This is a genomic window from Rhodococcus sp. KRD197 (genome assembly GCF_017168235.1).
Lineage (GTDB): Bacteria > Actinomycetota > Actinomycetes > Mycobacteriales > Mycobacteriaceae > Rhodococcoides.
The window spans coordinates 1-57,142 of the sequence record NZ_JABFAO010000005.1 but is presented as its reverse complement, the minus strand read 5'-3'; the positions used below and the strand labels follow the sequence as shown (position 1 = coordinate 57,142).

Annotated in this window: 56 protein-coding genes (1 of these 56 cut by a window edge); 31 read left to right on the top strand and 25 right to left on the bottom strand. The window is 64.8% G+C overall.

The genetic code is table 11. From position 1 onward, the window contains the following. Positions 1–841, top strand: partial view of an MFS transporter gene (locus J1M86_RS12305; RefSeq protein ID WP_206510097.1) — the 3' portion only. Its footprint begins 758 nt before the window's first position; only the last 841 of its 1,599 coding nucleotides appear in the window; its start codon lies beyond the left edge, outside the window; it ends in the stop codon at positions 839–841. 226 nt (positions 842–1,067) lie between these two features. Beyond that, entirely contained in the window at positions 1,068–3,356 is a 2,289-nt protein-coding gene (locus tag J1M86_RS12300) for a bifunctional diguanylate cyclase/phosphodiesterase (protein WP_241260006.1), read from the top strand. A 9-nt stretch (positions 3,357–3,365) separates the two neighbouring features. Here the strand turns inward: J1M86_RS12300 and J1M86_RS12295 are convergent, their stop codons facing one another. Further along, on the bottom strand, positions 3,366–3,695 hold the full coding sequence (locus J1M86_RS12295; protein WP_075839446.1) for an antibiotic biosynthesis monooxygenase: 330 nt from the start codon (positions 3,693–3,695) through the stop codon (positions 3,366–3,368). A 36-nt stretch (positions 3,696–3,731) separates the two neighbouring features. On the opposite strand from J1M86_RS12295, the gene J1M86_RS12290 reads away from it, so the two are divergent. Together J1M86_RS12290 and J1M86_RS12285 are read left to right on the top strand one after the other, a co-directional pair. Next, positions 3,732–4,469, top strand: coding sequence for an alpha/beta fold hydrolase (locus J1M86_RS12290; protein WP_206510110.1), 738 nt, complete (start codon positions 3,732–3,734; stop codon positions 4,467–4,469). A 20-nt stretch (positions 4,470–4,489) separates the two neighbouring features. Then, positions 4,490–5,296 carry an alpha/beta fold hydrolase gene (locus J1M86_RS12285; protein WP_075839487.1) on the top strand — a complete coding sequence of 269 codons (807 nt, stop codon included), beginning with the start codon at positions 4,490–4,492 and terminating at the stop codon, positions 5,294–5,296. A 1-nt stretch (position 5,297) separates the two neighbouring features. On the opposite strand, the gene J1M86_RS12280 is transcribed toward J1M86_RS12285, so the two are convergent. Beyond that, complete coding sequence (locus tag J1M86_RS12280) at positions 5,298–6,209, bottom strand: A/G-specific adenine glycosylase (RefSeq protein ID WP_206510096.1); 912 nt, start codon at positions 6,207–6,209, stop codon at positions 5,298–5,300. 122 nt (positions 6,210–6,331) lie between these two features. Then, positions 6,332–7,237, bottom strand: coding sequence for a permease (locus tag J1M86_RS12275; protein WP_206510095.1), 906 nt, complete (start codon positions 7,235–7,237; stop codon positions 6,332–6,334). 72 nt (positions 7,238–7,309) lie between these two features. Between J1M86_RS12275 and J1M86_RS12270 the strand changes: the two genes are divergently transcribed. Together J1M86_RS12270 and J1M86_RS12265 are read left to right on the top strand one after the other, a co-directional pair. Beyond that, entirely contained in the window at positions 7,310–7,936 is a 627-nt protein-coding gene (locus J1M86_RS12270) for a carbonic anhydrase (protein WP_075839450.1), read from the top strand. 71 nt (positions 7,937–8,007) lie between these two features. Beyond that, positions 8,008–8,775, top strand: coding sequence for a hypothetical protein (locus tag J1M86_RS12265; protein ID WP_206510094.1), 768 nt, complete (start codon positions 8,008–8,010; stop codon positions 8,773–8,775). 19 nt (positions 8,776–8,794) lie between these two features. Here J1M86_RS12265 and disA read toward each other — a convergent pair whose 3' ends face one another. The 3 genes from disA to J1M86_RS12250 form a co-directional block, all read right to left on the bottom strand. Further along, the gene (disA, locus tag J1M86_RS12260; RefSeq protein WP_075839451.1) at positions 8,795–9,892 is read right to left on the bottom strand and encodes a DNA integrity scanning diadenylate cyclase DisA; all 1,098 of its coding nucleotides are present in this window, start codon (positions 9,890–9,892) and stop codon (positions 8,795–8,797) included. A 96-nt stretch (positions 9,893–9,988) separates the two neighbouring features. Continuing rightward, complete coding sequence (gene radA, locus J1M86_RS12255) at positions 9,989–11,398, bottom strand: DNA repair protein RadA (RefSeq protein WP_075839452.1); 1,410 nt, start codon at positions 11,396–11,398, stop codon at positions 9,989–9,991. 34 nt (positions 11,399–11,432) lie between these two features. Beyond that, positions 11,433–12,110, bottom strand: coding sequence for a hypothetical protein (locus tag J1M86_RS12250; protein WP_075839453.1), 678 nt, complete (start codon positions 12,108–12,110; stop codon positions 11,433–11,435). Positions 12,111–12,538: 428 nt separating this feature from the next. Between J1M86_RS12250 and J1M86_RS12245 the strand changes: the two genes are divergently transcribed. From J1M86_RS12245 to rlmB, 5 genes are read left to right on the top strand one after another with little or no spacing between them, the layout of a single operon-like run. Next, on the top strand, positions 12,539–13,027 hold the full coding sequence (locus J1M86_RS12245; protein WP_206510093.1) for a CarD family transcriptional regulator: 489 nt from the start codon (positions 12,539–12,541) through the stop codon (positions 13,025–13,027). Further along, a complete protein-coding gene (ispD, locus tag J1M86_RS12240; RefSeq protein WP_206510092.1) occupies positions 13,028–13,774 on the top strand; it encodes a 2-C-methyl-D-erythritol 4-phosphate cytidylyltransferase in 747 nt (248 codons plus the stop codon). Next, a complete protein-coding gene (gene ispF, locus J1M86_RS12235) occupies positions 13,771–14,235 on the top strand; it encodes a 2-C-methyl-D-erythritol 2,4-cyclodiphosphate synthase (protein WP_075839454.1) in 465 nt (154 codons plus the stop codon). The genes ispD and ispF overlap by 4 nt, the downstream gene beginning before the upstream one ends. Before the next feature lie 23 nt (positions 14,236–14,258). Then, the gene (gene cysS / locus J1M86_RS12230) at positions 14,259–15,674 is read left to right on the top strand and encodes a cysteine--tRNA ligase (RefSeq protein ID WP_206510091.1); all 1,416 of its coding nucleotides are present in this window, start codon (positions 14,259–14,261) and stop codon (positions 15,672–15,674) included. Beyond that, complete coding sequence (gene rlmB, locus J1M86_RS12225) at positions 15,674–16,642, top strand: 23S rRNA (guanosine(2251)-2'-O)-methyltransferase RlmB (protein ID WP_075839455.1); 969 nt, start codon at positions 15,674–15,676, stop codon at positions 16,640–16,642. The genes cysS and rlmB overlap by 1 nt, the downstream gene beginning before the upstream one ends. 24 nt (positions 16,643–16,666) lie before the next feature. Here the strand turns inward: rlmB and J1M86_RS12220 are convergent, their stop codons facing one another. The 6 genes from J1M86_RS12220 to J1M86_RS12195 are packed head-to-tail and all read right to left on the bottom strand — an operon-like array spanning position 16,667 to position 21,651. Next, positions 16,667–17,524 (bottom strand): biotin-dependent carboxyltransferase family protein, encoded by an 858-nt coding sequence (locus tag J1M86_RS12220; RefSeq protein ID WP_206510090.1) that lies wholly within the window; start codon positions 17,522–17,524, stop codon positions 16,667–16,669. Next, complete coding sequence (locus J1M86_RS12215) at positions 17,521–18,123, bottom strand: allophanate hydrolase subunit 1 (protein WP_206510089.1); 603 nt, start codon at positions 18,121–18,123, stop codon at positions 17,521–17,523. Before J1M86_RS12215 ends, J1M86_RS12220 begins: the two co-directional genes overlap by 4 nt. Next, positions 18,120–18,881: a LamB/YcsF family protein gene (locus tag J1M86_RS12210; RefSeq protein ID WP_206510088.1), complete on the bottom strand. Its 762-nt coding sequence runs from the start codon at positions 18,879–18,881 to the stop codon at positions 18,120–18,122. Before J1M86_RS12210 ends, J1M86_RS12215 begins: the two co-directional genes overlap by 4 nt. Positions 18,882–18,888: 7 nt before the next feature. After that, positions 18,889–19,767 (bottom strand): metal ABC transporter permease, encoded by an 879-nt coding sequence (locus tag J1M86_RS12205; RefSeq protein WP_075839458.1) that lies wholly within the window; start codon positions 19,765–19,767, stop codon positions 18,889–18,891. Beyond that, positions 19,764–20,600 carry a metal ABC transporter ATP-binding protein gene (locus J1M86_RS12200; RefSeq protein ID WP_075839459.1) on the bottom strand — a complete coding sequence of 279 codons (837 nt, stop codon included), beginning with the start codon at positions 20,598–20,600 and terminating at the stop codon, positions 19,764–19,766. Before J1M86_RS12200 ends, J1M86_RS12205 begins: the two co-directional genes overlap by 4 nt. A gap of 37 nt (positions 20,601–20,637) precedes the next feature. Beyond that, positions 20,638–21,651 (bottom strand): metal ABC transporter solute-binding protein, Zn/Mn family, encoded by a 1,014-nt coding sequence (locus J1M86_RS12195; RefSeq protein WP_075839460.1) that lies wholly within the window; start codon positions 21,649–21,651, stop codon positions 20,638–20,640. A gap of 137 nt (positions 21,652–21,788) precedes the next feature. Here J1M86_RS12195 and J1M86_RS12190 point away from each other — a divergent pair, with 137 nt between their 5' ends. Then, positions 21,789–22,883, top strand: a complete 1,095-nt coding sequence (locus J1M86_RS12190; protein ID WP_206510087.1) for a LacI family DNA-binding transcriptional regulator — start codon at positions 21,789–21,791, stop codon at positions 22,881–22,883. Positions 22,884–22,952: 69 nt separating this feature from the next. Here J1M86_RS12190 and otsB read toward each other — a convergent pair whose 3' ends face one another. Then, a complete protein-coding gene (otsB, locus tag J1M86_RS12185) occupies positions 22,953–25,502 on the bottom strand; it encodes a trehalose-phosphatase (protein WP_206510086.1) in 2,550 nt (849 codons plus the stop codon). A 52-nt stretch (positions 25,503–25,554) separates the two neighbouring features. Next, entirely contained in the window at positions 25,555–26,241 is a 687-nt protein-coding gene (gene kstR, locus J1M86_RS12180; RefSeq protein ID WP_230557478.1) for a cholesterol catabolism transcriptional regulator KstR, read from the bottom strand. A gap of 93 nt (positions 26,242–26,334) precedes the next feature. Here kstR and J1M86_RS12175 point away from each other — a divergent pair, with 93 nt between their 5' ends. From J1M86_RS12175 to J1M86_RS12150, 6 genes are all read left to right on the top strand, one after another. Next, entirely contained in the window at positions 26,335–28,458 is a 2,124-nt protein-coding gene (locus tag J1M86_RS12175; RefSeq protein ID WP_206510085.1) for an acyl-CoA dehydrogenase, read from the top strand. Between the two features lie 100 nt (positions 28,459–28,558). Next, on the top strand, positions 28,559–29,578 hold the full coding sequence (locus J1M86_RS12170; RefSeq protein WP_307786622.1) for an acyl-CoA dehydrogenase family protein: 1,020 nt from the start codon (positions 28,559–28,561) through the stop codon (positions 29,576–29,578). After that, positions 29,563–30,714 (top strand): acyl-CoA dehydrogenase family protein, encoded by a 1,152-nt coding sequence (locus J1M86_RS12165; RefSeq protein WP_206510084.1) that lies wholly within the window; start codon positions 29,563–29,565, stop codon positions 30,712–30,714. Before J1M86_RS12170 ends, J1M86_RS12165 begins: the two co-directional genes overlap by 16 nt. Positions 30,715–30,744: 30 nt before the next feature. After that, a complete protein-coding gene (locus J1M86_RS12160) occupies positions 30,745–31,665 on the top strand; it encodes a bifunctional MaoC family dehydratase N-terminal/OB-fold nucleic acid binding domain-containing protein (protein ID WP_075839463.1) in 921 nt (306 codons plus the stop codon). A gap of 23 nt (positions 31,666–31,688) precedes the next feature. Continuing rightward, positions 31,689–32,072 carry a MaoC family dehydratase gene (locus tag J1M86_RS12155; protein ID WP_075839488.1) on the top strand — a complete coding sequence of 128 codons (384 nt, stop codon included), beginning with the start codon at positions 31,689–31,691 and terminating at the stop codon, positions 32,070–32,072. Next, a complete protein-coding gene (locus tag J1M86_RS12150; protein ID WP_206510083.1) occupies positions 32,069–33,244 on the top strand; it encodes a lipid-transfer protein in 1,176 nt (391 codons plus the stop codon). Before J1M86_RS12155 ends, J1M86_RS12150 begins: the two co-directional genes overlap by 4 nt. Here J1M86_RS12150 and J1M86_RS12145 read toward each other — a convergent pair. After that, a complete protein-coding gene (locus tag J1M86_RS12145) occupies positions 33,210–33,944 on the bottom strand; it encodes a FadR/GntR family transcriptional regulator (RefSeq protein ID WP_075839465.1) in 735 nt (244 codons plus the stop codon). The genes J1M86_RS12150 and J1M86_RS12145 overlap by 35 nt on opposite strands. A gap of 279 nt (positions 33,945–34,223) precedes the next feature. Here J1M86_RS12145 and J1M86_RS12140 point away from each other — a divergent pair, with 279 nt between their 5' ends. From J1M86_RS12140 to J1M86_RS12125, 4 genes are all read left to right on the top strand, one after another. Further along, positions 34,224–34,763, top strand: coding sequence for a gluconokinase (locus tag J1M86_RS12140; RefSeq protein WP_075839489.1), 540 nt, complete (start codon positions 34,224–34,226; stop codon positions 34,761–34,763). A 149-nt stretch (positions 34,764–34,912) separates the two neighbouring features. Beyond that, positions 34,913–35,215, top strand: a complete 303-nt coding sequence (locus J1M86_RS12135; protein WP_075839466.1) for a WhiB family transcriptional regulator — start codon at positions 34,913–34,915, stop codon at positions 35,213–35,215. A 41-nt stretch (positions 35,216–35,256) separates the two neighbouring features. Continuing rightward, positions 35,257–35,907: a DUF2637 domain-containing protein gene (locus J1M86_RS12130; RefSeq protein ID WP_206510082.1), complete on the top strand. Its 651-nt coding sequence runs from the start codon at positions 35,257–35,259 to the stop codon at positions 35,905–35,907. Positions 35,908–35,945: 38 nt separating this feature from the next. Then, on the top strand, positions 35,946–36,443 hold the full coding sequence (locus tag J1M86_RS12125; protein WP_083667750.1) for a DUF427 domain-containing protein: 498 nt from the start codon (positions 35,946–35,948) through the stop codon (positions 36,441–36,443). Positions 36,444–36,445: 2 nt separating this feature from the next. Here J1M86_RS12125 and bluB read toward each other — a convergent pair whose 3' ends face one another. From bluB to kstD, 5 genes are all read right to left on the bottom strand, one after another. After that, positions 36,446–37,105: a 5,6-dimethylbenzimidazole synthase gene (bluB, locus tag J1M86_RS12120; protein WP_075839469.1), complete on the bottom strand. Its 660-nt coding sequence runs from the start codon at positions 37,103–37,105 to the stop codon at positions 36,446–36,448. Next, entirely contained in the window at positions 37,102–39,360 is a 2,259-nt protein-coding gene (locus J1M86_RS12115) for a bifunctional diguanylate cyclase/phosphodiesterase (protein ID WP_206510081.1), read from the bottom strand. The genes bluB and J1M86_RS12115 overlap by 4 nt, the downstream gene beginning before the upstream one ends. Before the next feature lie 137 nt (positions 39,361–39,497). Further along, entirely contained in the window at positions 39,498–41,219 is a 1,722-nt protein-coding gene (locus tag J1M86_RS12110) for a cholesterol oxidase substrate-binding domain-containing protein (RefSeq protein WP_206510080.1), read from the bottom strand. A 25-nt stretch (positions 41,220–41,244) separates the two neighbouring features. Then, entirely contained in the window at positions 41,245–42,120 is an 876-nt protein-coding gene (locus J1M86_RS12105; protein ID WP_206510079.1) for a MaoC/PaaZ C-terminal domain-containing protein, read from the bottom strand. After that, positions 42,117–43,784 (bottom strand): 3-oxosteroid 1-dehydrogenase, encoded by a 1,668-nt coding sequence (gene kstD / locus J1M86_RS12100; protein ID WP_206510078.1) that lies wholly within the window; start codon positions 43,782–43,784, stop codon positions 42,117–42,119. The genes J1M86_RS12105 and kstD overlap by 4 nt, the downstream gene beginning before the upstream one ends. Positions 43,785–43,892: 108 nt before the next feature. On the opposite strand from kstD, the gene J1M86_RS12095 reads away from it, so the two are divergent. The 3 genes from J1M86_RS12095 (at position 43,893) to J1M86_RS12085 (ending at position 47,970) form a co-directional block, all read left to right on the top strand. Beyond that, complete coding sequence (locus J1M86_RS12095) at positions 43,893–45,497, top strand: FAD-binding protein (RefSeq protein ID WP_206510077.1); 1,605 nt, start codon at positions 43,893–43,895, stop codon at positions 45,495–45,497. Positions 45,498–45,549: 52 nt separating this feature from the next. Beyond that, on the top strand, positions 45,550–46,137 hold the full coding sequence (locus J1M86_RS12090; RefSeq protein WP_206510076.1) for a TetR/AcrR family transcriptional regulator: 588 nt from the start codon (positions 45,550–45,552) through the stop codon (positions 46,135–46,137). Positions 46,138–46,275: 138 nt separating this feature from the next. Continuing rightward, entirely contained in the window at positions 46,276–47,970 is a 1,695-nt protein-coding gene (locus J1M86_RS12085; RefSeq protein ID WP_206510075.1) for a cation:proton antiporter, read from the top strand. Here the strand turns inward: J1M86_RS12085 and J1M86_RS12080 are convergent. Both J1M86_RS12080 and J1M86_RS12075 read right to left on the bottom strand, forming a co-directional pair. Continuing rightward, a complete protein-coding gene (locus tag J1M86_RS12080; RefSeq protein WP_206510074.1) occupies positions 47,964–48,305 on the bottom strand; it encodes a hypothetical protein in 342 nt (113 codons plus the stop codon). The genes J1M86_RS12085 and J1M86_RS12080 overlap by 7 nt on opposite strands. Then, positions 48,302–49,432, bottom strand: a complete 1,131-nt coding sequence (locus J1M86_RS12075; RefSeq protein ID WP_206510073.1) for a Rieske 2Fe-2S domain-containing protein — start codon at positions 49,430–49,432, stop codon at positions 48,302–48,304. Before J1M86_RS12075 ends, J1M86_RS12080 begins: the two co-directional genes overlap by 4 nt. Positions 49,433–49,599: 167 nt before the next feature. Here J1M86_RS12075 and hsaA point away from each other — a divergent pair, with 167 nt between their 5' ends. Genes hsaA through J1M86_RS12050 form a run of 5 tightly spaced genes read left to right on the top strand, consistent with a single transcriptional unit; the run spans position 49,600 to position 53,641 of the window. Further along, the gene (hsaA, locus tag J1M86_RS12070) at positions 49,600–50,748 is read left to right on the top strand and encodes a 3-hydroxy-9,10-secoandrosta-1,3,5(10)-triene-9,17-dione monooxygenase oxygenase subunit (protein WP_075839475.1); all 1,149 of its coding nucleotides are present in this window, start codon (positions 49,600–49,602) and stop codon (positions 50,746–50,748) included. Next, on the top strand, positions 50,745–51,623 hold the full coding sequence (gene hsaD, locus J1M86_RS12065) for a 4,5:9,10-diseco-3-hydroxy-5,9,17-trioxoandrosta-1(10),2-diene-4-oate hydrolase (RefSeq protein ID WP_206510072.1): 879 nt from the start codon (positions 50,745–50,747) through the stop codon (positions 51,621–51,623). Before hsaA ends, hsaD begins: the two co-directional genes overlap by 4 nt. Before the next feature lie 3 nt (positions 51,624–51,626). Then, on the top strand, positions 51,627–52,526 hold the full coding sequence (gene hsaC, locus J1M86_RS12060) for an iron-dependent extradiol dioxygenase HsaC (RefSeq protein WP_206510071.1): 900 nt from the start codon (positions 51,627–51,629) through the stop codon (positions 52,524–52,526). After that, positions 52,526–53,077: a 3-hydroxy-9,10-secoandrosta-1,3,5(10)-triene-9,17-dione monooxygenase reductase subunit gene (hsaB, locus tag J1M86_RS12055; RefSeq protein WP_075839477.1), complete on the top strand. Its 552-nt coding sequence runs from the start codon at positions 52,526–52,528 to the stop codon at positions 53,075–53,077. Before hsaC ends, hsaB begins: the two co-directional genes overlap by 1 nt. Before the next feature lie 21 nt (positions 53,078–53,098). Then, positions 53,099–53,641 carry a GNAT family N-acetyltransferase gene (locus J1M86_RS12050; RefSeq protein ID WP_206510070.1) on the top strand — a complete coding sequence of 181 codons (543 nt, stop codon included), beginning with the start codon at positions 53,099–53,101 and terminating at the stop codon, positions 53,639–53,641. Here the strand turns inward: J1M86_RS12050 and J1M86_RS12045 are convergent. Both J1M86_RS12045 and J1M86_RS12040 read right to left on the bottom strand, forming a co-directional pair. Next, on the bottom strand, positions 53,605–54,336 hold the full coding sequence (locus J1M86_RS12045; protein WP_241260004.1) for an acetoacetate decarboxylase family protein: 732 nt from the start codon (positions 54,334–54,336) through the stop codon (positions 53,605–53,607). The genes J1M86_RS12050 and J1M86_RS12045 overlap by 37 nt on opposite strands. Positions 54,337–54,465: 129 nt before the next feature. Continuing rightward, complete coding sequence (locus J1M86_RS12040) at positions 54,466–54,798, bottom strand: helix-turn-helix domain-containing protein (protein ID WP_241260003.1); 333 nt, start codon at positions 54,796–54,798, stop codon at positions 54,466–54,468. A gap of 69 nt (positions 54,799–54,867) precedes the next feature. Here J1M86_RS12040 and J1M86_RS12035 point away from each other — a divergent pair, with 69 nt between their 5' ends. Then, the gene (locus J1M86_RS12035) at positions 54,868–55,629 is read left to right on the top strand and encodes an SDR family oxidoreductase (RefSeq protein ID WP_241260002.1); all 762 of its coding nucleotides are present in this window, start codon (positions 54,868–54,870) and stop codon (positions 55,627–55,629) included. A gap of 50 nt (positions 55,630–55,679) precedes the next feature. Here the strand turns inward: J1M86_RS12035 and J1M86_RS12030 are convergent. Next, on the bottom strand, positions 55,680–57,142 hold a 1,463-nt coding region (locus tag J1M86_RS12030; RefSeq protein ID WP_206510069.1), incomplete at its 5' end, for an HNH endonuclease signature motif containing protein.

The window sequence follows — 57,142 nt, the reverse complement described above, 5'->3', positions numbered from 1 at the left end:
CAAGTACCCGCTCTACGATCTACGCGTCGCGAAGCGGCGGACGTTCTGGGTGGCTGCCCTGGCCGGAATCATCGTGTTCGGTTCGCTGATGGGCGTCATCTTCGTCGGACAGCAGTTCTTACAGAACGTCCTGGGGTACTCGACGCTTGCCGCCGGCGCGTCCACTCTGCCCGCTGCGATCGCAATGGTCATCGTCGCGCCGCAGTCGGCCAAGCTCGTCGAATCGCATGGTTCTCGGTTCACGCTCCTGCTGGGGTACCTCTTCATCGTCCTCGGCCTCGTGCTGGCGTGGGCGACCTGGAAAGAGGACGTGTCGTTCCTGCTGGTAGCCCTCAGCTACGTGCTGCTCGGCGTAGGCGTCGGATTCGCGGGCACACCCGCGTCTCGTTCGCTGACGGGAGCGGTTCCGGTAGATCGAGCCGGAATGGCTTCGGGCACTGCCGATCTGCAGCGAGATCTCGGCGGGGCCATCATGCAGTCCGCACTCGGGGCTCTGCTCACGGCGGGTTACGCCGCATCGTTGACGAATCAGATCGCGAGTGCGCCCAACTCCGACCAGATCAGTGAACAGACTCAGGCGGTACTGACCAAGTCTTTTTCTTCCGCCGCCGACCTGGCCGAAAGATACCCGCAGTACAGCGACCAGATCATCGAAGCAGCGCGACAAGCTTTCCTCGATGGAGACCAGAAGTCGTACGCGGCGGCCATCGTCGTCGTATTGGCTGGTGCGGTGCTGGTGTTCTTCGCATTCCCTCGACACGACGAGGAGAAGCAACTGCTGGCCCAATATGCGTCGATCGATGCCGGGCGATCGAAAACCTCGGACCAGGAAGCCGGCTAGCCGGGGCGCAGCGGCGCAGTGAACCCCGACTTCGATCAGCGGTAGTCCTCTGGTTCGACCTTCGAGATGGGATACCTGGGTAACAGTTCGATCGCGAAGTCTGCAATCCTTGATCACATGGCCGATCCGACTGGTTTTCGGTGACGAATACCAGTCGGATCGTGGGTTCTGCTCGGGGAGACAAACGCATCGATGGTTGGGGGACCAGGAAGGACTGACTCGAAGTATGAGGTGGTCTAGGTTCCTCGTGTTGGGTGCGGCTGGCGTCGCGGTATACCTGGCACTCCCCAACGGTTTCGCGCGAGTGACCCTCTACGCCATCCTGACGGTGGCGTGCCTGCTCGTTATCGCGTTCGCGAGCAACCACCGTCACGGTGAGAACCGGCTCTCGTGGGGACTGCTCACCGCGGGACTGGTGGGATGGGCGCTCGGCGACTTCATCTGCGCGGTACACGTTCTCGGGGAACGTCCCATCCCGCTCGTCTCTGTCGCCGACACTGCCTATCTCCTCGGTGAATGCGCCCTCGTCGCCGCGATGTTGGCGATACGGCACGGTGGTGAACGCGCCTTCCATATCGAGGATGTGCTCGAGGGGTTGATCATTGCCAGCGGATTGGGGCTGGCGGCGTGGATATTCGTAGTCGGATCCCGAAGCGAGCGGCCGCTGGGATTCGACGCGTTCGTCGAATACTGGCCGGTGGTGTTCTATACCGGCGTCGACGGATTCCTGCTCGCGCTCATGGCGATACTGCTGCTGTCCAAGCGCGCCAGAACCGTCCCCTTCGTGCTGACTGCTCTTGCGTTTCTGTCGTTCGTGGTGACGGGGTGGATCTCGCACCTCGTCGCCGATGACCCTTCGTTCCGCGACGCCGAGCCTCCGAACTCCGGATGGTTGGTCGGGTATGTGCTCCTGGCAGCGGCCGCGCTGTATCCGGCTCGGAAATTGTGGGCAACGGACGAGGACTTCATCGGTCCGCGGCGGTCCATCGATCGCAAGAGGCTGACACTGTTGAGCGCCGCGATGCTGATCTCCGCGGTGGTGATGGGTATTCAGCTGGTCAGAGGCATACCGGTGAGCGAGTGGGGCTGGGTGATTCTGGGGACGTCGGTGGCGGCAGTCGCACTCGCCGGTGCCCGGATGGCGTACTTCCTGTCCGTGCTGCGTCGGCAGGCCGATGCACTGTCCGTCGCCGCCGTCTCCGACCCCGTGACCGGGCTCGCGAACCGCACGCGCATCGGCACTCTGCTCGACGGCTCCCTGGCCGCAGCCGGAGCCGCTGACCGCGGTGTCGTGGTGTTCGTCGTGGACATCGATCGGTTCTCGCAGATCAACGAGACATTCGGGTACTCGGTGGGAGATCAGGTTCTGCGCGAGATCGGACAGCGCCTGGTTTCGGCCTCGTTGCCTGGTTCGGTGGTGGGACGGCTCGGTGGCGACCAGTTCGTCGTGGTCACCGATACCTCCCACATGCTGGTCCGCTCGGCCGAGCGCGCCGAGCAGCTTCGCCTCGCCGTCAGCCGGACGATGTTCGTTCGCGATATCAACGTTGCCCTCGACGCCACCGTCGGGGTGGCGGAATCGTCCGAGCTCAGCGCTATCGGTGCGGAGGAACTGCTACAACATGCGCACGTGGCCCTCGCCTCGGCCAAGTACGGGCTCGCACGCACATCGGTGTACGTGCCGTCGATGGACAAGGACCGGCACGAGCAGATGCGCCTGCTCGGCGAACTCGACACCGCACTGCGGCAACGCCAGTTGAGGGTGTACTTCCAGCCCTGCGTGAACATCGAGTCGGGCACCGTGCGCGGAGTCGAAGCGCTACTGCGCTGGCAACATCCGCGTGACGGACTGCTTGCGCCGAACTCGTTTCTCCCCGATGCCGAACGGACCGGACTGCTCCCGGCTATCACCGCCTACGTCCTCGAGGACGCCCTGCGCTGCTGCGCCGAGATGCGGCACACTCGGCCACAGATGCGCGTCTCGATCAACCTGTCGGTCCGAAACCTGCTCGATTCGACGCTCGTCGAACAGGTTTCCCAGGCACTGGCCAGGCATGACGTCCCCGCCGATGCCGTCGAGGTCGAGGTCACCGAGACCACCGCAATGACAGATCCCCGACGCTCGGTCGACGCTCTGCTCGCGCTGCGGGATCTTGGTGTCTCCGTCGCTATCGACGATTACGGAACGGGCTACAGCACGCTGGCCTATCTGCGTGAGCTGCCGGTTCAGACCCTGAAGATCGACAAGTCCTTCGTGACCGAGATGAACAACGAGTCGATCAATGCCTCGATCGTGGGATCGACCATCGGTCTTGCGCGCAGTCTCGGAATGAGAGTCGTCGCCGAGGGGGTCGAGGACGCAGGGACGCTCGACAAGCTCCGCGACCTGGGGTGCGACGACGCGCAGGGGTTCTACTTCGGCCCTGCGGTCGCCACCGACGAACTCGACGCGCTCGTCGCACACATCGAAGCGATGGTGCACTCGCAGGCAACTCCTGCCGACACGCTCGGCTAGGGGCCGCGGTCAGCTCTTCGCGGCCACGTCCAACACGACCTCGAACTCGAGCAGCGACGCGCCTGAAGCGACAGGCTTCGCGCCCTCACCGGAACCCTCGCCTGGCTTGGCGGCGTGTGCGGCTTTGGCGGGCCCGGCGGCCCACTCCTGGAAGGCCTCCTCGGTCTCCCACTGCGTGACGACGAAGTAGCGTTTTTCGCCCTTCACCGGTCGCAGCAGTTGGAACCCCAGGAATCCGGGGGAGCCTTCGACCGCTCCGGCCCGTGCCGCGAATCTTTTCTCGAGCTCCGGTCCGGCACCTTCGGGAACGTCGATTGCATTGATCTTGACGACAGCCATGACGGCCAGGGTACCGAAGTGACTACGATCGCAGGGATGCTGTACGACGAGGGTGGATCCGGCGATCCGATCCTGCTGTTGCACGGATTGATGGGCAGCGCGCAGACGTGGCGGCGTCAGGTTCCGTGGCTACGCCGGTTCGGTCGCGTGCACACCTATGACGCACCGGGGCACCGGCGGCCGCCACCGTCCTCGCTCGATACCGAAGCGTTCGTCGAGGATCTGATTCGCCATGCCGAGGAACTCGGGCGCGTTACCGTCATCGGTCACTCGATGGGTTCACTGCACGGGTGGTGTCTGGCAGCGGCTCGGCCCGATCTGGTGTCGGCCCTGGTGGTGGAGGACATTGCGCCCGACTTCCGTGGCCGCACCGCCGACGCCTGGGCGGCGCTGATTCGGCGTTGGCCCCAACCGTTCACCACCGAGGACGAGGTGCGTGAGTACTTCGGCGACGTCGCAGGGCAGTACTTCCTCGACTCGTTCGAGCGCCGGGACGACGGCTGGTACCTGCACGGCGAGGTGTCGACGTTCGAGGCCATCTCGTCGGAGTGGGGCACGCGGCACTTCTGGTCGGAGTGGGACGCCGTCGAAGCCCCGACATTGTTGATCGAGGGTGCGTCGGGAATCACTCCGCCGGGGCAGATGGCCGAGATGCATGCGCGCAAGCCCAGTTCGAGCTACGTTCTCGTGCCGGATTCGGCGCACCTGGTGCACGACGAGCAGCCGCAGCGCTATCGCGAGGTGGTCTCGGGCTTTCTGGCCGGACTACGATGACGCAAATGTCGCAGGCACGGATCACGCAGGCACGAATAAACGGTACTGATATCAACTACCACCGCGAAGGCACCGGGCCGCTCGTCGTTCTGGTGATGGGGACCGGCAGCCCGGGACGGGTCTGGCATGCGCACCAGGTGCCTGCACTCGTTCGAGCGGGCTTCGGTGTGGTCACATTCGACAATCGTGGCATTGCGCCGTCGTCGGAAAGCTTCGACTCGATGGTGCTGGACGATCTCGTCGCGGACACCGCAGCGCTCATCGAGCACCTGGGTGAAACACGGGTTCGCGTCGTCGGCACCTCGATGGGGGCGCGCGTCACGCAGGAACTCGCGCTCGCCCGCCCGGACCTCGTGTCACACGCGGTGATGATGGCCACCTACGGTCGTTCCTCGGCGATGCAGAAGGCGATGGCGCAGGGCGAGCGCGATCTGTACGACGCCGGTATCACGCTGCCGTCCTCGTACCGGGCTGCGGTTACCGCGATGAACAATTTCTCACCCGCAACGCTGCGCGACGAGCAGGCGATCGGCGATTGGCTGGCAGTTCTGGAATTCTCGGGCGGCGGTCGTTCGGCGGGCAGGCGCGCGCAGATCGGGCTCGAGATGCGAGCTGGGTCGGAGCGATTGGCCGCGTATCGCGCGATCACGGCCACGTCGTTGGTCGTCGGTTTCGCTGACGATCGCCTCATTCCCGTTCACCTGAGCCGCGAGGTTGCCCACGCCATCCCGGGTGCTCGGTACGAGGAAATCCCGGACACCGGTCACTTCGGCTACCTCGAACGGCCCGACGTGGTGAACAAGCTGCTGGTCGAGTTTCTGCGCTGATTCAGCCGCAGACGGGCGGACCGGCTGAATCGGCCGCGTCGCCCTCCCCGGCAAGAGCGAACAGTCCCGACGCCGTCTGCTCGATCAGCCCGTCGACGAGCAGCGAATCCAAGGCGCGGTTGCGTTGACCTGGATCGCTGGGCCAGACGATGTCCAGCTGCGCCCGATCGACCGGGCCGTGGCTTTCCCGTAGCACCGACATCAGCTTCCCCCGCACCTGACGGTCGGTCCCGGCGAACTTCTGAACCTTCTTCGCCGGTCCGGTGTGGGCGGGGCGACCGGCCGTGATCCAGGAGCACTCCGGCAGCGGACACAGCAGGCACGCGGGGTTCCTCGCGGTGCAGATCAGCGCACCGAGTTCCATCAGGGCGGCCGAATAGCGGGCTGCTTCTGCGCGCCGCGGGGGAAGCAGGCACTCCACGTCGGCGAGATCGCGTTTCGTCGATGGATTGCCGGGCTCGGCGTCCCCGTTCACCGCTCGTGCGACGACCCGTCTGACATTGGTGTCGACGACGGGTACCCGCTGCCCGTAGGCGAAGCAGGCGACAGCGCGCGCGGTGTACGCCCCGATCCCGGGAAGTCCGAGCAACGTATCGACCTCACCCGGAACGACGTCACCGTGTTCGGCGGCGAGCACGCCCGCGCACTCGTGCAGCCGAAGCGCCCGACGGGGGTAGCCGAGCTTGCCCCACGCCCTGAGCACCTCGGCCTGAGACGACGCGGCCATCGCCGACGGAACGGGCCAGCGCTCGACCCACTGCTCCCAGATCGGCTCGACGCGCGATACCGGTGTCTGCTGCAGCATGATCTCGCTCATCAGGATCTGCCACGCCGTCACTCCCGGTCGTCGCCACGGGAGGTCGCGGGCATCGCTGTCGAACCATCCCAGAAGCGCGGCCCTGTCGATCGGCATCGGTGAATGCACCCTCTCGTTCTCGTTTGTCGGTGTCTCGGGCCCACTGATGACGCGGCAACTGTGGCGATTGGATCGTAGGTGGCCGGGCCGGAGCGAAAGCCAACGACGTGGGACTCATCTCACGCCGGCGCTGTCGTGAGATGAGTCAGTGGCTGGCGTCGGGCAACCCGGTAGCCGTCGACTGCAAGTATCGCCAATGCCACGGCGAGCATTGCGTAGACGATGAGCTCGATGCCGCGCATCCGCTCGCCGAGGAGTAGTCCCACAGCTACGAGGCCGACCGGCTCGAGGTAGCCGAGCAGCCCGAACAGGGGCAGCGACAACAACCGAGAAGCTGCCAGGTAGGCCGCCATTGCGCCGGCTCCGGCGATGCCCACTACCACCAGCGCGAACCCGCCCGCTATGCCACTGGGATGCTTGTCTCCGGCAAGAATCAGCACTCCAGCGGCCGGAGCCAGGACCGTGACCTCCAATCCGAAAGCCATCGGGCTGTCCAGCCCCAAGCGGCGGCGCAGCACGAAATAGGCGGGGTATCCCAGGCAGATCGCAAACGTCACCCATGACAGCACCGGCGTGAGCGCGATCTTGACCGCCACCGCGAGTCCGGTGATTCCGACTGCGATCCATTGTCCCCGCGTGATCTCGGCCCTCAGGGCGATCCGTCCGCCGAGTACCAGCACAAGCGGTAGTAGCAAGAACCCGAGAGAAGCATCGAGGGCATGCCCATGCGAAGGCGCCCAAGAGAACATCCACAACTGCACGCCCACAAGTGCGCACAGCAGCAGGAACATCGGTGGCAGCCACCGTGTGCGGGTCATTGCCGCCCAGGCCGCACACAACAGCGTCCGCGCTGCGGGATGAAGCAACACGAGTGCATAGCAGGCGAACGTCAGCACGATTCGCCAGCCGAACACAACCTCGGTCGAGGCATCCGTCACCCCGGAGAGGTAGAAGATCACCCCGAACAGCACGGCAGCGAGCACCGCGGCGCCGACACCGCGCGCAGTACCGCTCCCGCTCGTCACAGTCCACCCCACTAATTTGTATTTGCCTGGCCCGACTCGCCGCCGGTGGACGGTCGAGGCACAATGGCACCTATGTCTGCAACGAGTCCCGTCACAGCGTGGAAGTCTCTCAAGGAGGGTAACCAGCGGTTCGTCAACGGTGAGTCGCTGCATCCCAGCCAAGGCGTCGCCGACCGCGAGCGCCTGACCGGGGGCCAGCACCCGAGTGCCGTGCTCTTCGGATGCGCTGATTCTCGTGTCGCGGCCGAGATCATCTTCGATCAGGGGCTCGGTGACATGTTCGTGGTGCGCACGGCCGGTCACACGATCGACTCGTCCGTCCTCGGATCCATCGAGTACGGCGTCGCCGTACTCGGCGTTCCGCTGATCGTCGTACTCGGCCACGACCAGTGCGGGGCCGTCAAGGCAACGATCGATGCACTCGATTCGGGAGACCTCCCCGGCGGTTACATTCGCGACGTCGTCGAGCGTGTGACGCCCTCGATACTCTCGGCTCGCCGCGATGGCTACACGGGCGTCGACGAGTTCGAGGCACGGCACGTCGAAGAGACCGGCAACCTGATGATGCAGCGTTCGCGGATCATCGCCGACAAGGTCGGCGCCGGCGAACTGGCGATCGTCGGATTGACCTACCGCTTGTCCGAGGGCAGCGCACGTCTGCGTGAAGTGATCGGCGATATCGGCGAGCTGCCCGAGTAAAACAAGCTTGCGGCACGACACGCGGTCTGCGCTTGACCGACACCTGAGCTGCTGACGCATACGGTTGTTCTGTGTTGGAACCAACCGGGCCTTTGCCTCCCGAAATCTACTGGCGCCGCCGTGCGCTCGCCATCGGTGCGGCTGTGGTCGTGCTCGGTTTGATCGTGTGGTTCATCGCCTCCCTCGGTGGCGGCAGCGAAGATCAGCAGTCTCAGCCTGCCGGTGTGGTGTCGGCCGTGAATCCGACGCCGACCCCGAGCTCCTCCCCGTCTCAGGAGGACGACTCCGAGGCCGATTCGTCGGGTGCAGGATCGGGTGGGGCGGCCAGCTCCGGTGGCGGTTCCGGTTCGACGGGTTCTGGGGCATCGGGTTCTGGGGCATCGGGCTCGGACACTGCGGTATCCGGTTCCGGCGGGAACTCGAATGCTCCTGCTCCGGTGGTCGGAAATCAATGCTCGGATCAGAGCCTGGCGATCAAGGCCACTCCGGACAAGCCGTCGTACCGCGTGGGCGAGGAGCCCGGATTCACCGTCGTCATCACCAACATCAGCGCGCAAGAATGCCAGCGCGATGTCGGGGCCGGTCTGCAGCGAGTGCTCGTCTCCACACTCGACGATCAGCGCATCTGGTCCAACACCGACTGCTTCCCGGACGCCCAGTCCGACCTGCGGACCTTCGGACCCGGTGAGCAAGCAGGGTTCACCGTGAAGTGGTCCGGCACCAACTCGATTCCGGGCTGTGGCGAAGAGCGCGTGCCGGTGGGCCCGGGCTCGTACAAGGTGATCGCTCAACTGGGTGAGCTGCGTAGCTCACCCGAGCCGTTCAACATGACGACGTAGACGGCGCAGGCGCGCCGAGTCAGTCGAATGGGCCCGCTATCGACGACTCGGCCAATCGCGAGAGGCCCTCGCGAATGTGGCGTGCCCAGAGACCGCCGATGCCTTCGACGGACTGCAGGTCGGCGGCCGTGGCGGCCAGCAGTCCCTGCAGTGTTCCGAACGAGGCAACCAGCCGCTGGATCTGACCGAACTGCAAGCGCGGTACCCGCGTCAGGACGCGATAGCCTCGCGGGCTCATCGGTGTGTCCAGTGCCTCGATGGTCGCCGGGTAGCCGAATGCGCGGGCCAGCGTCGTCAGATCGAGCAGGTCGACGTCGGTGAGCTTGTCCAGTGCGCCGAGAGCTTTCTCGACAGCGGCAGTTCCCGCCGGCTCTTCACCGGCGAGGTAGTCGCGCACTATCAGTTGACGGTCGACATCGTTGTCGCCGAGCAGTTCCTCGAGTTGCAACGCCAACTGTCGACCGTCCGTGCCGAGTTCGAGGACGTTCTGTTCGATCTCGACCGAGACCCGTCGAACCATCTCGAGTCTCTGCGCGACGGTGAGCGCGTCCCGCAGGGTGACGAAGTCCTCGATCTCCACCACCGACAGTTGTCTGGTGTTGTCATCGAGGCGGGCCTTGTACCGTTCCAGCGTCGCGACGGCCTGGTTGGCGCGTGACTGAATGGTTGCCGATCCTTCGACGACGTGCCGCACTCCGGCGACGTAGACGCTGACGATGCTCATCGACTGGCTCACCGAGACCACCGGATACCCGGTTTGCATCGCGGTGCGCTCGGCGGCGCGGTGCCGGGTACCGGATTCGACCGTAGGGATCTGGTGGTCGGGGACGAGCTGGACGTTGGACCGAACGATTTTGTTGCCGTCGGTCGAGAGAACCACGGCGCCGTCCATCTTGGAGAGTTCACGCAGGCGGGTCGGCGAGAACTCGACATCGAGCTCGAACCCGCCGTCGCAGATGGCTTCCACCTCGTCGTCGTATCCGAGCACGATGAGCCCGCCGGTGCGTCCGCGAAGAATCCGTTCGAGCCCGTCGCGCAGCGTTGTTCCGGGCGCGAGCCGGGCGATGGTCTCTCTGAGCGCAGGGGAAGTGGCCTCACCGCGTCCCGAGCCGTCCATATTCCATCTCCTTGTTCGGCCTCAGCCGCGCATGCTGTGCCGAGTCGAATCTCGCAGCTGGCAAATCCTCGCAGCTAGAAGGCTACTGGAGGGGTGTCATCGAGCGCGCACACGGACCGACTGGAGGGCGTCTCCGAGGTTGGTGACCGTCTTGTTCGTCATGCCGGCGGGCACGGCGTCGTCGTGTTCTGGGGTGATGGCGTGCGTGAAGCCGAGGCGGGCTGCTTCGGCCAGGCGGCGACCCAGCCCGGAGACACGTCGCACTTCACCGGCGAGGCCGACCTCACCGAGAATGATCACCCCCGGTGGGAGCGGGACATCCGTCACCGCCGAGGTGATCGCGGCTGCAAGTGCCAGGTCGGCCGCCGGCTCACTGGTTTTCATGCCACCGACAGTTGCCGCGTACACCTCGCTGCGGGCGACCTTGAGACCACACCGACGTTCCAAGACGGCGAGAATCATCGCCACGCGAGCGGAATCGAGTCCGCTCACGGCGCGGCGCGGGGACGGCATCTGCGTGTCGACGACGAGTGCCTGTAGCTCTGCGAGCAGGGGACGTTTTCCGTCCATGGTGACGGTGACGGCGGTGCCGGGTACTGCTTCGGTGCGATGGTGCAGAAAGAGCCCGGACGGATCGGAGATGCCTTCGATGCCGGTGTCACGGAGTTCGAAACAACCAACCTCGTCGGCTGCCCCGAAACGGTTCTTGACGCCACGGATCATGCGCAGCGTGGTGTGCTTGTCGCCCTCGAAGTGCAGCACCACGTCGACGAGGTGTTCGAGCGAACGAGGCCCGGCGACGGCACCGTCCTTGGTGACGTGGCCGATCAACAGAACCGCAACGCCGGTGGTCTTGGCGAGGGAAGTCAGCGCACTGGTGATGGCGCGTACCTGTGTCACACCGCCGATGACCCCATCGACATCGGCAGCGAGCATGGTCTGCACGGAGTCGACGATGAGAAGGCTCGGTTCGACCTGTTCCACGTGACCGAACACGGTGGCGAGATCGGATTCCGCGGCGAGAAACACGCGTTCGTGAACGGCGCCGGTCCGATCGGCGCGTAGCCGAACCTGGCCGGCGGACTCCTCGCCGGTGACGTACAGGGCGCGGCGGTCCTCGCCGGTGCGAGCCCACCGGTGGACCACCTCGAGCAGCAACGTGGATTTGCCCACCCCGGGTTCACCTGCGAGCAGAACGACCGAGCCGGGGACGAGGCCACCGCCGAGCACCCGATCGAACTCCGAGATTCCGGTGGAGTTCGCCTTCGAGGTGGTGCTGCTGACCTGGGTGATCGCGGCGGCGGGGGAGGTGGGAACCATCGCGGTGGTAGCCGAGCGAGTATTACCCGCGCCGAGCGCCGATGCGCCCGCTCGATTGGCCACCGGAGCGAGGATCGTCGCCTCGTCCATCGAGCCCCAGCTATTGCACTCCGGGCAGCGCCCTACCCATTTGCCGACGACATGCCGACAGGCCGAACAGCGGTAATTCGTCTTCGGTTTGGCCACGCGAGAAGACTAGAGGGAGGTACCGACACCGTCCTCAGTTGTTGCCGTCCGCGCCCTCTTCGACCTGGGTTTCGACGATCTGCTGATCGATGTCCTCGGCCTCACTGTGGAGTTCGCCCTCGACGGGTGACTGCTCGGAGACATTGCGTTCGAGTGCGGTACCGGCATCGACGGGAACGAGCAGTTCTACCTCGCCCGCTTCCTCGAAGGTGAACGTGACCGGGACGGTCAGGCCGGGGCGGACATCCTCGTCGATGCCCTCGAGTTCGACGGTGATGAACTGCAGCGGGATGCCCGGATCGGACACGGCGTTGTCCACCGGCATACCCGCGCCGAGCCCGGTCAGCGGCTCGATCTCGGTACCGCCGGACTCCTCGCCGACCGTGACGGACGACGCGGCGTCCGTAGAGATGCCGGTGAGGGTGTCCGAGGTGGTCGCGCTGTTGTTGATCGCGATGAAGCCGAGCTCCACCGTGCCGCCGGCCTCGATGGAGTACTCCTCGGACTGAGGGAACACCACGTGCACGTTGCGCAACGAGATGTCGCCGAGGTCGACGGAATTCCCGTTGACCGCGGCAACCTGGTCCGAGGTCTGCGAGATCTGGCCGGCGCCGCAGGCGGTCAGGATCAGCGTGGCACCGGCCGCAAGGGCGAGCGCGGGTGCCAGTCGGCGGGTCTTACGGTTCGCAGTCGCAGCGATGAACGCAGTCACGGGTCGTCCTCCGGTCGTGGCCAGTGTTGTGAAAAGCCGTGGGTTGTGAAAAGCCGTGGGTTGTGAAAGCCGTGTGTTGTGCAGTCGAGAGGTGGTTGGGCGTGCGATGCGGGTGCTTCGCGAGCCGATCCGTCGGGTCCACTAGGCAGAGTAGTAGTCAGTGCGTGACTGTCGTCCGCTGGGGCGCAAAGAGGGGGCCCGCTGGGGCGTGAACAGCACCCCGGATCGCCGCGTGATCGGCGTGTTGACCGGCGTTTCGTGTTGCGCTCCTCACGTGCAGAAGCGAGGCCGACACGGCCTCCGGAGGGGTTGTGGATACACGTTCGCAGTCCCGTGTCAACCCCAGCGAAGGCGGCGCTGTGCCCCTGACCTGCACCGTTGATCTGGACGCGTGGTAAAGTGGAAAAATCGAAAGGGGCACGGGACACATGATTTTCAAGGTCGGAGACACCGTCGTTTACCCCCATCACGGAGCGGCGCTGATCGAAGCGATAGAAACCCGCACCATCAAGGGTGAACCGAGAGAGTATCTAGTTCTCAAGGTCGCACAGGGCGATCTCACCGTTCGAGTTCCTGCAGACAATGCAGAGTACGTCGGCGTTCGCGACGTAGTCGGCCAGGAAGGCCTCGACAAGGTCTTCCAGGTTCTCCGCGCACCGCACACCGAGGAGCCGACCAACTGGTCGCGCCGGTACAAGGCCAACCTCGAGAAGCTTGCTTCCGGTGACGTCAACAAAGTCGCTGAGGTAGTGCGCGATCTCTGGCGTCGCGAGCAGGACCGCGGTCTCTCGGCTGGTGAGAAGCGGATGCTCGCCAAGGCACGTCAGATTCTCGTCGGGGAACTCGCTCTCGCCGAAGGCACCGACGAGGCCAAAGCGGACATCATTCTCGACGAAGTTCTCGCCGCAGCTTCCTAGGTGGAAGGCTCGGTAACCGGTCCCGTCGTCGCGCTCGTTCCGGCGGCGGGTCGTGGTCTTCGCCTACTCAAGAGTGAGCCGAAGGCTTTCGTCGATCTCGGTGGATCAACACTTCTGCAACGCTCGGTCGACGGGCTGAGAGCATCAGGTGCCGTCGATCGGATCGTGGTCATGGTCCCGGTGGAGCTGGTCCAGCACACGCGCGAGTTGCTCGGTAGTTCTGTCACCGTCGTCGCCGGAGCCTCCGAGCGCACCGAATCCGTACGCCTCGGACTCGCCGAAGCGGGGGACGCGGCGATCGTCCTGGTGCACGACGCGGCGCGCGCACTCACGCCCCCGTCGCTCATTGCGCGAGTAGTGGCCGAGGTTCGGGCCGGCCGCGGAGCCGTTGTGCCCGCTCTGCCGGTCACGGACACTGTCAAGTCGGTAGACATCATGGGAGCCGTCGTCGGCACGCCCGACCGCGCCACACTGCGCGCGATTCAAACACCTCAGGGCTTTCGCGCCGATTTGTTGACCCGCGCCTATGCCGAGACATCGGACATCGCCACCGACGACGCCGGGCTCGTCGAGCGCCTCGGTGAGCTCGTACACACCATCGTCGGCGAGTCGCTCGCCTTCAAGATCACCACTCCCTTCGATCTCCTCCTTGCCCAAGCCATCCTTGCCGACGCGACCGTTGCCGAAGCCCCACATGCCGATGCGACTGCTGCGCAGGATGCGGATACAGCGAAGGTGAGCCCATGAGAGTCGGAATCGGCACCGACGTCCATCCCATCGAGATCGGCAGGCCGTGCTGGCTCGCCGGTCTGCTCTTCGAGGAAGCCGACGGGCTGGAAGGGCATTCGGACGGCGACGTCGCTGCTCACGCGCTGTGCGACGCACTTCTGTCCGCGGCCGGGCTCGGTGACCTCGGCTCCGTCTTCGGTACCGGTCGCCCCGAATGGGACGGCGTGAGCGGCGCCGCGATGCTGACCGAGGTGCGGCGGTTACTCACCGAGAGCGGAATGACGATCGGCAACGCTGCGGTGCAGATCATCGGTAATCGTCCCAAGATCGGCCCGCGGCGCGCCGAAGCGCAGCAGACGCTCTCCGCGTTGCTGGGGGCGCCCGTATCGGTCTCCGCCACCACCACCGACGGACTCGGGTTGACCGGCCGGGGTGAAGGGATCGCGGCGGTCGCGACCGCTCTTGTCATGACGGAGTAAAAGCACCGGTAGCATTGCTGGGCGTGACCCTTCACCTCTACGACACCGAATCAAGGGCCTTGCGGGAATTCACCCCCTTGGTCCCTGGCCACGCGTCGGTATACCTGTGCGGGGCAACGGTGCAAGGTGAGCCGCACATCGGCCATGTTCGCAGCGGAGTGGCATTCGACGTCCTGCGTCGGTGGTTGACCGCCCAGGACTACGACGTCGCCTTCATCCGCAACGTCACCGACATCGACGACAAGATCCTGAACAAGGCGCGCGACGCCGGCCGGCCCTGGTGGGAATGGGCCGCGACCTTCGAGCGGTCGTTCACGTGGGCGTACGACAAGCTCGGTGTGCTCCCTCCCTCGGCCGAGCCGCGCGCCACCGGCCACATCACCCAGATGATCGAGTTGATCGAACGACTCATCGCATCCGGGCATGCGTACGCGGCAGAAGGCAACGTCTACTTCGATGTGCTGAGCTTCCCGGGCTACGGCGCATTGTCGGGACACAAGCTCGATGACGTTCATCAGGGCGAGAGCGCCGGTGAGGGCAAACGCGATCCGCGTGACTTCACGCTGTGGAAGGCGGCCAAGGAGGGAGAGCCCTCGTGGCCGACGCCGTGGGGCCGCGGACGTCCGGGCTGGCACCTCGAATGCTCCGCCATGTCCGAGGCCTTCCTCGGTCCGGAGTTCGATATCCATTGTGGTGGTTTGGATCTGGTTTTCCCGCACCACGAGAACGAACGCGCGCAGAGCAAGGCCGCGGGCGATGGTTTCAGCCGGTACTGGTTGCACAACGGCTGGGTGACCATGGGCGGCGAGAAGATGTCGAAATCGCTCGGCAACGTGCTTTCGGTTCCTAACGTCCTCAAATCTGTTCGGCCACAAGAGCTTCGATACTACCTCGGTAGCGCGCACTATCGATCGATGCTCGAGTACTCCGATCATGCGTTGCAGACGGCAGCGGTGACCTACCGCGGCATCGAGGGCTTCGTGCGACGCGTCGTCGAGCGGGCCGGTGATGTCCCGCTCGGCACCTGGACCGAGGACTTCGCAGCGGCACTCGACGACGATCTCGGGGTTCCCAAAGCGTTGGCCGAGGTGCACGCGAGCGTCCGAGCAGGCAACAGCGCACTCGAGAGCGGAGACTTCTCGGGCGCCGTCGAGCATGCGTCGAACGTGCGGGCGATGCTGTCCATCCTCGGCGTGGATCCACTGGACCCACATTGGGAATCCGGCAGCGATGGTGGCGGGGCGTTGAAGGCCGCGCTCGGTGTGCTGGTCGATGCGGAACTCGGGCGGCGTGCGCAGGCGAAGATCGACAAGGATTGGGTCACCGCCGACGCGATCAGGGATCGCCTCGCCAAGGCGGGAATAGACGTGACAGACACTCCCAGCGGACCCGAATGGTCCGTCGGGGCAATCAGCAGTACCGACGAAGCAGGGCAGTGATGGCAGGCAATTCCAGTAGGCGCGGCGCAATCCGAAAGACCGGTAGCAAGAAGGGGCAGGTCGCCGGCTCCGGTGGCAAGCGCCGCAAGGGGCTCGAAGGGCGTGGCGCGACGCCTCCCGCCGAGGCCAGGACCAAACACCCCGCAGCTCGCCGCGCAAAGATGGCAGAGAAGTCGGCGCAGACGCGCGGCAGGCCGGGTGGTGGCCGCGTCGCGAGCCGGAAGAACGACGAAGGTCCAGAGGTGGTACTCGGACGAAACCCTGTCGTGGAGTGCCTCCGCGCCGGAGTCCCCGCGACGGCACTGTGGGTTGCCGTCGGTACCGACAGTGACGAGCGTCTGAAAGAGAGTGTTCAGCGGGCCGGCGACGCTGGGATCTCGATCCTCGAGGTCCCGCGCTCGGATCTGGACAAGCTCAGTGCCAACGGCCTGCATCAGGGGCTGGCGCTTCAGGTGCCGCCTTATCGCTACGCGCACCCCGATGATCTGATCGCCGCCGCCCGCGCGCATCAGGAGCCGGCGCTGCTCGTTGCTCTGGACAACATCACCGACCCACGCAACCTCGGTGCCGTCATCAGATCCGTCGCTGCCTTCGGTGGGCACGGTGTGGTGATACCGCAGCGTCGCAGCGCGAGCGTCTCCGCCGTTGCCTGGCGCACCAGCGCCGGGGCCGCCGCCCGCCTACCCGTCGCGCGTGCCACCAATCTCACTCGGACACTGAAGGATTGGCAGACCAAGGGCATCACCATTATCGGTCTGGATGCGGGCGGCGACACCACCCTGGACGAGTTCGACGGCAGCGGACCCGTGGCGATCGTCGTCGGTTCCGAGGGCAAGGGCCTGTCTCGGTTGGTCCGCGAGACGTGCGACATGATCCTGTCCATTCCCATGGCCGGCCCCGTCGAATCGCTCAATGCGTCCGTGGCTGCGGGTGTCGTCGTTGCCGATATCGCCCGCCAGCGTCGCTAGGACCCGAGGGCTCGTGGCTGCGGATCAACCGACCCAGAATTGCACCGTGTCGCCGGGGCGCAGCTGCGCGGCATGCGGAATACTGCCCGAGGCGACAACGGCAATGACCGGGTAGCCGCCCGTCACGGGATGATCTGCCAGGAAGAGCACCGGTTTGCCCTCCGGTGGCACTTGCAGGCCGCCCGGCACCATCCCCTCACTCGGGAGTTCGCCGGCGACTGCGCGGGGCAAGGGCTCGGCGCCGTCCAGTCGGATGCCTACGCGATCGGAATCCTGAGACACCGTCCAGTTCTGCTGGACCAACGTGGACCTGGCCCGCGCTGTGAACCAATCGTCGCGCGGCCCGCAATGGATGCGCAATCGCAATGTCGGTGTCGGTATGGGTGGTGGAATGAAGTCTGCGGCGGGCCAATCCGCGTGTTCGGCCCCGACGAGAAGTTCCGTGCCGGGTCGCATCACCTCGGGGCCGATGCCGGACAACGTGTCCGTCGATCGACTTCCCAATACAGTCGGCGCATCGATACCCCCGCGCACAGCGACGTAGTTGCGTAGGCCCGATGTCGGTGCCGCGAGTGTCAAGATCGATCCGGCGGGCAGCGTGATCATCGAATACAGCCCTTGCCTCACTCCGTCGACGGTGCATTCGGTGGACGCGCCGGTGACGGCGACGACGGTATCGAACTCGGCTCTCAGCGCCAAGCCGCCGAATGTCACCTCCAGCGTGGCAGCCTGTGAGCTGTTGCCTACCAGGCGATTCGCCGCATCGTGAGCGAGGATGTCAGCAGCCCCGGAGCGGCCCACGCCGATCGGGGCGTGCCCTGACCGTCCGCGATCTTGAACCGTGCACAGCGGCCCCGTCTGCAGAATCGACAGCTTCCTCATACCTGCTCGAATCGAAACGTTGTTCCCGGCTGCAGCAGTGCCGGCGGTGTGCGTTCGATGTCCCACAGCACCGTTTCGGTGTGACCGATCAACTGCCATCCTCCGGGCGAGCTACGCGGATAGACGCCGGAGAATTCACCTGCGAGCCCCACGGAACCGGCGGGAACCGTCGTACGCGGTGTTGTCCGGCGGGGTACATGCAGCCGATCGTCGGTTCCGACGAGATAGCCGAAGCCCGGAGCGAAACCGGCGAAGGCGACGGTCCACACTTGTTCGGTGTGGGCGAGGATCACCTCGCGCGTGGTGAGACCGGTGGCCTCGGCGACGTCGGCGAGATCGGCGCCGTCGTAGTGGACCGCTATCACCCCCGGCTCGGTAGCCGGCGCGGCGGCGCGGTCGGCGGGCTCCGTGGCGCGGATCCAGGCGGCCACAGAATCGCTGTTCCCATTGTGTCGCACCAGTATCGTGCGAGCCGCTGGAACGAGTTCCTCGACGTCCTCGGGTGCGCTGACGCGCAGCGAGGCGAAGAATGCCATCGTTTCGGCGAGATCGAAGTACTCGACGAGAATGGCTCGGTCGCCGCAGGAACGCAGAATCATCGGATGAACGAAGCGATGTCGATATCGTTGTCGAACAGTATCTTTCGAACCGTATGTGCCATGTCCACGGCACCCGGGGAGTCGCCGTGCACGCACACCGACTCGGCGTCGATCCGTATCGTTGATCCGTCGATCGCCTCGACGGTGCCGTCTCGGACCAGTCTCAGCACGCGCTCCGCGACGACCGAGGGATCGGTCAGCACGGCACCGCCGACCCGGCGCGAGACCAGCTCGCCGGTGGGCGTGTACGCGCGATCGGCGAACGCCTCGGTGACCGCGCGTAGTCCCGCGTCCTGAGCTTCCCGCAGAAACACCGATCCTGGCAGACCGAGGACGGGGAGCGTCGGGTCGTAGGAACGCACGGCATCGACCACAGCGCGCGCCTGATCACCGTGCGCTACCAACGCGTTGTACAGAGCACCGTGCGGTTTGACATAGGCGATGGCCGAGCCCGAGGCCTGAGCGAGACCGTCGAGCGCGCCCAATTGATACAGCACGTCGGCAGTGAGATCGGCGGCCTCGATGTCGATGAAGCGACGTCCGAAGCCAGCGAGATCGCGGTAGCCGACCTGCGCGCCTATCCGGACGAAGTTCTCGGCGGCGCCGCGGCAGGTATCGAGGATCGTGCGCGGGTCACCGGCGTGAAACCCGCATGCGATGTTGGCGCTGGTGACGATGGACAGCATGGCTGTGTCGTCGCCCAGCGTCCACGTTCCGAAGCCCTCGCCGAGGTCGGAGTTCAAATCGATGGACGTCATCGATCGATTATCCCGCCAGCACCCGTCCGGAGTTGGCTTTGCGTCGCGAGCCCACGCCGCGGCACACCAGATAGATGACGAACGAGATGGTGGTGACGAACGTCGAGACCGGGAGGCCGGGGGCGAGCGAGAGCAGAATGCCGCCGACGGCTGCGGTCTCGGCGAAGAGAATGGACAGCACCGTCGCCTTGAGCGGGCTCGCGGTGACGCGGGCCGCTGCAGCCGCAGGAGTGACGAGCAGAGACAGCACCAGCAGAGCGCCGACGATCTGGACGCCGAGGGCGCAGGCGACGCCGACGAGCACGGCGAACACCACGGACAGCCCGCGGACGGGGACCCCCCTGGCGAGCGCGACCTCGGGATCGGTGCTCGCGAACAGCAGCGGGCGGTAGACGACGGCGAGCACGATCAGCACCACGACGGCACAGACGAGCAGTAGTTGGATTCCGCTCTGGCCCACGCCCACGATCTGCCCGATCAGCAGCGAGAAGCTGGTTCCGGTGCGGCCCGGGTAGAGCCAGATGAACAGCACCGACAGTCCGAGCCCGAACGACATGATGACGCCGATGACGGAATCCCGGTCCCGGGCCTTGGACCCGAGCAGCGCGAACATCACCGCGGCCACCACCGAACCCACGATGGCGCCGAGGCCGACGGTGATACCGACGAGTAGCGCGGCGGAGGCGCCCGTCAGCGACAGCTCACTCGAACCGTGAACGGCGAAGGCCCACTGCCGGCTGACGATCAACGGCCCGAGCGCACCCGCGAGCAGACCGAGAATCGCGGCCGCGATCAGTGCTTGCTGCACGAAGTCGTAATTGAGCAGGTTCGCGGTGGTACTGAAATCGAACATCTTCGACAGTGCGTCGCTGACTTTGTCGTTCATGCCGGGGTGGTTCCTGTCTGTTCCGGCGTGGGTGGGTGGTGCGCGCCCGCGGACCCCAGCGCATCGATGGAATCTCCGGTGCCGACGACGATCAACCGGCCACGGACCTTCAACACCTCCACCTCGGTGCCGTACAGCTCCGAGAGCACCTCGGTTGTCATCACCGTCGCCGGTGTTCCGATGCGAAATCTCCCGTCGACGATGTACACGACGCGGTCGACGAGGGGCAGAATCGGATTGATCTCGTGGGTGACGAACAGGACAGCGGTGTCGTGCTCTCGCCGGCGCCGGTCGATCAGCTCGGAGACGAGCCGCTGATTGGCCAGGTCGAGGCTCAGCAACGGCTCGTCACACAGCAGCACCGTCGGATCCCCGACGAGTGCCTGCGCGATTCTCAGGCGCTGCTGTTCGCCACCGGACAACGAGCCGACAGGTGCTCCGGCGAAACTCTGGGCACCGACCTGATCGAGCGCGTCTTCGACGATGCGTTTGCGCTCCCGCATCCCTCGAATCCCCATGCCCCAGACATGGCCGTCCCAGCCGAGGCCCACCAGATCGCGCCCGCGTAGGGGAAGACCGTCGTCGATGCTGCGTTGTTGCGGGACGTAGCCGACGCCGGCCTGGCCGTGACGGACGGGCTCGCCGCCGATCGTGGCGGTCCCGGACGTCAGGTGGTTCTGGCCGAGCAAGACCTTGAGCAATGACGTCTTGCCCGAGCCGTTGGGGCCGAGGATTGCCACGAACTCACCGCGCTGCACGCTGAGATCGAGGTGCTGCCACAGGGTGCGCTCACCGAACGCCAAGCTGGCGTCGCGCAGTTCTACAGCAGGCATGTCCCCAGTTTTCCAGGGAGCAGCAGCTGCGCGCGAGTCAGGATGCACTCAGGGCGGCTTGCAGATCCTCCGCTGCCTGGGTCTGCCACTCGATGTAGCTCATGCCCTCGGGCAGGGTCTCGGTGACCTCGACGACGGGTACATCAGCGGCCTCGGCGGTCTGGCGGATGTCCTGGGTGACGGCATCCTGCGTCTGAACGTTGTAGACGAGAACCTGCACCGAGTTGGACGTGAACAGGTCGCGAGTGGCGGCGATCGACGCGGGGGACGGATCGTTGCCCTCCTCGATAGCGTTCTTGAAGTCCTCCGGGGTGAGGTCCTCGAGACCGGATTCCACTAGCAGGTAGTGCGCGATCGGCTCGGTCTGAGCGACAGGTGCCGCCGGGTGCTCGGCTGCGATCGCAGCGGTTACATCGGTGATGGAGTGGACCTGATCGTGGAAGGTCTCGGCATTGGCGGTGTACTGCTCGGCGTTGTCGGGATCGAGCTGACCGAGTGTCTCGGCGATGGATTCCGCGGTCGCAGCGGCAACCTCGGCGTCGTACCAGACGTGCTCGTTGACCTCGCCGTGACTGTGGTCGTCTTCTTCGAGTGCTTCTTCCTCGTGTGCTTCTTCGTCGCTGTGGCCTTCTTCGCTGTGGCCTGCTCCGGCGAGCTCGAACGCGTTGACCGTCGGTACGTTCTGGCCCTCGGCTTCGAGGATGTTTTCGATGAACTCGTCGTAGCCGCCACCGTTGTAGACCACGAGCGAGGCCTCGGCGACCATAGCGGCGTCACCCGGGGACGCCTCGTACGAGTGCGGATCGCCGGACGGGTCGTCGATGATCGACTCGACGGTGGCCATATCGCCTGCCACTGCCTCGGCGACGCTGGCCCAGACGTTCGTGGAGGCGACGATGGTGATCGGGCCGTCGACTGCTGCCGCGGGGCCCGATGTGTCGGGTGTCGTCTCGGAGTCCGAGCTGCAGGCGCTGAGCGTGAGAGCCGCCGCGCAGGACAGGCCTACGAGTGCGGTGGCTGTGCGAGGAAACTGAAGGCGTGGCTGACGCACGGGACTCTCCTGATGGTGTACGAATAGATGCAATTGGTAACGGTTACCGTTTCATTGTAGCGCCGATGCCGTTCCCGTCGAATCTGGCACGATCCGTCGATTTCCGGTGTGGCCTCGTTTGCGACTAACGTCCGGGTATGTCCAGGTCGAGGGAACCGCGACGCCCGGCAACGTTGGCGTCCATCGCCGCCGAGCTGAAAGTCTCGCGCACCACGGTGTCGAACGCGTACAACCGTCCGGACCAACTCTCACCCGAATTGCGCGAGCGCGTGCTCATGGCGGCGAAGCGTCGCGGTTATGCCGGGCCGGACCCCGTGGCGCGGTCACTGCGCACCCGCAAGGCCGGCGCGGTGGGTCTGGTGCTCACCGAGGCGCTGAGCTACTCGTTCCGCGACCCCGCCGCAATGGCGTTTCTCGCCGGACTGGCCGAATCGTGCGAGGCGGCGGGGCAGGGTCTGTTGCTCATCCCGGCAGGCCCCGATCGTGACGACACCGCAGCGGCCGCCGTCGTTCAGCAGGCCGGCGTCGATGCCTTCGTCGTCTACTCCGTCGCCGACGACGACCCTTATCTCCTGGCGGTACGCGAGCGGCACCTGCCGATCGTCATCTGCGATCAGCCACGCGGCGTGCCCGAGGCCGCACTCGTCGCAATCGATGACCGCGCTGCCATGAAAGTCCTCGCAGACCAGGTCATTGCACTCGGACACGAACACATCGCCGTGCTCTGCATGCGCCTGGGACGCGACCGCCGCGATGGCGTCGTACCCCCCGATCGGCTTCGAGACAGTCACTTCCACGTACAGCGCGAACGAATTGCGGGAGTCAAGGATTCGATGGTCGAGGCCGGGCTGGATCCGGACACACTCACCGTCGTCGAACGTTTCGAGCACACGACGAGGTCGGGTCACTCGGCGGCCGCTCAGGCATTGCAGGCCAACCGCGATACGACGGCTTTGCTGTGCACCACCGATGTCCTGGCGCTCGGCGCGCTCAACTTCGCCAAGGTGACGGGAATCGACGTACCCGGTCAGCTCACCGTCACCGGATTCGACGGCGTCGAGGACGCCATCCGCGAGAACGTCACCACCGTCCGCCAGGACGCCGAGGAAAAAGGCCGGCGAGCTGGTGCGCTACTGGTCTCCACCGCGCGATCCGGCGTGGTCGCGGCCGAATTCCTGCCCACCGAACTTGTCAAGGGACGTACTGCGGGGCCGCCGCCTCTTTCAGCATGAATGGGCCATTGCAACTGTCTAGCCGTTGCAATGGCCCATTCATGCCGAAAGGAGGGAGGAGGGTGACCCTCAGGAGCTCAGCAACGCTGCACATCGCAGCAGTCCGAGGTGGCTGTAGGCCTGCGGGTGGTTGCCGAGAGATCGCTCGGCGACGGGATCGTATTCCTCGCTGAGCAGACCGGTCGGCCCTGCTACGGCCACCAGTTGCGCGAACAGTGCCTCGGCCTCGGAGCGCTGGCCGATCAGTAGGTACGCCTCGACGAGCCATGCGGCGCACAGGTGGAATCCGCCTTCGCCGCCGGGTAGGCCGTCGTCGTGGTGGTACCGGTACACCGTCATCCCGCTGCGCAGTTCGCGCTCGGTGGCCGTCACGGTCGCGGCGAAACGCGGATCGGACGGGTCGATGAGTCCGGAGAGTCCGATGTGCAGGGTTGCGGCGTCGAGGTCGGTTCCGTCGTAGGCGGCGGTGTAGGACTGCACCTCGTCGTTCCAGCCCTGCTCGAGCACCTCGGCGCGGATCGTCGAACGCAGTGTCTCCCAAGATGGTTCGGTCTCTCGGTCGAACTTGCGCGCCAGAGTGAGGGCGCGGTCGATGGTCATCCAGCCCATCACCTTGGAGTACACGTGGTGGCGGGGGTTGCCGCGGATTTCCCAGATGCCGTGATCGGGTTCGGACCACCGACGCTCGACGGCCTCGACCATCGCGCGCACGAGTGACCAATCATCGTCGGACAGTGCTTCTTTGCCGCGCCGCCCGCGCGCACGTCGGTTGTGGGCGAGGGAGGAGATGAGGTCGACGATGGGGCCGAACACATCCAGCTGCACCTGCTGGTTGGCAGCGTTGCCGACGCGGACGGGCCGCGATCCGGCGTAACCGGGTAGTTCGTCGATGACAGCTTCCGGTGGAAGGCCGAGACCCCAGAGAGTGTAGAGCGGATGCAGTCGTTCGGGGCCCGAAACAGATTCCAGCACACCGTGAACCCAGGACAGGTAGTTCTCGGCCTCGACGGTGGATCCGACGTTCACCAGGGCGGAGGCGGTGAGGGCGGCGTCACGCAGCCAGCAGTAGCGGTAGTCCCAGTTTCGGACGCCGCCGATCTCCTCCGGCAGCGATGTGGTGGCTGCCGCCATGATCGAGCCGGAATCGGCATGGACGAGACCTCGGAGTGTCAGCGCCGATCGCTTCATCAGATCGGGCTTGAGCGGCGGCAGCGTGAGTCGGTCGGCCCAGTCTTTCCAGTAGCTTTCGGACTCGGCGCGTCGCTCCGGTTCGGGAACTGCGGATGGGCCCAAATCGTCTGCGCCGAGGCGTAATTCGAGTATCACCGGTCCCTGCGACGGATCCACCTCGGCGTGAGCAGTTTCCTGGATCCCGTCGGAGACGATGTTCCACTGCACTCCGGGGCTGCGCAGGACCATGGGGTCGGCCGTGCCGTAGATACGGATGCCGTCGGCCTCCGGTTCGAGTCGGACACGAATGTTGCCGAACTCCGGACGGGGCGCGAAGGACACGACGGCAGTCGCGGTACCGCTGATGACGCGTGTCAGCGATGTCTGGCCGCCGGGGACATCGTGGGGCAGGTAGTCCGTCACCTGCAGGCTCGACCACTTGGTCTGCACGGTCATGGTGCCGTCGACGTACCGCTGGCTCAGCGGCAGCGCAGCGCGGGTCGGTCCGACGCTGAAATGTCCGGCCTGGTCGCCGCCCAGGAGGTGGGCGAAGATCGCGGCCGAGTCGGGCTCGGGGTGGCACAGCCATGTCATGTTCGCGTCCGGGGTGACCAGGGCGACCGAGTTCGGGCTGGCGAGCATCGTCAGCCGTTCGATGGGTGGAGCATCGGCGCCGGAGAGCCACTGGCGTCGCTCTTGGAGGAGGAACGCCAGTGCCAGCGATACCTGCTCGGTGGTCTCGATTCGGAAGCCTGCGGCGCTGTCGCCGGTACCGACCTTGACCCCGATGTCGGGGCCGTGCAGCCGCGCGAAGGCCTTCTCGTCGGTGACGTCGTCGCCGAAGAAGACCGCGGCGGTCGCGCTTTCTTGGTGCCGCAGGATGTCGAGGGCCACGCCCTTGTCGGTGACGATGACGGCGAGCTCGATGACGGACTTGCCCTCGGTGACCTCGACGCCGTCACGTTGGGCGATGCCTGCGCGGATCGCGTCGAGTGCGCGCTGTGCGTCCTCGGGTGATGCGTTGCGGACGTGCAGGGCAGCGCTGGCCGGCTTGACCTCGACCGTCACTCCGTCGAGATCGGCCGCCACGGTCGACATCTCTTCCGAGATGTCGTGCAACAGCTTCTTGGCGTCGTCGTCGATGGCGTGGATGAAGCCGATGTCGAACTCGCTGCCGTGGCTGCCGACGAGCTGCACTTCGGCGGGCAGGCGAGAGAGCGTCGCCAGGTCGCGGAGGGCACGTCCGGAAATAACTGCGGCGGTGGTACTGGCGAGGTTGGCGAGGCCACGCATGGCGTGCACCGATTCGGGATGGGGAAACGCCTTCAGCGGATCGGACACGAGTGGAGCCATCGTGCCGTCGTAGTCCGAGGTGACGAGCAATCGAGGCGTCCGGGCCACACCGATGAGGGCGCGGCGAAGTTCAAGCGGCAAATCCTGTGCAGTCACGCTACGAATCTAGGCGATCCGACCGTCCTTGGCTCAATCGGACGCCGAGGCGTCAGTCGAGCGGCTTGGCTCCGCCCAGCAGAAGGTCGACTGTCAGTTCGAGTCGCGCGGCCACATCGGTGGCCGAGGACCGCCGCGTCAGCCAGGCCACCAGATTCGACAACCACACATCGCTGATGACTCGAGCGATGCTGAGCTGCAATTCTGTTGGCTCACCGTCGCTCATCGCTTTGGCGAACAGTCGGTCCATCAGCCGGCCGACCTGGTCCACCTCGGCGGCGGCGGAGGCGTCGGCGAACATGAACGCGCGGGTCATCGCCTCGGTGAGTAGTGGATCACGTTGCATGGCACGTGTGATCTGTCCCAGGATCAGGTGCATCCGCTCCTGGGGGGTCTGGCCGGGAGGCATCTTGCGCCGCGACTCGATCCGCTCGAACTCGCGGGCGAGCGCCGACACCAGCAGGTGCACCTTCGACGGGAAGTAGCGATACAGCGTTCCGACGGCGACATCGGCTCGCTCGGCGACGGCGCGCATCTGCACGGCCTCGTAGCCGCCCTTCGACGCGAGTGCGAGCGTCGAATCGAGGATTCGTTTGCGGCGTTCGCGCTGCGCGTTGGAGCTGAGGTCGTCGTCGGTGAGCACGCCGACCGAACGCAGCGGAGTCGGGGGCGGCGTCGTTGCCGGGGCTCCGTTCTTGTCGGCCGGGCCCTCAGGGCCCGATCGAGATGATGAGGTCATCGACGTTTTCCTTCGCACCTTGACTCGTGAACAGCTAGCGTATTAGAACACGTTCTAGACGGGAAAGTCATCACGAGAGCTGGGGAAATCACTGTGACACTAGCCACGAGCGAGGACCAACGCGACGTCCAGAGGTCGATCCGGTCATGGATCGCCTCGGTCGAACCGATCGGTACTCTACGCGCAGATCCGGAGTCCGGATGGCGCACACACTGGCAGGATCTTGCCGATCTGGGGGTCTTCTCCGTCGCAGTCCCGGAGTCCGCGGGCGGGGTGGGGGGCACCGTCGCCGATCTTGCCGTGATGGTGGAATCGGCCGGGTCGGGGCTGGTCGCCGGACCAGTGTGGACCAGCGCGCTGGCAGCGACCTTGGTTGGACGTGGAGTCGGACGCGGTCGCTCGGCGGAGGACCTGTGTTCCGGACGGACCCCCTGCGCAGTGGCTCTGTCCGATGCCTCGCTCGACGCCGTGCTCGATGGCGACACGATGATCGTCGACGGTGTTCTCGACGTGGTCACCGGCGGCGCCGACGGGGTGGCGGTGCTCGCGCCGATCGGCAACGACTGGTTCGTCATCCCTGCGGATACCCCAGGCACGAAAATCGAACCGATCGTCGGCATCGACGGCAGTCTGCCGATCGCTCGGATCGTGTTCGAGGCCGTCCGCATACCGCGGCACAGCGCTATCGAGGGTGTGTCGACCGAAAACGTGCACGACATCGCCGCCACGTTGGCCGCGGCCGATGCGGCCGGGATCGCCGGATGGTGCCTCGAGACAGCCGTCGCTCATGCCAAGACACGCGAGCAGTTCGGCGCCCCCATCGGGAGCTTCCAGGCCGTCAAACACCTGTGCGCGGAGATGCTGTGCCGCGTCGAGAAGATCCGCGCAGCGGCATGGGATGCGGCTGTGGCAATGGACTCCGCTCCCGACGAGTTGCCTCTCTCGGCTGCCGTTGCTGCGACCATCGCACTCGACGGTGCCGTGGACACAGCGAAAGACTGCATTCAGGTTCTCGGCGGCATCGGCTTCACCTGGGAGCACGACGCCCACCTCTACCTCCGCCGCGCATTGGCATTGCGTCAGTTGCTCGGGGGATCTTCCCGCTGGCGTGGGCGCGTCGCCGAGTTGACCCGCGCGGGGGTCCGTCGGACCTTGACCGTCGACCTCGGCGACGCCGAAAACCGCCGCGCGGAGATCCGAGCGGAGATCGGAGTGATCGCCGACGCGGAGGACTCGCGGACTGCACTCGCTGATTCGGGTTTGGCGGCGCCGCACTGGCCGTCACCGCACGGCCGCGACGCCGGAGCCGCCCTGCAGCTTCTGTACTCGCAGGAATTGCAGCGTGCCGGACTCCAGCCGCCCGATCTCGTCATCGGTGGGTGGGCCGTGCCGACGATTCTCGAGCACGGCACCGCCCGTCAGATCGAACGGTTCACGGGCCCGACCTTGCGTGGTGAGATCACCTGGTGCCAGCTGTTCAGTGAACCCGAGGCGGGCTCGGACCTGGCCTCGCTGCGCACGTCCGCGACCAGAACGGACGGTGGGTGGACGTTGCGGGGGCACAAGATCTGGACCTCCCTCGCCCGCGAAGCCGACTGGGCCATCTGCCTGGCCCGCACCAACCGAGACGCTGCCAAACACAAGGGCATCAGCTACTTCCTACTCGATATGAAATCGGCGGGCATTCGTGTCGAACCGCTCCGCGAAATGACCGGGGATGCAGTCTTCAACGAGGTGTTCCTCGACGACGTGTTCGTTCCCGACGAGTGCCTGGTCGGTGACGTCGACGGTGGGTGGAAGCTCGTCCGCACCACCCTCGCCAACGAGCGTGTCGCCATGAGCAGCGGCGGAGCCCTGGGCGCCGCCCTCGAGGAGGTGGTGACGGCCACCAGCGACAACGCGGCGGTGACCGAGCGTCTCGGCGGCCTCATCGCCGACGGACTCGTCCTGTCGGTCTTGGACCTGCGTGCGACTCTCCGAAGGCTCGGCGGGCAGGATCCCGGCGCAGAATCGAGTGTTCGCAAATTGGTGGGAGTGCGTCATCGACAGGACCTGGCGGAGTTCGCACTCGAAGCCACCGGCAGTCGAGGTGCCGCCTGGAGTCCCATCGCGAAGGAGATGCTCCTGACGAGATGTCTGTCCATTGCCGGTGGAACCACGCAAATTCTTCTGACCGTCGTCGCGGAGAGAATCCTCGGACTGCCCAGGGCGGGCTGAGGGTCGTTGCGCGGGCGGCACTGGCCAATAACGCTCCCAGGTGTTAAAAATAGAACACGTTCTACTCGTTCCCGATCGACGCACAGGCAGGTATTTGAGCGTGGACTTCACCCGAGACTCGACGCAGACAACCGTGGCCGAGATGGTCGACGGCCTCATCGCGCGCGAGCCCGCGGATCTGTGGGCAGCGCTATCCGACGCGGGCCTGTCGACGATGCTGCTGCCAGAAGCTGCCGGAGGTGATGGCCTCGGTATCCCCGAAGCGGCCGTCGTACTGACGGAATTGGCGAAGCACGCCGCGGTCGGCCCTGCACTGGCCACCATCGGCTTCGGCATCGTGCCGCTGACCGCGCTCGCCGGCCCCGAGGTGATCGCGCGTATCGCGCAGCCCGGCGCGATCCTCACTGCGGCCCTCGCTGAACCGCGCTCACCGTTTCCGCTCGACCCCGCCACCAAAGCGGTTCCCGACGGAGACCGGATGCGGGTGACCGGAACCAAGATCGCCGTCGCCTACGCCGAGCAGGCACACCGCATCCTGGTGCCGACCTCGGAGGGAGTCGTCCTCGTCGATCCAAAAGCGGACGGCGTCACCTGCACGCGGACTCCGTCGTCGACGGGGGAACCCGAATATGTCGTCGAAATGGACGACGCGCCCGGCGAATTCGTCTCCCTCGACACAGCGCGGCTGTATCGTCTCGCGGTCGCAGCCATCGGTGCCGTTGCCGACGGCCTCGCCGCCGGGGCCGCGGAACTGACGGCAACCCACCTGGCCAACCGTCACCAATTCGGTAAACCGCTCGCAACGTTCCAGGCGGTGGCGGGCGAGATCGCCGACGTCTACGTCACCGCGCGAACCCTGCATGTGGCGGCGGTGTCCGCGGTCTGGCAGGCATCACTCGAGAACGACGGAGGTGGTGGCGACGGCGATGTGCTGGCGTACTGGATCGCCGCCGAGCTTCCGGCCGCGATGCAGATGTGCCACCACCTGCACGGTGGCATCGGTGTCGATGTCACCTATCCGATGCACCGTTACTACTCCGCCGCAAAGGATCTGGCGCGACAGCTCGGCGGAGCCGCGCACCGACTCGAGATCTTGGGGGCAGCATGTTCGTCGAACTGACCGAGGCGCAGCTGACACTGCAGAAACAATTGCGGCGCTACTTCTCGGATCTCGTCAGCGAGCACGACGCCGAGGTCATGATGACCGAGCGGCACGGCGAGACCTACCGCAAGATCATCAAGAAGATGGGTAGCGACGGCTGGCTCGGTGTCGGCTGGCCGAAGGAGTTCGGTGGTCACGGATTCGGTGACGTCGAGCAATCGATCTTCGTCAACGAGGCTGCCCGAGCCGACATTCCGTTGCCCGCGGTCACACTGCAAACCGTCGGACCCACGCTGCAGAAATACGGAAACGACACGCAGAAGGCGAAATTCCTGTCCGCGATCCTGGCCGGGGACGTGCACTTTGCTATCGGCTACACCGAGCCGGAGGCCGGAACCGATCTGGCAGCCTTGAAGACCACGGCCGTCCGCGACGGCGACGAGTACATCGTCAACGGTCAGAAAATCTTCACCACCGGCGGCCACGATGCCGACTACATCTGGTTGGCGGTGCGAACCGGTGCGCCGGATTCGCGGCACCGCGGGATCTCGATGCTGATCGTCGACACCACCGACCCGGGGTACTCGTGGACGCCGATCATCACGTGCGACGGCGCCCACCATGTCAACGCGACGTACTACAATGACGTGCGCGTTCCCGTGGACATGCTGGTAGGGGAAGAGAATGCCGGGTGGCGACTGATCACCACGCAGCTCAATCACGAACGCGTCATGCTCGGGCCGGCGGGCCGAATCGCCGGTCTGCTCGTCCGGTTGCAGACGTGGGCTCGAGCGCACGGGCTGCTGGACGAACCCGATGTCCGCCGCACGCTCGGTGAGGTACACGCGACGTTCCGTATCAACGAGCTGCTCAACTGGCAGGTAGCGTCGAGTACCGCGGAAGCAGTGGACATCGCCGACGCATCGGCCACCAAAGTGTTTGCCACCGAACGTATTCAGCGGGTGGGCCGCCTCGCCGAGGAATTGATCGGGCGACATGGAAATCCCGCCGATCCCGATACTGCGGCGCTGATGGACTGGCTGGACAAGCAGGTCAAACGCAACCTGGTGATCACCTTCGGCGGTGGGGTGAACGAGGTGATGCGAGAGTTGATCGCCACCTCCGGACTCGGACTGCCCCGTGTTGTCCGATGAGCGAGGTTGTTCGATGAGTGAGGTTGTTCGATGAGCGAGTCCATCAACGAAGCGGCCGACCGCATTGCGGCACAGGGCGAGAGCGCGCGCCGCGCCGGCCGCGACCCCGTCAACCAGCCGATGATCAACAACTGGGTCGAGGCCATCGGTGACGCCAATCCCATCTACGTGGACGAGGCTGCGGCACGAGAAGCCGGACACGAAGGCGTCGTCGCACCGCCGGCGATGGCGCAGGTGTGGACGATGGGCGGGCTGCACCGCACTCGTTCGGACGACGACCCGCTCGGGCAGATCATGGCGATCCTCGACGAAGCGGGCTTCACCTCCATCGTTGCGACCAACTGCGAGCAGACCTATCACCGTTATCTGCGAGTCGGTGAGGAAGTGACGTTGACCGCGCGGCTCGAGAACGTGGTCGGCCCGAAGAAGACCGGGCTCGGCCACGGATGGTTCGTCACCACGCGGAACATCTGGTACGTCGGCGAGGAACCTGTCGCGGAGATGCTCTTCCGTGTGCTCAAGTTCGCACCGACCGTTTCGAGCGTCGCTGCAGAGGTCCCGGATCAGATTCGGCCCGTGGTCTCGCAGGAAACCGAGTTCTTCTGGGACGGAACGAAGGTGGGCGAGCTGCGCGTGCAGCGTGTCGAGGACGGTTCGCTACGGCATCCACCCATCCCTGCAATCTGGCAGGACAGGGACAAGCCCCTCGACTACGTCGTCGCGTCGGGTAGGGGCACGGTGTTCAGCTACGTGGTCCACCACGCGCCGGCGGTGCCAGGCCGATCGTTGCCGTTCGTCATCGCACTCGTGGAGTTGGAGGAAGGCGTCCGTATGCTCGGTGAACTTCGAGGGATCGAACCGGAAGAGGTGGCCATCGGGCTACCGGTCGAGGTGGACTTCGTGCGGATCGACGAAGACCTGACGCTACCTGCGTGGAAGGCCGTCGGATGAAGGGCCGCACGGCAGAACTGGCAATGGGTGATGTGGCCGTGGGCGATGTTCTGCCAGAGCTGCAGATCACCGCCGACCCGACTTTCGTCGTCTCGACGGCCTTGGCTACCAGAGACTTTCAAGATGTCCACCACGACCGCGACAAGGCCGTCGAACGCGGCTCGAAGGACATCTTCGTCAACATCCTCACCGACACCGGGCTCGTGCAGCGATTCGTCACGGACTGGGCCGGACCGAGCGTCGTTCTGAAGTCCATCGCACTGCGACTCGGTGTGCCCTGGTACGCCTACGACACGCTGACCCTGAGCGGCACCGTGTCCGCGGTGACCGGGGACGAGGTGACGGTCGACGTCGTCGGCCGCGATTCGCTCGGTGACCACATCACCGCCACGGTGAGGCTCGCATGAGCGGGCTGTCCGGGAAGGCGGCGATCGTCGGGATCGGCGCCACGGATTTCTCCAAGAACTCCGGACGCAGTGAACTCAGGCTCGCCGCCGAGGCTGTTACCGCTGCGCTCACCGACGCCGGGCTCACCCCCGCGGACGTGGACGGACTGACCTCGTTCACGATGGACACCAACACCGAGACCGCCGTCGCGCGGGCGGTGGGAATCCCCAACCTGAAATTCTTCAGTCGCATCCACTACGGGGGCGGGGCGGCGTGCGCGACGATTCAGCAGGCAGCGATGGCCGTGGCGACGGGCGTCGCCGACGTCGTCGTCGCGTATCGAGCGTTCAACGAGCGGTCGGGAGCTCGGTTCGGTCAGGTGGCATCTCATCTCGCGGCCGCGCCGACCTCGTCGGGTATCGACGCGGGATGGTCGTACCCACACGGGTTGGGCACCCCCGCGTCGTTCGTGGCAATGGTGGCTCGTCGCTACATGCACGTCTACGGCGCGACCAGCGAGGATTTCGGACGGGTGGCCGTCGCCGATCGCAAGCACGCCGCAAACAACCCGGCAGCGTTCTTCTACGGCAAACCCATCACCCTCGAGGATCATCAGAACTCGCGGTGGATCGCCGAACCGCTGCACCTGCTGGACTGCTGCCAGGAGTCCGACGGCGGCATCGCCATCGTGGTGACGTCCGCCGAACGGGCGAAGGATCTACCCAATCCGGCCGCGGTGATCACCGCAGCAGCGCAGGGGAGCGGACCGGATCAGTACATCATGACCAGCTATTACCGGGACGCGATGACGGGACTGCCGGAGATGGGGCTCGTCGCAGATCAGCTGTGGGCGCAGTCGGGGCTACGGCCCGAGGACATGCAGACGGCGGTGCTGTACGACCATTTCACCCCGTTCGTACTCATGCAGCTCGAGGAACTGGGTTTCTGCGGGCGAGGCGAGGCCAAGGACTTCGTCGCGGACGGCGCGATCGAGCTCGGTGGCAGGCTGCCGTTGAACACCCACGGTGGCCAGCTGGGGGAGGCGTACATCCACGGCATGAACGGGATTGCCGAGGGCGTTCGGCAGATTCGGGGAACCTCGGTGAATCCGGTGCCGGACGTCCAGAATGTACTGGTGACGGCGGGAACCGGTGTTCCTACATCGGGTCTGGTGCTGTCGGCCAATCGGTAGCGAGCATCGACTTCGCGGATTCGGTGACGATCTCGAACATCGCCTGCTCGGCAGCCGCGGCATCTCCGGCCTGAATCGAGGACGCGACGACTCCGTGCAGGCGGATCGCTTCGGGGTCGGCTCGATGTGGCATCAACGCGTGCCGGGTGCGTCCGGCGAGCACTTCGACGACGATGTCCGACATCGAACGAAGTAGCGGATTGCCCGACGCTGCGAGCAGGGCGCGATGAAAATCCGAGTCGTGCGCGAGGTAGGCGTCGGAGTTGGCCGCGCGCGAGGTCGCGGACATACCGATGACCGCAGCAGTCAACCGTCCGCAGTGCTCCGGGGTTGCTCGCCCGGCTGCCAACCGAGCTGCCAAAGGCTCGATGCCAGAACGTAATTCGCTGAGCGACGCCAACTGTATGGCGCGGTTGGGGCCGGCGAGCTGCCACCTGATCAGCAGCGGATCGAGCGAATTCCAGTGTGTCGAGTCGAGCACGGTGATGCCTACGCGCCGGCGGACCGTGAGCAGACCGAGCGATTCGAGTACGCGAACGACCTCGCGGACGACGGTTCGCGACACTGCGAATCGCACGGCAACGTCGTCTGCGGAGATCGTCGTCCCGGCGGGCACAGTCCCGTCCACGATGTCGCGCCCCAACGTATCGAGCACGGAATCGTGTAATTGCAGAAATGCTGCGCTTGCTTCGGCCGCCACTGCTCGATGGTCCCACGGGAGGGTGCTGCTTCGCCCCCCGAGCTTCGGTCTCATTAGTAGTACATATTCAAGATCTACTTCTTATTTGTATGATGATAAAGTACAGTGATCGAGGTCACCTCGCGATGAGGTGTCGGCCTGGCGCACATCGGCCGCGCAGGTGTGGTTGGCGAAAGCGTATGCGGGTAACTCGTTCCAGGCGTGACCCCGCAGACATGGAGCGTGATGGCAATGACCGACTCAGGTGAGGCACCCCGAACGGCAGCTGCTGCGCGGGAGATGAACGTGAGCGACAACGGAAGTCAGCATCCGGTTCTCGTGCTCATGGGGGTATCCGGTTCGGGAAAGTCCACCGTGGCCGGAATCCTCGCCGGCGCGCTCAAGTGGGACCTGCAGGAGGGCGACGATCTGCATCCGCCCTCGAACGTCGAGAAGATGGCCTCCGGTCAGCCTCTGACGGACGAGGATCGCTGGCCGTGGCTCGAGACGATTGCCGAGTGGATTCGGGATCACACTGCCAGGCATGAGCCGGGCATCGTGACGTGTTCGGCGCTCAAGCGTCGGTATCGCGATGTCCTGGTGCAGGGGTCCGAGGGGCATGTCGTCTTCGTGCACCTGGCCGGTACGAAGGAGCGGATCAGCGGCAGATTGAACGTGCGGATGGACCACTTCATGCCGAGCAGTCTGCTCGACACGCAGATGAGCACACTCGAGTCGATCGAGCCAGACGAGCACGCCATCGTCGTCGATGTCGGCCCGCCTCCCGCCACGGTCGCAGCGAGCATCATCGCCGAACTCGAGCGGATGCGCGCCTTATGAAGCAGCAGTGCTGGTTTTTAAGCATACGAATGAATGAACGGTTTGCGAAAAGTATGGTTAATGCGCCAAAGTGAAGTGGTTCACGAAAACATCCGTGTAGACAGACGGGTCACAAACCCGAATGAGTCTGCGCTCGTAAGGAGACGTCGATGGTGAGAGGCGCACCGTCCAGGCCGGTCGAACTTCCTGTTCCGACCGCGGACATATGGGATTGGCAACTCGACGGGCTGTGTCGAGGCTTCGACTCGTCCGTGTTCTTCCATCCCGAGGGTGAGCGCGGACGTGCGCGCACGATGCGGGAGCAGAAGGCCAAGGACGTCTGCAACCGCTGCCCGGTGCTGGCCCAGTGCAGATCGCACGCGCTGTCGGTCAACGAGCCGTACGGAGTGTGGGGTGGGATGTCCGCGCACGACCGCGCCGACTTCTACCGAAGCGAACCTCGCCTGGCCTGAGCCACCGTTCGTGTCGGTGGGATCGTGCACCATGTCGAACCATGAACAAGGTCATGCGCGCGACGCTCATCAGTGCGGTCGTCATCACCACGGTGATCGGCATCGCATCGTTCGTTCTCAGTTTCGCGGCGCTCTGGGATCTGGCAACAATGGCGGGAGTGCCACGCACTCTGTCCTGGTTGTGGCCGGTGATCGTCGACGGCACCATTCTGCAGGCCACCATCTCGGTGATCGCCCTGGCGCACCTCGACCGACATCACAGCGGCCGCCGGTTCTTCTGGGCGGTTCTGATCATCGCGGCCCTGGTCAGTATCGGCGCAAATGCGCTGCATGCATTCATCTCCCAGTCGGGAACGTTGCATCCCGCCCTGTCGGCCGCGATCGCGACCGTTGCGCCGGTCAGTCTCCTCGCAGCCACCCACGGGCTCGGCATTCTCGTCCGAGTGCCCACGGTTCGAATGGCGGACACAGCACCCGAATCGGCCGGACAAGATCCCGCACTGCCTGAACAAGCACTGCCTGAACAAGCACTACCTGAGCCGGCACTGCCGGTGATCGGGTCGCCGCTGGTACCGACCGAGCGTGCGGTCGACCTGAAATCAGGGGCGCCCGAGGACCCGCTCGAGGACGTCGATCGCTGGATTCTCGACGAGGACCGCGCGGAAGATCTCTTCCCGGTCGAAGCTCCCTGATGTGGCCGCTGCTGCCCGGCGCTGGCACTATCGAGAAGATGAGCGAAGTAACGCCGCAGGTGCCGGGGCCCGGGCAGGAGTCGGTGTGGGACTATCCTCGACCGCCGCGGCTCGAACAGTCCGATCGGTTGATCACGGTCAGGGTCGACAGTGTTCTCATCGCCGAGACCCGTGCGGCCTGGCGCGTTCTGGAGACGAGCCATCCGCCCACCTGGTACATCCCTCGTGACGACGTCGCTGAGGGTGTCCTCTTTCCTTCGGCGGCGCGCTCGACGCATTGCGAGTGGAAGGGCGCGGCCACGTACTGGGACGTGCACGGCGGCGACGTGAGTCTGGCCGGCGCCGCGTGGAGTTACGAGAGGCCGACCGCCGCTTTTCTGCCCATCACCGGGCACCTCGCATTCTCCCCGAGCCGCCTGCACTGCGAGGTCGATGGCGAACGGGTCATCCCGCAGGAGGGCGGCTTCTACGAGGGCTGGATCACCAGCGACGTCGTCGGCCCCTTCAAAGGCATTCCAGGTAGTTGGGGATGGTGAGCTCAGCACCCGCCGAATTTCTCGTAGTGCACAGCGTCCGCCAGGGGCCGTCGGTCGCGCCACCCGAATCGCTCGAGGTCGGGGACCTGTGCGAACTCGGTGACGGGGCCCACGCATAGCCAGGCGATGGGCCGGACCGGTGAGGGAATGTCGAGCAGATCGGTGAGGAAGCTCTCCTGGTAGAACGAGACCCAGCCGACGCCGATACCTTCCGATATCGCTGCGAGCCAGAGGTTCTGCACGGCGAGTACCGCCGAGAACACGCCGGTGTCGTCTACGGTCGCCCGCCCGAGCACGTGCTTGCCGCCGCGTTCCGGATCGTAGGTGACGACGACACCGGTGCGGCTGGTCTCGATGCCCTCGATCCGGATGGGATCGAAGGTGGCGCGGCGATCCGGGGGCAGCGACTGCGCGAATGCGACCCGCTCAGCGGCGACGTGTTCAGCGAATTGTGCGAGCGTATCCGCGCGGCGAACGACGACGAAGTCCCAGGGTTGGGTGTTTCCCACGCTGGGCGCGTGGTGCGCAGCGTCGAGAATTCGTTGTAGCACGGCGTCGTCGACGCATTCGCCGTTGAACTCGGCGCGAACGTCGCGTCGGGAACGAATGGCGGTGTACACCGGCATCGGCGGATCGTCTCTGCGGGTGTGGCTGTTGCTCATGGGACCTCGGCGTTGTTGCTCAGTTCGGCGTTCAGTGCGGCCACCGATTCGGGGATGTCGAGGGCCGGTACCGGACGTCCGAGATGATATCCCTGCGCGCAGTGGCAGGAGAGTCGTTTGAGGTCCAGCAGGGTTTCGCGGTCCTCCACGCCCTCGGCGGTGATGGTGAGGCCGAGGGTTCGGGCGAGGTCGATGGTGGATCGCACGATGATTCTGTGTGCGTCCACCGTTCTCATGTCGGTCACGAATGCCCTGTCGATCTTCAGTTGCTGCACAGGAAGACGCTGCATGTATGCCAACGAGCTGTATCCGGTGCCGTAATCGTCGATGGCGAGGACGACACCGAGCCGGTGCAGTCGGTCGAGAGATTCGACGGCGACGGGCAGATCGGTGACCGAGGCGGTCTCGGTGATCTCGATGATGAGTGCCTCGGGTGGAGCGCAGGCCAGCTCCAGTGCGCGTCGCACCTGGTCCACCACTCCGAGGTCGAGCAGGTTGCGTGCCGATATGTTCACCGACACTGTCAGGTCGATGCCGTCCCTGCTCCACTTCTGCCGCTGGGTCAATGCCTCGACCAGGACGTATTCGAGCAGGGGGCGGATCAGCGCGGTTCGTTCGGCCATCGGCAGGAACGAATCGGGCTCGACCAGGCCCTTTTCGGGGTGGTTCCAGCGCAGCAATGCCTCCACACCCACGACGCTCATCGACGCCAGCCCCACCTGCACCTGGTAGTAGACCTCGAGTTCACCGCGCTCGATGGCGTTGGCGAGTTCGCCGAGCATGAGCAATGGCCCGCTCTCGTCCCGATCCATCGAACTGTCGTACATCGCGATCCGGGGCTGTCGGTCCTTGGCCGAACTCATGGCGAGGTACGCGTGTCGGCCCAGCTCCTCGGGGGGTGTCTCGGGCGCCGAGGCGGAGCAGCAGGCGATGCCGATACTGCCCTCGACCACGAGGGTTGCGCCTCGTACGTCGACCGGACGCAACAGCGCTGCGTGCATGTCGTGGGCAAGGGTCATCGCGTCCGTTTCGTCTGCACCTACCGCGACGGCGAATTCGTCCGCCCCGACACGGCCGACCGCGCCACGCTCACACACCACTTCGCGGAGTCGGGAACCCACCTCTCGTAGAACTTCGTCGCCGACGCCGTGGCCGAAGGTGTTGTTGATGTCTTTGAATCGGTCCACGTCGAAGAGGAGAACTGTCAAGGGCTGACCTTCGTCAGTGCGTTCGTAGAGCCATCTTTCCAATCCATGGCGGTTCGGCAGGCCCGTGAGGTGGTCGGTTTCGGCGACATTGCGCAAGGTCTGGGTTTGACGGTGCAGCAGCCCGAGAAGTTCGACGACGCGAACGAAGACGAGCACCACCAGCAGCGTGGTGCACAGGACGACGCCCCAGCCCCACTGCGTGATGTCTTCGCCGCGCACGAGCAGGACGGCCATCACCGCGGGGACCGTCAACACCGCCGCGGTGAGAAGCAGGACCGTGGGGGTACCGAACGACGCCGTAAGCCTCGAGTTGCGCCCGCGGGGCTTCGGAGGGGTCAACGTCCGCATGGATGGATGCAGGGCCGCGGTTCCGGCGAGAACGTAGAAGGCCAGAAAGCCGACCCCGACGGCGCCCGCACCGTTGGTCTCGGCGGTGATCGATTCGATATCGACGGCGATGTCGGTGACGAGGGTCGCCACCACAGCCGCGCTCAGCAGGCGGAACGAGACGGACTGCCATTGGCTGGATCCGACGAAGTGCACGAGCAAACCGAGGAGGAACACATCCATGGCCGGGTACACGACGCCGACGAACCCTGCGGTTCGCGCCATGTCTGCCGTCTCCGGTTGGACGACGAACACCCACATGAGGAGCCCGAACGCGATCATCACGATGGTGCTGTTGGCGACGTGACCGAGTTCTCCACGTCGCCCACCCTGATGGACGAGTAGGTACAGTCCTGCCCCCAGCAGCGGGTACCCGAGGAGGTAGATGATGTCCGCGACCGAGATCACGAACACGGTCTCGCTGGTGAACAACTCGCTCAGGTACGCGGCGTCACCGAGCACCCACAGGCCAGACCCGGCTGCGATGAGCATCCAGGCGGTGCGAGATGCCGGTTGGTTGATGTGAATGCCGACCACAATGGCGACAATCGCCGAGATCCCGGTTGCGAAGAAGATCGCCTCCGACACCGTCTCAGGAACGGTGACCAGGTATCCCGCGCCCGCGGCGACCCCGAGCGCGGGGTAGAGCCACCATCTCACCGAGTCCGTCCCTCCCCTGCGTCGTCCTCGGAGCTGCCGTCCTCGGAGCGGCTGTCCTCGACAGCCGCCCCTGAAACATCCCACATTCGGCGTCGCGGTTCACCAAGAACGCGGTGTGATGAAGACCGGTCGAGCGCTCAGGGGAGCAACTGATCGATGAGGGTGTTGCTGTAGATGCGGTGCGGGTCGAGTGTGTTGTAGGTGGCCCTCGCGGTGTCCCAGTTATCGGAGTTCGGGACGCCCTGACGGTAGGTGTTCGGCAGAATCGACTCGATGACCTCGGCGTCCTTGTAGGGGAGTTCGGGGCTGAAAGCCCAGCCCTTGGACCATTCGGGGCGGAACGTCGCCCATGCTCCGGAGTAGTGCGCGCGCATCCACTGCTCCATCTCGCGGTAGAACGCGAACATGCCGGGTGTGTTCGGCACTCCGAGCACGTTGAGCCACACCGCTGTGTCCCACTCGGGGTGGTCGGGTCGGGGTCGCATCGCGGAGATCGTGGGTGCGCCGGCGGAGTCGACGACGACATCGGACGGGTCGTCCATTCCGCAGCAGCGAATCTCGACGGGGCCGTTGATCGGGTACTGGCCGATGGACTGGTAGTACGCCACCCTTGCCTCGAACCATACGGTGAAGTCGTGGACGACCTGGGCGACGTTGCTCCGCGAGGTGACGACCGCACCGCCGCCCTCGGTCAGCAGCAGCGTGCTGGGCTTGATGTAGAACTGAAGGTCCTTGGCCCAACCCCACAGGTCGTAGGAGCCGAATGCGGCCAGTCCCGCCACCGTGGTGCCGTAGAAGACCTGTCCGAACGCCGGTGCGATGAAGGTATTGCCCGCTGTGAGTTGACCGATGAGGTCCGAGGCGATTTCGGGAAGATTGTCCGAGAACGGGTAATTGTACGGTCCGGTCACCGCCCGTGCGGTCGGCGGTTTGTCCGGGGAGATGGACCATACTTTGAGCCAGGGGTTTTCGGTAAACGGGTACCAGATGGCCTCGGCCCGCCCGGTCTGGTCCAGAAAGCTCTCGAACGTCCTGCCCGGCGCACCGGGTACACCGAACATTTCGCGCCACCCGATGTCGGTGTAGCTCTGGCATCGCATGCGGGTGTTCGCACTCGCCTGCAATGTCACCGAGGTCAGGAACGTGCGACCGAGGTGGGCGAGGAGTGGCAGAATCGCGGGCTCGGAGCGGTCGAATGTGCGCAGCGAATACGCGGTTCCGTCCCACACGACCGCCGTCAGTGAGGTGATCAGGTTGCTCAGCGAACCGTATGTGGTTCCGATGGGCGGTGATTCGCCAACGGCAGGCAGTGCAGCACCGTGTGCATCGACGGCCAGCGCCCCCGCGATTGACAGCACACCTGGTGCAGGTACACAGGCCCACCCGAGACCGTTGTCCTCGAGTCGTTGCAGGATCGCCTCGAGCGTGGCACCCGCCCCGGCTGTGACGGTCGAGTCACCGGGGTGAACGACGATACCGTTCAGGTGAACCATCGTGTCCACGAGAACAGTTCGATCGATCGGCTCGCCGTTGACGATGGTCAGCGGAGTCCAACCGTGCATCGCGCCACGGGGACGGATGCGGTAGCCGTTCGCGTGCGCCCAATTCGCCAGCCGAACGACATCCTCGGGACTCGTCGGTGAGCAGGTCCAGATCGCGTCGAGGATGATCTCCTTGGACCAGTTCTGGTAGCGCTGCTGATACAGCGGGATACCGGCGGGAAAGTTCGGGGGAGCAGGGATCGTCGTGTCCGCGCTTCCGAACGGTGCGGCGCCTGCGGGCACTGCCCGCAACACTGACGCAGCGGCGATCGCCCCCGCTCCGGCGGCAATGAACTGTCGACGATTCAACTCTGGCATGGGCTCTCCGTAGTCTTGAAGCTGGTCAGCGGATGGAAAGATTACCGGTGGTGACGATGGTGTCGGCGAGAATCGGGGCATCTTCGCGGTCGGGCACACTCACACCGACGAGAAAGCGGCCGTCCTCGTCCCAGATTCGGCAGGCGAGGGTCTCACCGGGATAGACGACGCCGGCGAAGCGTGTGCCGATGCTGCGGAGAAGTGTGCTGTCGCCGTCGAGCACGGTGTCGGTCACGGCCTTGGCGATCATGGCGTAGGTGCACAGCCCGTGCAGGATCGGACGCGGGAACCCTGCTGCCCGAGCGAATTCCGGATCCGAATGTAGTGGATTGCGATCCCCGCACATGCGGTACATCAGCGCCTGCTGCGGCAGGATCGGTACCGCGACCTCGGCGTCGGGTGTTCGGGTGGGCATCTCGATCTTGTTCGACGGGCCGCGTTCACCGCCGAATCCGCCTTCGCCTCTTGCGAAGATCGATGATCGAGTCCGCCACAGCTCGGTTCCGTCCGGTGCGGTCGTCACCGCTTCCTGCACGATGACGGCGGCGCTGCCCTTGTCCCAGATTTCGGTGATCCGGGTGATCGTCTCGGCTTCTCCGGCGGCGGGGATAGGGCCCGAGGTGATGACCTCCTGGCTCCCGTGCACCACCTTCGCCAGGTCGATGTCGATACCGGGGAACTGCACCCGCGGTGCCTCGGTGGCGTGGAACGTCGCCGCCACGGTGGCAAATGTGGGAAGGACCTGAGGTTTCGCGTCGTCGAGGTAGCGCAACTCCGCGTGATCCAACGGGCGTGATCCAGCGCCGATCGCGAGATGGTAGGTCTGGACGTCGTTCGCGGTCCACGAAAAGCGTTGCGGCGGTAGTGTCGCGCCGATGGCAACGTCCGGGTCGATGCTCACTGCGGTGTTCGCGCGATCATATCGAGTACCGCGAGATAGCCGAATGTCATAGCGGGGCCGATGGTTGCGCCCGGTCCGGCGTACGTGTGGCCCATGACGGGTGCGCTGGCGTTGCCGACGGCGTAGAGCCCATCTATGACGCTGCCGTCGTCCCGCAGCACGCGTGCGTCGGCGTCGGTGACGAGCCCACCCTTGGTGCCGAGGTCGCCGGGCACTATCTTGACCGCGTAGAACGGTGGCTTGTCGAGCACGCCCAGGCTGGGGTTGGGCTTGTTGGTCGGGTCGCCGTAGTACTTGTCGTAGCCACTGTTGCCGCGGCCGAAGTCCTCGTCGACGCCGGTTCGGGCGAAGCCGTTGAAGCGTTGCACCGTCGCTGTGAGCTGCGTGGCTGGGAGCCCGGTCTTCTCGGCGAGTTCGGTGACGGTGTCTGCCTGTACGACCACGCCGGCCTCGAGCCAGCGCGAGGGGAATCGCTTCTTCGGTTGCAGGCCCGCGAAGATGTACCGGTCGCGGTAACGCTGGTCGATGATCATCCACGTCGGGATGTTCTCGCCCGGGCCGTCGCCGACGCCGAACTCTCCGCCGTACATTGCGTGTACGGCTTCGACATACGGGGCGGCTTCGTTGAGGAATCGTGTTCCCGACGCGTTGACCATGATGCCGCCGGGCAGAGTGCGTTCGGCGATGCAGAACCAGGGGCCACCGGTCAGCGGGATGGAAGGTCCCCACCATGCGTCGTCCATGAGTTCGACAGCAGCGCCCAGTTTCTGACCGGCGCGAATCCCGTCGCCGGTGTTTGCTTTCGCCCCGACCGTCCACTCTGTGCCGATGGGTTCGCGCTGGTATTTCTTGCGCATTTCCTCGTTGTGTTCGAAACCGCCGGAGGCGAGCACGACGCCCAGCCTGGCGTGGAAGATTCGACCGTCACCGGTTTCGACGCCGCTGACTCGACCGTTGTCGTCGACGCAGAAGTCGACCATCGGGGTGTCGAGAAGAACGGGAACCTCGGCGTCGAGGAGGCCGGCACGTAGCGCAGCGGCGAGGGCTTGGCCACGGCCGAGCAGGTGCTTGCCGGTGAGTTTCGCTGCCAACCATCGCATTCCGACGCGGAGCACCCGCGCGAGACCGCTGGGGTGACGCCTGAGCAGGTTGATCGTCTTGTAGTCGGCCTGGGTGAGCACGACGTTGAGCGGCGCTTTTCCGTAATCGGGTTCGAGGTTGTCCACCTCGGGTCCCAGGCAGGAGGCGTCGAACGGTGTCGGCTCGATCGACCGGCCGCCGACGCGTCCGCCGGGAGCCTCGGGGTAGTAGTCGGAGTATCCGGGCACCCACTGCATCTTCAGCGGCGAGTTGCGCAGCACGAAGCCGAGCATTTCGGGTCCGCGTTCGAGGTAGGTGTCGATGCGCTCCTTGGAGACGACATCGCCGATGATCGCGTGTAGGTAGTCGCGGGCCGCTTCCGGGGTGTCGTCGACACCGTCAGCCTGCAGTGTCTCGTTGTTGGGGATCCACACGCCCCCGCCGGAGCGGGCGGTGGACCCACCGAAATGCGGTGCCTTCTCGATGACGACGACGCTGGCGCCTCGATGGGCGGCGGTCAGCGCGGCCGTCATGCCGCCGGCACCGCTCCCGACGACGATGATGTCGTATTCATGCTTGCTCATGTAGAACACGTTATAGAATGACCGAGCTGTCAGTCCATGCTTTCTGCCAGGAAGAATCGGATTCGACTACTTCGATAACAAAAACACGTTCTAGTCGATGACGGAGGTATGCGAGTGACCTGGGATCTGAGCACCGACGTAGTAGTGGTCGGCTTCGGAGCGGCCGGAGCGGCGGCATCCATCGAGGCCGCTGCAGGTGGGGCCGATGTCCTCGCGCTCGATCGCTACGAGGGCGGGGGCACCAGCACCATCTCCGGTGGAGTCGTCTACGCGGGCGGCGGAACCTCGATCCAAAGGCGAGCAGGCATCGAGGATAGTCCCGACCAGATGTACGCCTATCTGGAGAAGGAAGTCGGCGATGCGGTGAGCCCGGCAACGCTGCGGCGGTTCTGCGAGGACAGTCCCGCGATGATCGATTGGCTGGCGGACCATGGCGTGCCGTTCGAGGCCTCGCTGTGTCCGTACAAGACCTCCTATCCGAGCAACAAGCACTACCTGTACTACTCCGGGAGCGAGGCGGCCGGTGAATTCCGTGCAGTTGCCACCCCGGCGCCTCGGGGGCATCGGGCGAAGGGCCGGGGCACATCCGGGAAGATGCTCTTCGGGCCGCTCGCGGCCTCGGCTCGGGCGGCGGGGACGAGGGTTGTTCCGCAGACCCGCGCGGTCGCACTGATCGTGTCCGACGGTCGTGTCGTGGGTGTGGAATGTCGTTCGCTGCGGAACGCTCCGGCCCGGATACGTCTGCTGCATCGACGCCTGGGGCTGCTGTCGGCCAAACCTGGGATCTATGCCCCCCAGCTGCGTTACTTCTTCGAGCGCAGGCTGGCGCACATCGAGAAGAAGTACGCCGAAGTGCTCCGCATCAGAGCGCGTCGCGGCGTCGTCCTCAGCGCCGGAGGTTTCATCGCCGACCGGGCGATGATGAAGGCGCACGCACCCCGATACACCGGCGGAATAGCGCTCGGGACAGCCGCGGACGACGGCAGCGGAATCGCCCTCGGCACCGAGATCGGCGCGGCGACCGCAAAACTCGGCAACGTCTCGGCGTGGCGGTTCATCGTTCCGCCCGTGCCGTTCCTGGGATCGTTGTTGGTGAACCGATCCGGTGAGCGAATGGTCGACGAGTCTCGCTACGGCGCTGCTCTGGGCCACGCCATCATCGAGCGCGGGGAAGGCCGGGGATGGCTGCTCGCCGACGCCGACCTGGTCACAGACGCCAAGGCGCAGCTTCCGTCGCAGTCGATGTGGTTCCAGCGCGTCCAGAATGCGGGATTGATGTCCACGGCGAAGCGCGGTGGATCCATCGAAGAGGTGGCCGAGGCAGCGGGAATCGAACCGACCGGGCTCCGCGCCACCGTCGACAAGCACAATGCGGCCATCGCATCCGGGAGTGCGGACCCGTTCGGAAAGCACGACGACTTCCGCAGGCCCGTCGTTCGCCCGCCCTTCACGCTGTACGACGCCGGCATACCTGCGGGCTCGGCCATCGCGAGGATGTCGAACCCGTGTCCGATGATCACCCTCGGTGGACTCGTCGTCGACGAGGCGAGTGGGGGCGTGAAAGACAATGAGGGAGTTGTTGTCGCAGGCCTGTTCGCGGCCGGCCGAACCGCGGTGGGACTGTGCTCCAACTCCTACGTCAGCGGCCTCTCGCTCGCCGATTGCATCTTCTCCGGACGCCGAGCGGGTGCACACGCGGCGCAGGCAGGTTGAGTACCTGTAAAGTAGCGGCCTGGGTCGGGCAACTCACCAGGTGGAGCAGGCAGTGACGAACGACGAAACCACACACGGATCCATTCTGGCCGCGGCAATCGAAGTAGTGGCGGACGCGGGATACAGCTCGGCTTCGCTGGCGGGTATCGCCGGACGCGCGGGCGTGTCGCCAGTGGTCATCGAAGACGAGTTCCCGAGCAAGTCGATGTTGATGGCGGAGGCCGCCGCATGGATCTACGGCGACCAAGCGCACTACATCGGCTCGCGCATAGAGGCCGTACCGGAGGGGCTGCCCCGGGTTCAGACGTACATCAGATCGATGTGTGCCTACTACTACGAGAATCCGCAGCATCTGCGTGCGCTGGGTGCAGTGATCGGCAGCGGCGAACTCGTCGGGCCGCCCAGTGAGCATCCGAGTACGCGCAGGTGGCACGCTCTCGCCGACCTATTGACACAGGGCCAGCGACACGGTCTGCTCGGTGCATTCGATGCGAGGGCGGTCGCGATCATCATCGACGGCGCTATCGACGGACTGATCGCAGAGTGGTCACGCGACCCGACGTTCGACGTCCCCGCGGCAGCGGAGGAACTCGCGGATTTGGTGTCCGCCCTGACCCGGGGCGCAGTCTTCGCGCGGTAGCTGTGCCGGTAGTGGTAGAAACAGGGGCATAAGTCCCCCCGGATCGCTGTCGGAGGGATCTACCGGGCGGAGGTGCCGTGCCGGAACAGTCACCGGTGTGTACGGCACCGCTGCTTCCCCGAGAGCGGAGCAGTAGCGATGGAACTGCACGCATTCCCGATGATCGCGATCATCCTGGCCATTTCCACAGTGGCGGGCTTGATCGCAGTGCGGTTGCGTCAACCACTCATCGTCGCGTTTCTGGTGGTGGGAATCGCCGTCGGACCGGTTGGTGCCGGCTGGGTACGGGCCGACAACACGATAGAACTACTTGCCAAGCTCGGTATTGCGATCCTGCTGTTCCTCGTCGGTCTGCGGCTCGATCTGCACATGATTCGCAGCAGCGGGCCGGTGGCTGTCGCTACCGGCCTGGGACAGGTGATCTTCACCTCCGTGATCGGATACCTGATCGCGATCGCCCTGGGTATGGACATCGTCACCGCCCTGTACATCGCGGTTGCGCTGACCTTCTCGTCCACGATCATCATCGTCAAATTGCTCTCGGACAAACGGGAACTGGACGAGTTGCACGGCCGCATCGCGGTCGGCTTCCTCATCGTTCAAGACATCCTGGTCGTCCTGGTCATGATCGCGCTGACCGCATTCGGGCAGGACACCGGGGACAGTCTCGTCGTGGGCATCGTGACCGTGCTGCTCAAGGGCGCCGGTCTCCTCGGCGGTGCATGGCTGCTGATGCGATACATCCTGCCGTGGCTGCTGCCGTACATCGCGAAGTCCCCGGAACTGCTGGTGCTCTTCGGCGTCTCCTACGCCGTATCGGTGGCAGCGCTGAGTGAGTGGCTCGGATTCAGTTCCGAGGTCGGCGCTTTCCTTGCCGGCGTCTCTCTTGCCAGCACACCGTTTCGCGACGCTCTGGGCGCGAGGCTCGTCAGCCTGCGAGACTTCCTGCTGCTGTTCTTTTTCCTGGATCTGGGATCACGGCTCGAATTCACCGATGCCGCCAAACAGATCGGCGAGGCGGCGATCTTTTCGGCTTTCGTACTGATCGGCAACCCACTGATCGTGATCGTCATCATGGCGGCGATGCGATACCCGGTACGGATCGGTTTCCTTGCCGGACTCACCGTCGCGCAGATATCGGAGTTCTCGCTGATTCTCGCCGCGCTCGGTCTGAGCCTGGGCCACATCACCAACGCCACCGTCAGCCTGATCACCGTCGTCGGTCTCATCACCATCGGTGGCTCCACCTACATGATCATGTACTCGCACCAGCTCTACGCCCGGCTCCGGCCGTGGCTCTCGGTGTTCGAGAGGAAGGGCAACCACGAACCCGACTCCCACCTGGTCGACGAGAACTTCGACGTCATACAGTTCGGCCTGGGCCGGTTCGGCGGTCATCTCGCCGATCGGCTCAGTCACGCCGGTCACCGTGTGCTCGCGGTCGACTTCGATCCGCACAGCGTCAAGACCAACACCCGCGTCGGCGTGACGGCGGTGTTCGGGAGTGCCGAGGACATTCACCTCCTCGAAGCGCTGCCGCTCACTCGCGCGAAACATATCGTCAGCGCGATCCCGAATCTCGAGACCAATCTCGCGCTGCTCGCCGGGTTGATTCATCATGGATACGCAGGATCGATTGCCTTGACCGCCCACACCCGCCATGATGCCGAAGTCCTTCGCGCCGCCGGCGTTCGAACCATCCTCGAACCGTTCTCCGCAGCCGCCGACATCACATCGACAGTGCTCAACGACCTCCTCGCCGACAGTGGCGAGGCCCAGGGCGACGAGGAACAGGGCGACGAAGGGAACGATGACGCGGGACGTCGCTACTGATCGGGGACCGGCAGAATTCCCTCCAACACAGCATGCTCGATCGAGTCCTGCAGGCGCGGACAACTCTCCCGCGTCGCAGAACTGCCCGCGTCCCGAAAGACGGGGCACGTCGCGGTCGGGTTCGACGTCCACTGCACCGACGTCTGCTTGACGCTGTTCTTGCGCACCAACACCGCCGTCCCGCAGGCGCGGCACTCGACAGGAGTCAACCTGGAGTCGAGGTAAGTCTCCTTGTCACGCACGGTCTGTGCATGGACGTCCCGGGCGCGGCCGGGATCGCCTGCGAAATCAGGCGCCTTCGCCCAATTCGACCCATCCGCTACCCCGCGTGTCATACGTCGGCTTTCTCCGCGGCCTGCTTGGCCAGGTTTTCCTCCACCTCGTGCTGCCAGGCCTCGTTGGCCTTCGTGGTGTCCACCTCGAACTCGAACCTGTCGGTCATCTTGGTGTCGACATCTGCGACGTCGACGTAGAACTGGTCGTACCACCGTCGGAGCTGATACACCGGCCCGTCCTCCTCGCAGAGGAGTGGGTTGTCGATCTTGGTCTTGTTCTTCCAGATCTCCACGTCCTGCAGAAAACCGACGCTGATGCCCTCGGTGAACTTCTGGGCCAGCTTCGTTGCCGTCTTGTCATCGATGCCGTCGGGCTTCTGCACCGTGATGCCCCACTGCAACACGAACGAGTTCTGGTCGATCGGGTAGTGGCAGTTGATGAGAACGCTCTTCACGTCGTACCCACCGTAGATGTTGGTCAGCGGATTGATCATGTAGGACGGGCCGTAGTACGAGGCCTCGGATTTGAGCAACGTGTCGCCGCCGTACTGCGAGGCCATGCCGATATCGGGTCTTCCCTTGGTGTTGAGGTACTGCGACGCGATGTGCCCCTCGAAGACGTTCTTGAAGTACGTCGGGAATGCGTAGTGGATGTAGAAGAAATGTGCCATGTCGACGACGTTGTCGACGATCTCGCGGCAGTTGGCGCCCTCGATGACCATCGAGTTCCACGTCCACTCGGTCCAGTCGTCGCTGTACGCGCCGTCGATGCGGGGGATGCTCACCTCGTCGGGCGGCGGATTGCCCTCGGTGTCGTTCCAGACGAACAGCTGCCCGTTCCGTTCGAGGGTCGTCCAGGTGCGGGTGCGGGCCAGTGGCGGCACTCGTCGTGCATACGGAATCTGGGTGCACTTGCCGTTTGCTCCCCACCGCCAGTCGTGGAACGGGCAGGCTATGGCGTCGCCCTTGACCGTGCCCTGGGTGAGGTCGCCGCCCATGTGGCGGCAGTACCCGTCGAGGACGACGATTTTCCCCGACGACTCGGCAAACACCACGAGTTTGGTGCCGAACGCCCTGATCGCATGAGGCTTGCCGTCGGTAAAGGTCTTGACGAGGCCGAGGCAATGCCAGCCGCGGGCGTAGCGCGTCGGTGTCTCGCCCACGTCAATTTCACGAATTTTTGCCATGTTCACTCCTCGGCTTCGCATCGATCGAACACTAGAACACGTTATAGAATCTGGAGCGTATCCGCTACTGACCCGTCGAAATGACTTCTCGACAGTAACGGGAACGTGTTCTAGTCTGAGGAAGAACCCACGGAAGGCAGGAGTAGGCAAAAGTGACTCATGAGGTGATGGAGAGGCTCGACGCCTTGCTGCCCACCCTGCGCGAGCGAGCGCAGGAAACCGAGGACCTACGTCGGCTCCCAGAGGAGACGGTCAAGTCGCTACAGGAGTCGGGCTTCTTCCGTCTGCTGCAACCGGCGCAGTGGGGCGGCTACGAGGAGGACCCGGTCCTGTTCTACTCGGCGGTGAAGAAGATCGCGAGCGCGTGCGGGTCGACAGGTTGGGTGTCCTCGATCATCGGTGTGCACAACTGGCACCTCGCACTGTTCTCGCAGCAGGCGCAGGAGGACGTGTGGGGGCTCGACACCGATGTCCGTATCTCCTCCTCGTACGCACCGATGGGGGCAGGCACCGTCGTCGACGGTGGCTATCGCCTGTCGGGAGCCTGGCAGTGGTCCTCGGGCTGTGATCACGCTTCCTGGGCCATGCTGGGCGGGCCGGTCATCAAGGACGGACGCCCCGTCGACTTCGTCACCTTCCTCGTTCCCCGCGAGGACTACCGCATCGACGACGTCTGGAATGTCGTCGGCCTGCGCGGGACGGGCAGCAACACAGTGGTGGTCGAGGACAAGTTCGTCCCGACGCACCGCGTGCTGAGCTTCAAGAAGATGAACGATCACACGGCCGAGGGCCTCGAACGCAACACCGCGCCGGTATACAGAATGCCCTGGGGAACAATCCATCCGACGACCATTTCGGCACCCATCGTCGGAATGGCAGAGGGCGCGTACGCCGCCCATGTGGAGCATCAGGGCAAGCGTGTTCGCAAGGCTTTCGTCGGCGAAACCGGCAAGGATGATCCGTTCGCGAAGGTCCGCATTGCCGAGGCGAGCAGCGATATCGACGCAGCATGGCGTCAGTTGTCGGGAAATGTGGCCGACGAGTACGCGCTGTTGAAAGCCGGCGAGGAGGTGCCGATGGAGCTCAGGCTCCGTGCCCGACGCGATCAAGTCCGCGCCACTGGTAGATCGGTCGCGTCCATCGACCTGCTGTTCGAGAGCGCAGGAGCAACGGCCTTGCAGAACGGTGCACCGCTGCAACGGTTCTGGCGTGACGCACACGCTGGACGCGTACATGCGGCCAACGATCCGGAGCGGGCGTACCAGATGTTCGGTGGAGGAGAGTTCGGCCTCCCGATCAAGGACACGATGGTATGACCGCGGTGACCGAACACATCACCTACGAGTCCACGTCGAAATACGCTCGTGTACGAGACGATCTCACGCTGCACTACCACGAGGCAGGCGTCGGCAACGAGACCACGATCGTCCTTCTGCACGGCGGAGGACCTGGCGCTTCGGGATGGTCGAACTTCGCGGCAAATATCGAAGTACTCGCGCGGCAGTTCCACGTGTTGTGCGTCGACCAACCGGGATTCGGCAGATCGGACAAACCGACACAGCATCCGCAGTACTTCGTGCACAGCAGTTCGGCGCTGAAGGATCTGCTCGATCATCTCGAGATCGAGCGGGTGCACCTTCTGGGTAATTCGCTGGGCGGCGGCACGGCAGTGCGGTTCGCTCTCGACTATCCGGAGCGTGCAGGAAGATTGGTGCTCATGGGCCCCGGAGGGTTGAGCATCAATCTGTTCGCACCGGACCCGACCGAGGGCGTCAAGAACCTGGGGAATTTCTCCGCGCCCCCTGGGCCGTCGAAGGAAAAGTTGGCAGCGTTCCTGAAGGTGATGGTCTACGACCAATCGCTGATCACCGACGAGTTGGTAGACCAACGGTACGAGCAGGCATCGACGCCGGAGTCGCTGGCAGCGATGAAGGCAATGGGCAAGTCCTTCGCCGGGGCCGACTATGAGAAGGGCATGCTCTGGCGCGAGGCCTACAAACTCCGCCAACGGGTACTGCTGATCTGGGGTCGGGAAGACCGCGTCAACCCCATCGACGGAGCTTTGGTAGCGCTGAAAACCATTCCGCGAGCGCAGCTGCACGTGTTCGGCCGCTGCGGACACTGGGCTCAGGTCGAGGTGGCGGACGAATTCAACCGCCTCACCACCGCATTCTTGACCGAGGGGAATTGAGCCGTGGGAATCAGATCACTCGCCTACATGCGCATCGAGGCAACCGATATGGATGCCTGGCGTCAGTACGGATTGAAAGTCCTCGGCATGGTCGAGGGCAAGGGCGCCGTGCCCGGAGCACTGTACCTGCGCATGGACGATTTTCCGGCGCGCCTGGTGATCGTGCCGGGGGACAAGGACCGCTTGCTGGTATCCGGTTGGGAAACCGCCAATGCTGCCGAGCTGCAAGAGATCCGGACCTCGCTCGACAATGCCGGTGTCCCGTACAAAGAGGGAACCGCCGAGCAGGTGCAGGACCGGCGTGTGGACGAGCTCGTCATCTTCGAGGATCCCTCGGGTAACACCCTCGAAGCCTTTCACGGCGCCGCGCTGGAGCATCGTCGCGTCGTGAGCCCGTACGGACACCGATTCGTCACCGGTGAGCAGGGCCTCGGGCACGTCGTGCTCTCGACCGACGACGACGATGCCTCGCTTCGCTTCTATCGAGACGTTCTCGGATTCCGCCTGCGAGATTCGATGCGACTGCCACCGCAGATGATGGGCCGACCGGCCGATGGCCCACCCGCATGGTTGCGCTTCTTCGGCTGCAACCCGCGGCATCACAGCCTGGCATTTCTGCCGATGCCGACATCGAGCGGCATCGTGCACCTCATGATCGAAGTCGAGAACTCCGACGACGTCGGACTGGCGCTCGATCGCGCCCTGCGCAAGAAGGTGCCGATGTCGGCGACGCTGGGTCGGCACGTCAACGACCTGATGCTGTCGTTCTACATGAAGACACCGGGCGGATTCGACATCGAATTCGGCTGCGAGGGAAGGCAGGTCGAGGATTCGGAGTGGGTCGCTCGGGAGAGCACCGCAGTGAGTCTGTGGGGTCACGACTTCTCGGTGGGAATGAAGTAATGACGTTCGATCCCCGCACCTTCAGAACCGTGCTCGGGCAGTTCTGTACCGGGATCACCATCGTGACAACGGTGGACGAGGACACCCCGGTGGGGTTCGCGTGCCAGTCCTTCGCGGCACTCTCGCTCGACCCCCCTCTAGTGTTGTTCTGCCCGACCAAGAATTCTCGGTCGTGGGCCGCTATCGAACGCAGCGGCCGCTTCGCCGTCAACGTGTTGGGCGAGGATCAGCAGGACACCTGCGCGAGGTTCGGATCGCGCGAACCGGACAAGTTCGCCGGTGTCGGTTGGTCGCCGTCGCCGCTCGGGTCGCCGATTTTGGATGGTTCGCTCGCGCACGTGGACTGCACCACCGAGACGGTCCACGACGGCGGAGATCACGTCATCGTCGTCGGACGCGTGCATTCACTCGGCGAGATCAACGGTGAGCGGCCACTGCTGTTCTATCGGGGCCAGTACACCGGCATCGAGCCGGACAAGACTGTCCCCGCCCCGTGGCGCGACGACCTCGAAGCGTTCCTGACCGCGACGTCCTCGGACACGTGGTTGTGATACGCAGGTATTCTGACCTGCATGATCACGTTCCGACGTGTGGTGCCGGCCGATTTCCCGCTCCTCGGTGAGTGGCTCTCGCAGCCGCACGTCGCCCGGTGGTGGAATCAGGAGTTCACCCCGGAGGCGGTCGAGCGCGATTTCGGTCCCACCTCGCGCGGAGAGGAACCGGCCGAGGACTTCCTGGCGTTCGAAGACGGTGTGGCCTTCGCGCATGCTCAACGCAGCCGTTGGGTGGACTACCCCGAGGAGTCGGCAGCCATCGGTGCATCCGTCGACGTTCCCGGTGATGCCCTCACCATCGACTACTTCATCGGTGAACTTTCGCAGATATCCTCGGGGCGCGGAACCAAGCTGATCGGTGCATTCGTCCGTGACACCTGGGAGACCCACCCTGCCGCACACACGATCATCGTGCCCGTCTCGGCCGGGAACATCGCATCGTGGCGGGTGCTCGAGAAGGTGGGTTTCCGGCGCATCGGCGAGGCACAGCTCGAACCGGACAACCCGATCGACCCGCCATTGCACTACGTGTACCGGCTGGACCGACCGCCTCGTTCATGACACCTCGGCTGCTTCACCGAAGTCATACGCAGCGAAGGCATATGCGTCGAGAGCAGGGCGTGACGCGAGAGCCCCAGTGCTCTGAGTTCGTCGGCGATCGGGTGGTCGCCGAGTTCGAGACGACTGCCGCCTGGACGAGTGCGAACCGTAGCGGGCGTCATCGTCCAGGTGGTTCTCCGCGTCACCCCGTCGAGGCAGGAATAGGCGTCGAGCGGACGGGCGAACATGCGACCAGGTGCCCGAACGCCTGCGGCGATATCGAGTCGGAGAACATCGATGCCGTTCTGGCTCAGCGTCCCTCGAAAGCGTGACCCGAAGGACACGTCGAAGTCGGCCAGTTCCTTGGGGAATCCCCAGATTTTCCTGCCGGCGGCCATCGTGAACTCGCCGTCTACGGGGAGTCGATGGATCAGGACGCCCGATGTCACCGGAAACGCAACGCCGAATTCGTTGTAAGGGCCGAGATCTCCGTCGTCGTAGCGCACGAAGATCAGCGCACACAGTCCGCGCCCGGGTCGAGTCTTCCGAATTGTCAGACCCGAATAGTCGATGGTTCGCTGCGCGACCCCGGCATCGACGCTGTGCAGTGCCATCGCCGAGCGTGCCCGACGGACGTGCACCGGCATGTTCACGCGGGTGCCGAGAACCATATGGGAGGAAACCCCGCTGCTTGCGGGACCAGCGGATTCGCTCATGGTGTTCCTCTCTGACTGCTCACACCCCCATGATAGGAACACGTTCTAGTTTTGGGGTGGGGATCTCGAGGATCGACCAAGCAAGAACAGGGTCGTGTCAGGCCTGAGCGCCTGGGGGAAAGAGTCGAATCATTCCCCTGCAGCCCATGTTTGCGACCATTCCCACAGCGGCTCGAGGGCCTTGCCGAGTCTGACTCCGGCATGTGTCAGCTCGTAGGTACGCGCTGAATTCTTCTCGATAATGCCTGCGTCCTGAAGTAGTCGAAGGCGCTCCGACAGCATGCTCGACGAGCAGTTGTCCATCCGCCGCCGTAGTTCCAGAAATCCAAGCTGGCCGGGTTCGAGCTCCCATAGAACTCGAAGGCTCCATCGCTGCCCGAGAAGGTCCATGGCAGCGTGCGCAGCGGCTGTTGCCTGTGCACCGCCGCCGCGGGAGGGGGTTGACTCACTTGCGCTTCTCATTCAGAAGTACGATAGTTGCTTCGAAATCAGAAGCGTTTGCCGCGTTCGGGAGAAAGCGATGTGATCGGTATGGCGACAATGGAACGAAGCGGACGAGTATCGCTGGTGACCGGTTCGTCGAGGGGAATCGGAGCCGAGGTGGCACGCCGACTCGCAGCAAGCGGTGACGTCGTCATCGTCAACTACCGGGAGAAGCGGGCCCGCGCAGAGAAAGTTGTTGCCGAGATCGAGCGAACCGGTGGTTGCGCTGCGGCGATCGGCGCGGATCTGTCCGATGAATCCAACGTTGTGTCGATGATCTCCGACATCGAGCGCAGGTTCGGTCACCTCGATGTGGTGGTGTTGAACGCATCGGGTGGACTCGAGCGGAACGCTGATCCGGACTACGCGATGCGGCTCAATCGCGACGCACAGGTACAGGTCATAGACCATGCGCAGCCAATTCTGAGACGAGGGGGCCGCGTCGTATTCGTCACCAGTCACCAATCACACTTCGTCGGCCAACAGCCCGTACCGGACGAGTACGCCCCCATTGCGCGAAGCAAACGAGCGGGTGAAGACGCTCTGCGAAAGATGATTCCACAGCTCCGCGACCGTGGAGTCGATCTCACGGTGGTCTCTGGGGACATGATCGACGGGACAATTATTGTCCGGTTGCTCGAACGACGAAATCCCGAAGCAGTGTCGGCCCGACGGAAACACGGCGAACTACCGACGATCGAAGAATTTGCTGCAACGGTTGTCAACGCCTCGACCGCGGCTGTCGAATCCGGCCACACCTTTTATGTCGGCGGCGCTGACTATCTCTTGCCGACCGAACACGTTCGCTAGCGTGCGGGGACATAATCGCGCCGGGAACAGATCGCGGCAACCCACGACAGTCAGAACGGTGGGGGTTGGTGTTGTTCGCGGATTCTGAGTATTGCTTTGTGTTCTCGGAACCTGCGGCGGATCTTTCGGATGCGGCTTCGGGCTTCATTGGTGGTTGCAGCGCGTTGCTCGGTAATGGTCGGTGGGTCCTGGCCTTCGGGGATGTTCTTCTCCCACCACGTTTCCGAGGTGTGATCGATCGCGGGCACCCGTTTCCTCCGTCGTACGGGATGCACGGTGGTGGGTAACGCGAACTCCGGCAGGGTGATCCGCACGATCCCGGCGCGCGAGGTCCACACGATCGCACCATGGGCATGCATCACCGCCGTCCACATCCGCGCGGTCTTCGCTTGATGATGGCAGGTGCACAACGGCTGCAGGTTCGAGGCGATCGTCCAGCCACCTGCCTCGGGACTGCCGTGATCGAACGGGACGATGTGGTCGAGCTCGCACCGCTCGGCAGGTACCTCACACCCGGGAAATGCGCAGCACCGGTACGCCATCCGCACCAACGCCGAGGTCACCGTGTTCGGTCGATACACCAACCCCGCAGCCGGCGGCACCAGCAGACCCCCATGACCATCCGGAAACACCCCAGGATGCGAAGGGTTCTGCTCCACCATCGCCGACAACACCGCAGCGTACCGACTCAGCGCGCTCTCGTCGGGCAGCATCGCAGGTGGCGTACCGATCGGCGCCACACACGAGAAATCCGGTAGCACGGCCGCGGGACCGGACCGTCCGCGCCCGAGCACCCGCATCAACGCCAGCGGCACCCCGCCGGGGGTAGTAGGAGTCTCTGATTCACCGTGCGTCGGCTTTGGTTCGGCCGTGTTCCCGGGGTTGCCAGGTGTTTCGGGGTTTGCGGGTTTTTCGGGGTTGTCGGGTGTTTCGGGGTTGCGTGTTGCTTCGAGGACAGTGACCAGCTCGGTGAGAATCGCCTGCCACCGAGCATCGCCGGCCAGGGTGCGCACCACATCCGGGTTCACCGCTGTCCCGTCGGCCAACGTGGCCGGTTCCGAGGTCAACCCGAGCAAGGTCTCCACCCCGATCATGATCTGAAGCAGGTGCCCGCGTCTGGGCGGTTGCCCGTCGGCGAGTCCCGCGGCGGGGCAGTCGGCACCGGTGCTGCAGGTGCATTCGAGGGCATGCTCACCGTGCAGCAGCGCGATCAGTCCGTCGACCCGTAGTTGCGGGCGAGAGCGTGGGTCGTTCTTGCAGACCGTGTCGGCGATCTCGGAGATCAACTGCTCGGCCTCGGCGCCCTGCAGGTCCGTCATGTGCGCAGTCAGCTGCGCCATACCGTGGTCTTTCGGATCGACGGTAACCCTCGCGTCCAGTTTCTTGGACTCGTGCTGTGCTCGGGTTGCCTCGTCCTCGTCGAACCGCATCCACAGATGCCAGATCCGTTTACGTAGCGATCGCGGGTTCAGCCGTTCCGCCGCGGCAACGCATTGGTGTTCGATGGCTCTGA

Bases quoted from the DNA above. Each gene is read 5' to 3' on its own strand.
- kstR (WP_230557478.1), bottom strand. From the start codon at position 26,241: ATGACCTCATCATCTCGATCGGGCCCTGAGGGCCCGGCCGACAAGAAC.
- J1M86_RS12270 (WP_075839450.1), top strand. From the start codon at position 7,310: ATGTCTGCAACGAGTCCCGTCACAGCGTGGAAGTCTCTCAAGGAGGGT.
- J1M86_RS12245 (WP_206510093.1), top strand. From the start codon at position 12,539: ATGATTTTCAAGGTCGGAGACACCGTCGTTTACCCCCATCACGGAGCG.
- J1M86_RS12220 (WP_206510090.1), bottom strand. From the start codon at position 17,524: ATGAGGAAGCTGTCGATTCTGCAGACGGGGCCGCTGTGCACGGTTCAA.
- J1M86_RS12280 (WP_206510096.1), bottom strand. From the start codon at position 6,209: ATGCCGATCGACAGGGCCGCGCTTCTGGGATGGTTCGACAGCGATGCC.
- J1M86_RS12095 (WP_206510077.1), top strand. From the start codon at position 43,893: ATGCGAGTGACCTGGGATCTGAGCACCGACGTAGTAGTGGTCGGCTTC.
- J1M86_RS12085 (WP_206510075.1), top strand. From the start codon at position 46,276: ATGGAACTGCACGCATTCCCGATGATCGCGATCATCCTGGCCATTTCC.
- J1M86_RS12155 (WP_075839488.1), top strand. From the start codon at position 31,689: ATGGGTGATGTGGCCGTGGGCGATGTTCTGCCAGAGCTGCAGATCACC.
- J1M86_RS12295 (WP_075839446.1), bottom strand. From the start codon at position 3,695: ATGGCTGTCGTCAAGATCAATGCAATCGACGTTCCCGAAGGTGCCGGA.
- J1M86_RS12210 (WP_206510088.1), bottom strand. From the start codon at position 18,881: ATGACGTCCATCGATTTGAACTCCGACCTCGGCGAGGGCTTCGGAACG.
- J1M86_RS12290 (WP_206510110.1), top strand. From the start codon at position 3,732: ATGCTGTACGACGAGGGTGGATCCGGCGATCCGATCCTGCTGTTGCAC.
- J1M86_RS12140 (WP_075839489.1), top strand. From the start codon at position 34,224: ATGAACGTGAGCGACAACGGAAGTCAGCATCCGGTTCTCGTGCTCATG.
- J1M86_RS12205 (WP_075839458.1), bottom strand. From the start codon at position 19,767: ATGAACGACAAAGTCAGCGACGCACTGTCGAAGATGTTCGATTTCAGT.
- disA (WP_075839451.1), bottom strand. From the start codon at position 9,892: ATGGACGGCTCGGGACGCGGTGAGGCCACTTCCCCTGCGCTCAGAGAG.
- J1M86_RS12080 (WP_206510074.1), bottom strand. From the start codon at position 48,305: ATGACACGCGGGGTAGCGGATGGGTCGAATTGGGCGAAGGCGCCTGAT.
- kstD (WP_206510078.1), bottom strand. From the start codon at position 43,784: ATGAGCAAGCATGAATACGACATCATCGTCGTCGGGAGCGGTGCCGGC.
- J1M86_RS12050 (WP_206510070.1), top strand. From the start codon at position 53,099: ATGATCACGTTCCGACGTGTGGTGCCGGCCGATTTCCCGCTCCTCGGT.
- J1M86_RS12130 (WP_206510082.1), top strand. From the start codon at position 35,257: ATGAACAAGGTCATGCGCGCGACGCTCATCAGTGCGGTCGTCATCACC.
- hsaA (WP_075839475.1), top strand. From the start codon at position 49,600: ATGGAGAGGCTCGACGCCTTGCTGCCCACCCTGCGCGAGCGAGCGCAG.
- J1M86_RS12035 (WP_241260002.1), top strand. From the start codon at position 54,868: ATGGCGACAATGGAACGAAGCGGACGAGTATCGCTGGTGACCGGTTCG.
- ispF (WP_075839454.1), top strand. From the start codon at position 13,771: ATGAGAGTCGGAATCGGCACCGACGTCCATCCCATCGAGATCGGCAGG.
- J1M86_RS12075 (WP_206510073.1), bottom strand. From the start codon at position 49,432: ATGGCAAAAATTCGTGAAATTGACGTGGGCGAGACACCGACGCGCTAC.
- J1M86_RS12110 (WP_206510080.1), bottom strand. From the start codon at position 41,219: ATGCCAGAGTTGAATCGTCGACAGTTCATTGCCGCCGGAGCGGGGGCG.
- bluB (WP_075839469.1), bottom strand. From the start codon at position 37,105: ATGAGCAACAGCCACACCCGCAGAGACGATCCGCCGATGCCGGTGTAC.
- J1M86_RS12045 (WP_241260004.1), bottom strand. From the start codon at position 54,336: ATGAGCGAATCCGCTGGTCCCGCAAGCAGCGGGGTTTCCTCCCATATG.
- J1M86_RS12040 (WP_241260003.1), bottom strand. From the start codon at position 54,798: ATGAGAAGCGCAAGTGAGTCAACCCCCTCCCGCGGCGGCGGTGCACAG.
- J1M86_RS12135 (WP_075839466.1), top strand. From the start codon at position 34,913: ATGGTGAGAGGCGCACCGTCCAGGCCGGTCGAACTTCCTGTTCCGACC.
- hsaB (WP_075839477.1), top strand. From the start codon at position 52,526: ATGACGTTCGATCCCCGCACCTTCAGAACCGTGCTCGGGCAGTTCTGT.
- rlmB (WP_075839455.1), top strand. From the start codon at position 15,674: ATGGCAGGCAATTCCAGTAGGCGCGGCGCAATCCGAAAGACCGGTAGC.
- J1M86_RS12300 (WP_241260006.1), top strand. From the start codon at position 1,068: ATGAGGTGGTCTAGGTTCCTCGTGTTGGGTGCGGCTGGCGTCGCGGTA.
- J1M86_RS12125 (WP_083667750.1), top strand. From the start codon at position 35,946: ATGAGCGAAGTAACGCCGCAGGTGCCGGGGCCCGGGCAGGAGTCGGTG.
- hsaD (WP_206510072.1), top strand. From the start codon at position 50,745: ATGACCGCGGTGACCGAACACATCACCTACGAGTCCACGTCGAAATAC.
- J1M86_RS12200 (WP_075839459.1), bottom strand. From the start codon at position 20,600: ATGCCTGCTGTAGAACTGCGCGACGCCAGCTTGGCGTTCGGTGAGCGC.
- J1M86_RS12190 (WP_206510087.1), top strand. From the start codon at position 21,789: ATGTCCAGGTCGAGGGAACCGCGACGCCCGGCAACGTTGGCGTCCATC.
- J1M86_RS12215 (WP_206510089.1), bottom strand. From the start codon at position 18,123: ATGATTCTGCGTTCCTGCGGCGACCGAGCCATTCTCGTCGAGTACTTC.
- J1M86_RS12150 (WP_206510083.1), top strand. From the start codon at position 32,069: ATGAGCGGGCTGTCCGGGAAGGCGGCGATCGTCGGGATCGGCGCCACG.
- J1M86_RS12165 (WP_206510084.1), top strand. From the start codon at position 29,563: ATGTTCGTCGAACTGACCGAGGCGCAGCTGACACTGCAGAAACAATTG.
- J1M86_RS12160 (WP_075839463.1), top strand. From the start codon at position 30,745: ATGAGCGAGTCCATCAACGAAGCGGCCGACCGCATTGCGGCACAGGGC.